Annotated in this window: 52 protein-coding genes and 3 pseudogenes (2 of these 55 only partly in view); 20 read left to right on the top strand and 35 right to left on the bottom strand. The window is 70.7% G+C overall.

Annotated features, from left to right (window positions below; all coding sequences use genetic code 11):
* Together ACZ466_RS47975 and ACZ466_RS47970 are read right to left on the bottom strand one after the other, a co-directional pair.
* A protein-coding gene (locus ACZ466_RS47975) for a class I adenylate-forming enzyme family protein (protein WP_378281305.1) crosses the window boundary here: on the bottom strand, window positions 1–897 show its 5' portion. The gene continues 840 nt to the left of window position 1, outside the view; 897 of the gene's 1,737 nt are visible here — the first part of the coding sequence; the start codon lies at window positions 895–897; its stop codon lies off the left edge, out of view.
* A 40-nt stretch (window positions 898–937) separates the two neighbouring features.
* A complete protein-coding gene (locus ACZ466_RS47970) occupies window positions 938–1,849 on the bottom strand; it encodes an SDR family NAD(P)-dependent oxidoreductase (RefSeq protein ID WP_378281304.1) in 912 nt (303 codons plus the stop codon).
* A 127-nt stretch (window positions 1,850–1,976) separates the two neighbouring features.
* On the opposite strand from ACZ466_RS47970, the gene ACZ466_RS47965 reads away from it, so the two are divergent.
* Entirely contained in the window at window positions 1,977–3,641 is a 1,665-nt protein-coding gene (locus ACZ466_RS47965) for a FadD3 family acyl-CoA ligase (protein WP_378281303.1), read from the top strand.
* A 115-nt stretch (window positions 3,642–3,756) separates the two neighbouring features.
* On the opposite strand, the gene ACZ466_RS47960 is transcribed toward ACZ466_RS47965, so the two are convergent.
* Window positions 3,757–5,007: a CaiB/BaiF CoA transferase family protein gene (locus ACZ466_RS47960; protein WP_378281302.1), complete on the bottom strand. Its 1,251-nt coding sequence runs from the start codon at window positions 5,005–5,007 to the stop codon at window positions 3,757–3,759.
* Window positions 5,008–5,070: 63 nt separating this feature from the next.
* Here ACZ466_RS47960 and ACZ466_RS47955 point away from each other — a divergent pair, with 63 nt between their 5' ends.
* A complete protein-coding gene (locus tag ACZ466_RS47955) occupies window positions 5,071–5,889 on the top strand; it encodes an enoyl-CoA hydratase/isomerase family protein (protein WP_378281301.1) in 819 nt (272 codons plus the stop codon).
* Between the two features lie 17 nt (window positions 5,890–5,906).
* Here the strand turns inward: ACZ466_RS47955 and ACZ466_RS47950 are convergent, their stop codons facing one another.
* Entirely contained in the window at window positions 5,907–7,424 is a 1,518-nt protein-coding gene (locus ACZ466_RS47950) for a class I adenylate-forming enzyme family protein (RefSeq protein WP_378281300.1), read from the bottom strand.
* A 108-nt stretch (window positions 7,425–7,532) separates the two neighbouring features.
* On the opposite strand from ACZ466_RS47950, the gene ACZ466_RS47945 reads away from it, so the two are divergent.
* Both ACZ466_RS47945 and ACZ466_RS47940 read left to right on the top strand, forming a co-directional pair.
* The gene (locus ACZ466_RS47945; protein ID WP_378281299.1) at window positions 7,533–8,231 is read left to right on the top strand and encodes an enoyl-CoA hydratase/isomerase family protein; all 699 of its coding nucleotides are present in this window, start codon (window positions 7,533–7,535) and stop codon (window positions 8,229–8,231) included.
* Between the two features lie 49 nt (window positions 8,232–8,280).
* Entirely contained in the window at window positions 8,281–9,576 is a 1,296-nt protein-coding gene (locus tag ACZ466_RS47940; RefSeq protein WP_378281298.1) for an acyl-CoA dehydrogenase family protein, read from the top strand.
* Between the two features lie 103 nt (window positions 9,577–9,679).
* On the opposite strand, the gene ACZ466_RS47935 is transcribed toward ACZ466_RS47940, so the two are convergent.
* From ACZ466_RS47935 to ACZ466_RS47925, 3 genes are all read right to left on the bottom strand, one after another.
* Complete coding sequence (locus tag ACZ466_RS47935) at window positions 9,680–10,453, bottom strand: ABC transporter ATP-binding protein (protein ID WP_378281297.1); 774 nt, start codon at window positions 10,451–10,453, stop codon at window positions 9,680–9,682.
* Window positions 10,450–13,209 (bottom strand): ABC transporter permease subunit, encoded by a 2,760-nt coding sequence (locus ACZ466_RS47930; protein WP_378281296.1) that lies wholly within the window; start codon window positions 13,207–13,209, stop codon window positions 10,450–10,452. The genes ACZ466_RS47935 and ACZ466_RS47930 overlap by 4 nt, the downstream gene beginning before the upstream one ends.
* 82 nt (window positions 13,210–13,291) lie before the next feature.
* Window positions 13,292–14,422, bottom strand: coding sequence for an ABC transporter substrate-binding protein (locus tag ACZ466_RS47925; protein ID WP_464041994.1), 1,131 nt, complete (start codon window positions 14,420–14,422; stop codon window positions 13,292–13,294).
* Window positions 14,423–15,104: 682 nt separating this feature from the next.
* Here ACZ466_RS47925 and ACZ466_RS47920 point away from each other — a divergent pair.
* Window positions 15,105–16,124, top strand: a complete 1,020-nt coding sequence (locus ACZ466_RS47920) for an NAD(P)H-dependent amine dehydrogenase family protein (RefSeq protein ID WP_378281294.1) — start codon at window positions 15,105–15,107, stop codon at window positions 16,122–16,124.
* Between the two features lie 91 nt (window positions 16,125–16,215).
* On the opposite strand, the gene ACZ466_RS47915 is transcribed toward ACZ466_RS47920, so the two are convergent.
* Window positions 16,216–16,986 (bottom strand): SDR family NAD(P)-dependent oxidoreductase, encoded by a 771-nt coding sequence (locus tag ACZ466_RS47915; protein WP_378281293.1) that lies wholly within the window; start codon window positions 16,984–16,986, stop codon window positions 16,216–16,218.
* 154 nt (window positions 16,987–17,140) lie between these two features.
* Between ACZ466_RS47915 and ACZ466_RS47910 the strand changes: the two genes are divergently transcribed.
* Window positions 17,141–18,196, top strand: coding sequence for a zinc-binding dehydrogenase (locus tag ACZ466_RS47910; RefSeq protein ID WP_378281292.1), 1,056 nt, complete (start codon window positions 17,141–17,143; stop codon window positions 18,194–18,196).
* Window positions 18,196–19,005, top strand: coding sequence for an NAD(P)-dependent oxidoreductase (locus ACZ466_RS47905; protein ID WP_378281348.1), 810 nt, complete (start codon window positions 18,196–18,198; stop codon window positions 19,003–19,005). Before ACZ466_RS47910 ends, ACZ466_RS47905 begins: the two co-directional genes overlap by 1 nt.
* Window positions 19,006–19,039: 34 nt before the next feature.
* Here ACZ466_RS47905 and ACZ466_RS47900 read toward each other — a convergent pair whose 3' ends face one another.
* The 3 genes and pseudogenes from ACZ466_RS47900 to ACZ466_RS47890 form a co-directional block, all read right to left on the bottom strand.
* On the bottom strand, window positions 19,040–20,128 hold the full coding sequence (locus tag ACZ466_RS47900; RefSeq protein WP_378281291.1) for an NAD(P)H-dependent amine dehydrogenase family protein: 1,089 nt from the start codon (window positions 20,126–20,128) through the stop codon (window positions 19,040–19,042).
* Window positions 20,129–20,192: 64 nt separating this feature from the next.
* Window positions 20,193–20,429 (bottom strand): annotated as a pseudogene (locus tag ACZ466_RS47895) (hypothetical protein); the annotation flags it as partial.
* Window positions 20,426–20,623 carry a hypothetical protein gene (locus ACZ466_RS47890; protein ID WP_378281290.1) on the bottom strand — a complete coding sequence of 66 codons (198 nt, stop codon included), beginning with the start codon at window positions 20,621–20,623 and terminating at the stop codon, window positions 20,426–20,428. The pseudogene ACZ466_RS47895 and the gene ACZ466_RS47890, both read right to left, overlap by 4 nt.
* Before the next feature lie 141 nt (window positions 20,624–20,764).
* Between ACZ466_RS47890 and ACZ466_RS47885 the strand changes: the two genes are divergently transcribed.
* Together ACZ466_RS47885 and ACZ466_RS47880 are read left to right on the top strand one after the other, a co-directional pair.
* On the top strand, window positions 20,765–21,370 hold the full coding sequence (locus ACZ466_RS47885; protein WP_378281289.1) for a TetR/AcrR family transcriptional regulator: 606 nt from the start codon (window positions 20,765–20,767) through the stop codon (window positions 21,368–21,370).
* A complete protein-coding gene (locus ACZ466_RS47880) occupies window positions 21,367–22,197 on the top strand; it encodes an NAD(P)-dependent oxidoreductase (RefSeq protein ID WP_378281288.1) in 831 nt (276 codons plus the stop codon). The genes ACZ466_RS47885 and ACZ466_RS47880 overlap by 4 nt, the downstream gene beginning before the upstream one ends.
* A 96-nt stretch (window positions 22,198–22,293) precedes the next feature.
* Here ACZ466_RS47880 and ACZ466_RS47875 read toward each other — a convergent pair.
* A pseudogene (locus tag ACZ466_RS47875) lies at window positions 22,294–22,608 on the bottom strand (pyridoxamine 5'-phosphate oxidase family protein); the annotation flags it as partial.
* Between the two features lie 210 nt (window positions 22,609–22,818).
* Window positions 22,819–24,072: a cytochrome P450 gene (locus ACZ466_RS47870; RefSeq protein WP_378281287.1), complete on the bottom strand. Its 1,254-nt coding sequence runs from the start codon at window positions 24,070–24,072 to the stop codon at window positions 22,819–22,821.
* Between the two features lie 246 nt (window positions 24,073–24,318).
* Here ACZ466_RS47870 and ACZ466_RS47865 point away from each other — a divergent pair, with 246 nt between their 5' ends.
* Both ACZ466_RS47865 and ACZ466_RS47860 read left to right on the top strand, forming a co-directional pair.
* Complete coding sequence (locus ACZ466_RS47865) at window positions 24,319–24,924, top strand: TetR/AcrR family transcriptional regulator (RefSeq protein WP_378281286.1); 606 nt, start codon at window positions 24,319–24,321, stop codon at window positions 24,922–24,924.
* Window positions 24,925–25,327: 403 nt separating this feature from the next.
* Complete coding sequence (locus ACZ466_RS47860; RefSeq protein WP_378281285.1) at window positions 25,328–26,368, top strand: BtrH N-terminal domain-containing protein; 1,041 nt, start codon at window positions 25,328–25,330, stop codon at window positions 26,366–26,368.
* Window positions 26,369–26,426: 58 nt separating this feature from the next.
* Here the strand turns inward: ACZ466_RS47860 and ACZ466_RS47855 are convergent, their stop codons facing one another.
* Both ACZ466_RS47855 and ACZ466_RS47850 read right to left on the bottom strand, forming a co-directional pair.
* The gene (locus ACZ466_RS47855) at window positions 26,427–27,374 is read right to left on the bottom strand and encodes a TIGR03619 family F420-dependent LLM class oxidoreductase (RefSeq protein WP_378281284.1); all 948 of its coding nucleotides are present in this window, start codon (window positions 27,372–27,374) and stop codon (window positions 26,427–26,429) included.
* Between the two features lie 64 nt (window positions 27,375–27,438).
* Window positions 27,439–27,900 carry a MarR family winged helix-turn-helix transcriptional regulator gene (locus ACZ466_RS47850; RefSeq protein WP_378281283.1) on the bottom strand — a complete coding sequence of 154 codons (462 nt, stop codon included), beginning with the start codon at window positions 27,898–27,900 and terminating at the stop codon, window positions 27,439–27,441.
* Window positions 27,901–27,949: 49 nt separating this feature from the next.
* Here ACZ466_RS47850 and ACZ466_RS47845 point away from each other — a divergent pair, with 49 nt between their 5' ends.
* Window positions 27,950–28,486, top strand: a complete 537-nt coding sequence (locus ACZ466_RS47845; protein WP_378281282.1) for a hypothetical protein — start codon at window positions 27,950–27,952, stop codon at window positions 28,484–28,486.
* Between the two features lie 370 nt (window positions 28,487–28,856).
* Here the strand turns inward: ACZ466_RS47845 and ACZ466_RS47840 are convergent, their stop codons facing one another.
* The 3 genes from ACZ466_RS47840 to ACZ466_RS47830 form a co-directional block, all read right to left on the bottom strand.
* The gene (locus ACZ466_RS47840) at window positions 28,857–29,387 is read right to left on the bottom strand and encodes an RDD family protein (protein ID WP_378281281.1); all 531 of its coding nucleotides are present in this window, start codon (window positions 29,385–29,387) and stop codon (window positions 28,857–28,859) included.
* Between the two features lie 83 nt (window positions 29,388–29,470).
* A complete protein-coding gene (locus ACZ466_RS47835; protein WP_378281280.1) occupies window positions 29,471–29,899 on the bottom strand; it encodes a hypothetical protein in 429 nt (142 codons plus the stop codon).
* Window positions 29,900–30,136: 237 nt separating this feature from the next.
* Complete coding sequence (locus ACZ466_RS47830) at window positions 30,137–31,747, bottom strand: substrate-binding and VWA domain-containing protein (protein ID WP_378281279.1); 1,611 nt, start codon at window positions 31,745–31,747, stop codon at window positions 30,137–30,139.
* A 641-nt stretch (window positions 31,748–32,388) separates the two neighbouring features.
* On the opposite strand from ACZ466_RS47830, the gene ACZ466_RS47825 reads away from it, so the two are divergent.
* The 3 genes from ACZ466_RS47825 to ACZ466_RS47815 all read left to right on the top strand — a co-directional run bounded on the left by ACZ466_RS47825 (window position 32,389) and on the right by ACZ466_RS47815 (window position 36,456).
* On the top strand, window positions 32,389–33,693 hold the full coding sequence (locus ACZ466_RS47825) for a PI-PLC domain-containing protein (protein ID WP_378281278.1): 1,305 nt from the start codon (window positions 32,389–32,391) through the stop codon (window positions 33,691–33,693).
* A gap of 352 nt (window positions 33,694–34,045) precedes the next feature.
* A complete protein-coding gene (locus ACZ466_RS47820; RefSeq protein WP_378281277.1) occupies window positions 34,046–35,530 on the top strand; it encodes a hypothetical protein in 1,485 nt (494 codons plus the stop codon).
* Complete coding sequence (locus ACZ466_RS47815) at window positions 35,527–36,456, top strand: hypothetical protein (protein WP_378281276.1); 930 nt, start codon at window positions 35,527–35,529, stop codon at window positions 36,454–36,456. Before ACZ466_RS47820 ends, ACZ466_RS47815 begins: the two co-directional genes overlap by 4 nt.
* Before the next feature lie 32 nt (window positions 36,457–36,488).
* On the opposite strand, the gene ACZ466_RS47810 is transcribed toward ACZ466_RS47815, so the two are convergent.
* From ACZ466_RS47810 to ACZ466_RS47745, 14 genes are all read right to left on the bottom strand, one after another.
* A complete protein-coding gene (locus ACZ466_RS47810) occupies window positions 36,489–37,124 on the bottom strand; it encodes a prepilin peptidase (RefSeq protein WP_378281275.1) in 636 nt (211 codons plus the stop codon).
* Window positions 37,125–37,170: 46 nt separating this feature from the next.
* On the bottom strand, window positions 37,171–38,376 hold the full coding sequence (locus ACZ466_RS47805) for a C40 family peptidase (protein WP_378281274.1): 1,206 nt from the start codon (window positions 38,374–38,376) through the stop codon (window positions 37,171–37,173).
* A gap of 57 nt (window positions 38,377–38,433) precedes the next feature.
* Window positions 38,434–38,742, bottom strand: coding sequence for a hypothetical protein (locus ACZ466_RS47800; protein ID WP_378281273.1), 309 nt, complete (start codon window positions 38,740–38,742; stop codon window positions 38,434–38,436).
* 101 nt (window positions 38,743–38,843) lie between these two features.
* Entirely contained in the window at window positions 38,844–39,071 is a 228-nt protein-coding gene (locus tag ACZ466_RS47795) for a hypothetical protein (RefSeq protein ID WP_378281272.1), read from the bottom strand.
* 101 nt (window positions 39,072–39,172) lie between these two features.
* Window positions 39,173–39,901 (bottom strand): response regulator transcription factor, encoded by a 729-nt coding sequence (locus ACZ466_RS47790; protein ID WP_378281271.1) that lies wholly within the window; start codon window positions 39,899–39,901, stop codon window positions 39,173–39,175.
* Complete coding sequence (locus tag ACZ466_RS47785) at window positions 39,894–41,123, bottom strand: sensor histidine kinase (protein ID WP_378281270.1); 1,230 nt, start codon at window positions 41,121–41,123, stop codon at window positions 39,894–39,896. Before ACZ466_RS47785 ends, ACZ466_RS47790 begins: the two co-directional genes overlap by 8 nt.
* Window positions 41,104–42,000, bottom strand: coding sequence for a type II secretion system F family protein (locus tag ACZ466_RS47780; RefSeq protein ID WP_378281269.1), 897 nt, complete (start codon window positions 41,998–42,000; stop codon window positions 41,104–41,106). The genes ACZ466_RS47785 and ACZ466_RS47780 overlap by 20 nt, the downstream gene beginning before the upstream one ends.
* Window position 42,001: 1 nt before the next feature.
* On the bottom strand, window positions 42,002–42,931 hold the full coding sequence (locus tag ACZ466_RS47775) for a type II secretion system F family protein (RefSeq protein WP_378281268.1): 930 nt from the start codon (window positions 42,929–42,931) through the stop codon (window positions 42,002–42,004).
* Window positions 42,931–44,319, bottom strand: a complete 1,389-nt coding sequence (locus ACZ466_RS47770; protein ID WP_378281267.1) for a CpaF family protein — start codon at window positions 44,317–44,319, stop codon at window positions 42,931–42,933. The genes ACZ466_RS47775 and ACZ466_RS47770 overlap by 1 nt, the downstream gene beginning before the upstream one ends.
* A gap of 3 nt (window positions 44,320–44,322) precedes the next feature.
* The gene (locus ACZ466_RS47765; protein ID WP_378281266.1) at window positions 44,323–44,661 is read right to left on the bottom strand and encodes a TadE/TadG family type IV pilus assembly protein; all 339 of its coding nucleotides are present in this window, start codon (window positions 44,659–44,661) and stop codon (window positions 44,323–44,325) included.
* Between the two features lie 10 nt (window positions 44,662–44,671).
* Window positions 44,672–45,082 carry a TadE family protein gene (locus ACZ466_RS47760; RefSeq protein ID WP_378281265.1) on the bottom strand — a complete coding sequence of 137 codons (411 nt, stop codon included), beginning with the start codon at window positions 45,080–45,082 and terminating at the stop codon, window positions 44,672–44,674.
* Window positions 45,079–46,314: an AAA family ATPase gene (locus ACZ466_RS47755; RefSeq protein ID WP_378281264.1), complete on the bottom strand. Its 1,236-nt coding sequence runs from the start codon at window positions 46,312–46,314 to the stop codon at window positions 45,079–45,081. The genes ACZ466_RS47760 and ACZ466_RS47755 overlap by 4 nt, the downstream gene beginning before the upstream one ends.
* Before the next feature lie 7 nt (window positions 46,315–46,321).
* On the bottom strand, window positions 46,322–46,996 hold the full coding sequence (gene cpaB, locus ACZ466_RS47750) for a Flp pilus assembly protein CpaB (RefSeq protein WP_378281347.1): 675 nt from the start codon (window positions 46,994–46,996) through the stop codon (window positions 46,322–46,324).
* A 29-nt stretch (window positions 46,997–47,025) separates the two neighbouring features.
* Entirely contained in the window at window positions 47,026–47,922 is an 897-nt protein-coding gene (locus ACZ466_RS47745; RefSeq protein ID WP_464041993.1) for a hypothetical protein, read from the bottom strand.
* Window positions 47,923–48,149: 227 nt separating this feature from the next.
* Between ACZ466_RS47745 and ACZ466_RS47740 the strand changes: the two genes are divergently transcribed.
* The gene (locus ACZ466_RS47740) at window positions 48,150–50,867 is read left to right on the top strand and encodes an AfsR/SARP family transcriptional regulator (RefSeq protein WP_378281262.1); all 2,718 of its coding nucleotides are present in this window, start codon (window positions 48,150–48,152) and stop codon (window positions 50,865–50,867) included.
* Window positions 50,868–50,950: 83 nt separating this feature from the next.
* Here ACZ466_RS47740 and ACZ466_RS47735 read toward each other — a convergent pair whose 3' ends face one another.
* Together ACZ466_RS47735 and ACZ466_RS47730 are read right to left on the bottom strand one after the other, a co-directional pair.
* Window positions 50,951–51,232, bottom strand: coding sequence for an alpha/beta hydrolase (locus ACZ466_RS47735; protein ID WP_464041992.1), 282 nt, complete (start codon window positions 51,230–51,232; stop codon window positions 50,951–50,953).
* A gap of 115 nt (window positions 51,233–51,347) precedes the next feature.
* Window positions 51,348–51,761 (bottom strand): annotated as a pseudogene (locus ACZ466_RS47730) (alpha/beta hydrolase); the annotation flags it as partial.
* Window positions 51,762–52,081: 320 nt separating this feature from the next.
* Here ACZ466_RS47730 and ACZ466_RS47725 point away from each other — a divergent pair.
* Window positions 52,082–52,918: a short-chain dehydrogenase/reductase gene (locus tag ACZ466_RS47725; RefSeq protein ID WP_378281260.1), complete on the top strand. Its 837-nt coding sequence runs from the start codon at window positions 52,082–52,084 to the stop codon at window positions 52,916–52,918.
* A gap of 175 nt (window positions 52,919–53,093) precedes the next feature.
* On the opposite strand, the gene ACZ466_RS47720 is transcribed toward ACZ466_RS47725, so the two are convergent.
* Window positions 53,094–53,810 carry a hypothetical protein gene (locus ACZ466_RS47720; protein WP_378281259.1) on the bottom strand — a complete coding sequence of 239 codons (717 nt, stop codon included), beginning with the start codon at window positions 53,808–53,810 and terminating at the stop codon, window positions 53,094–53,096.
* A 326-nt stretch (window positions 53,811–54,136) separates the two neighbouring features.
* On the opposite strand from ACZ466_RS47720, the gene ACZ466_RS47715 reads away from it, so the two are divergent.
* The 3 genes in view from ACZ466_RS47715 to ACZ466_RS47705 are tightly spaced (each overlapping or abutting the next) and all read left to right on the top strand, a layout consistent with a single transcriptional unit that may run on beyond the window.
* The gene (locus ACZ466_RS47715) at window positions 54,137–55,450 is read left to right on the top strand and encodes an MFS transporter (protein WP_378281258.1); all 1,314 of its coding nucleotides are present in this window, start codon (window positions 54,137–54,139) and stop codon (window positions 55,448–55,450) included.
* Complete coding sequence (locus tag ACZ466_RS47710) at window positions 55,447–55,998, top strand: VOC family protein (RefSeq protein WP_378281257.1); 552 nt, start codon at window positions 55,447–55,449, stop codon at window positions 55,996–55,998. Before ACZ466_RS47715 ends, ACZ466_RS47710 begins: the two co-directional genes overlap by 4 nt.
* Window positions 55,995–56,470 carry the 5' portion of an SDR family NAD(P)-dependent oxidoreductase gene (locus ACZ466_RS47705; RefSeq protein ID WP_378281256.1) on the top strand. It continues 289 nt past the right edge of the window, so 476 of the gene's 765 nt are visible here — the first part of the coding sequence; its start codon is at window positions 55,995–55,997; the stop codon falls past the right edge of the window. Before ACZ466_RS47710 ends, ACZ466_RS47705 begins: the two co-directional genes overlap by 4 nt.

Here is a 56,470-nt window from a genome sequence, read left to right as displayed (position 1 = left end):
GAAGACCAGCCTGGAGCCGGACATCGGCGTCCCCACCAGGGTGGGGCCCACGCCGGAGACGTGGAAGAACGGATTGGAGCAGACGCTCGTCCGCTGCACTCCCCCGGGGATCTGCCGGTACCTGCCGCCGCCGCCGAGGAGGGCGACCGTCCCGCCAAGGGCACCGAACATGCCGAAATGCACGAAGTTGCGGTGCGACAGTGTCGCGCCCTTGGGCCGGCTGGTGGTCCCGCTGGTGAACAGGATCGCGGCGGGGTCGTCCTCGTGGATGTCGGTCTCGGGCAGTCTCCCGGCCGGATCGTGGACGGCGGCCGCGGCCCGGTGCAGGTCCTGCAGCGCCACCGGGACGAGGCGGCCTTCCTCGGCGGCCTTGGTCTGCGCGAGCCGCTCGAGCGGGCGGGCGGAGCCCAGGACCAGCGAGGGCTCGGTCAGCTCGATGCCGTGCTCCAGCTCCGCGGGCGTCCACCAGCCGTTGAGGCCGGCCACGATGCCGCCGAGCGAGAGGGTCGCCCAGATCGCCAGCAGGTACTCCTTGCCGTTGGGCGAGGCGATCGCGACCCGGTCCCCCTTGCCGACGCCGTGGTCGGTCCGCAGGACCTCGGCGTAGGCGGCCGCCCAGGAGAGGGCCTCGGCGTAGGTCAGGGTCTCCGGCTCGGGCCCGTCGAAGACGCAGTATCCGGCGTCGGGATGGCGGTCGGCGGCCCGGATGAGCACCGCGGGCAGATGCGGGAGCCGCTGGACGAAGACCTCGGCGGGAAAGCCCAGGACCTCCTCCACGGTCCGCTCGAACGGCCCGCCCGGACCGCACAGCGTGTTCCGCACGTCCTGGCTCAGCGCCCGGTCGGCCGTCCACCGCAGGGTGACGGGGTTGGACCGGTCGGGGAGGGTGTCGGTCACGTCGTTCTCCTTCGACGGGTTCGCCGTGATCGGTCTCCGGTCAGCGCAGACCGGGCGCCCGGGTGCGGAAGATGTCGGTGGCGATGCGCGCACCGAGCGCGGTGGCGTCCCACCTCTTCTCCCCGTTCCCGATCGTGGCGGCCTCCCGCCAGCCCTCCATGAGGTGGATCTTGTCGTGGATGGCGCGCAGGACCTGGCCGCTGACGTGCTGGGCCTCGTCGCCGGCCAGCCACGCCACCAGCGGGGAGCTGCCGGCGGGGTCCATCGGGTGGTACTCGTCCTCGCCGAGGTCGTCGGGCTCGAACGCCTTGAGGTCCTTGGCCATGGTCGCGGTCAGCCGGGTCATGCCACCGGGGCCGACGGCGTTGACGGTGACGCCGAACCGGGCCAGCTCCAGGCTGGTGGTGAGGGTCAGCCCGACGATCGCGGCCTTGGCCGTGGCGTAGTTGGACTGGCCGAAGTTGCCGGCCAGGCCCGCGCCGGAGGTCGTGTTGATCACCCGTCCGGTGAAGCGCTCGCCGGCCTGGTACCGAGCGCGCCACCGCTTGGCCGCCAGGTGGGTCATCAGCCAGGTGCCGCGCACGTGGACCCGCATGACGGCGTCGAAGTCGTCCGGGGTCATGTTCCAGATGGCCCTGTCACGGGCGATGCCCGCGTTGTTGACCAGGATGTCCAGCCGGCCGAACTCCTCGACGGTGCGGTCCACCAGCGCGGTCGCCTGCCCCTCGTCCGCGACGTCGGCGAAGTCGGCGATGGCGGTGCCGCCGCGCTTGGCGATCAGCTGGACGACCTCCGCGGCGTCCTCGCCCCTGCCCTCCCCCTGCACGCTGGTGCCCAGGTCGGCCACGACCACCTTGGCGCCGTGCTTGGCCAGCTCCAGCGCGTGTCCCCGGCCGATGCCGTGCGCGGCTCCCGTCACGATGGCGATCTTGTTCTCGAGCAGTCGGGCCACGGTCTCGTCCTCCCTGGGCGGCTGAACACGTCGGCGGCCTTGCAGCGGGTCACGCCTATGGCAGAATATATATGTTATTCAAGATACTGATCAGGTCATCCCCGCGTCCACGTCTCCGGAGGAACAGGTGACCACCACCCCCACGGCCGCCGGATCGGACGGCTTCGTCGATCCCCGCGGCGACCTGCGCTGGGGCACGACCAGCGCGCTGCTCGCCGACGCCGCGCACCGGCTCGGCGACGCCGAGGCGATCGTCGACGGCGACGTCCGGATCGGCTACGCGGCCCTCGACGCCGCGGTGACGGCCGCCGCCCGGTCCTTCCTCGCCTCGGGTCTGAACCGGGGCGACCGGGTGGCCGTCTGGTCCCCCAACACCGCGCAGTGGATCATCGCCGCACTCGGGCTGCAACGCGCCGGAGGCGTCCTCATCCCGCTCAACACCCGCTTCCAGGCCCAGGAGGCCGCCTTCATCCTGGACAAGAGCAAGGCCAGGATCCTGTGCGTGATCGGCGAGTTCCTCGGCCGCGACTATCCGGCCTCGCTGGAGGACGCCGCCGGCGGCCCGGAGGGCGGCCGACCCTACGCCGGGCTTCCCGACCTGGAGCAGGTCGTGGTCCTCAGCGACGGCGGCCCCGGACGGCACACCTCCTGGGACGACTTCCTGGAGTCGGGCCGTACCGTCACCGAGGAGCAGGTCCGGGCCCGGGCCGCCGAAATCGGCCCCGACGACCTGTCGGACATGCTGTTCACCTCCGGCACGACCGGCAATCCCAAGGGCGCGATGTGCACCCACGCCCAGACTCTGCGCGCGTACGCGGTGTGGGCGGCGGTCGTGGGGCTGCGCGAGGGCGACCGCTATCTCATCGTGAACCCGTTCTTCCACGGGTTCGGGTACAAGGCCGGCTGGCTGGCCTCGCTCATCGTGGGCGCGACGAGCCTGCCCGCCCGCACCCTGGACGTCCCGCAGGTGCTCAAGGTGGTGCGGGAGGAGAAGGTGACCGTCCTGCCCGGCACACCCACGCTGTACCAGACCATGCTGGAGCACCCCGACTTCACCGCGGAGGGCGTCTCCGGCCTCCGGCTGGCCGTGACGGGCGCGACGGACGTCCCGCCGGCCGTCGTCCACCGCATCAAGGAGGAGCTGGGCTTCTCCCACATCGTGGCCGGCTACGGGCTCACCGAGTCCTGCGCGATCGTGTCGATGTGCCGCTACGACGACCCGCTGGAGATCGTCACGTCCACCGCCGGCCGCCCGCTGCCCGGCCTCGAGGTCGTCACCGTCGACGCCGAGGGCGAACCGGTGCCGATCGGCGCCGAGGGCGAGATCCTGGTGCGCGGCTACACGGTGATGAAGGGCTACCTGGACGAGGAGGCCGAGACCGCCGCGACCGTCGACGCCGACGGCTGGCTGCACACCGGGGACCTCGGCACGCTCGACGCCGACGGCAGGCTCCGCATCACCGGCCGGATCAAGGACATGTTCATCGTGGGCGGCTTCAACGCCTATCCCGCCGAGATCGAACGGCTGCTGTCCGTCCATCCCGCGGTCGCCCAGTGCGCCGTGATCGGGATCCCCGACGAGCGCATGGGCGAGGTGGGGGCGGCGTTCGTCGTCCCGCGCCGGGACGCGGCCCTGGACCCGGACGAGCTGATCTCCTGGGCCCGGCAGAACATGGCGAACTACAAGGTGCCCCGCCAGGTGCACGTGGTGGCCGAACTGCCGCTCAACGCCTCGGGCAAGATCGTGAAGAACGACCTGCGCGCCCGGCTGGCACGCGACGGCGGCGCCTGACGGAGGCGGACGCGGACGCGCGCCAGGGCCCGGCCCGGAAACGCGGACGGCGCTCCGACCCCGCCGGAGCGCCGTCCGCTCTCGCCTTCCGGTGCGCGCCGCCACCGGCTCGCGGTCAGGTTCCGAAGGCGCCGGAGTCGCGGAGCTCGGCCAGCCGGTCCTCGTCGTAGCCGAGGACCTCGCGGAGGATCTCCTCGCTGTGCTGGCCGGGATCCGGGGCGGGACGGACGGCTGCGGGCGGGGCCTCACCGACGACGCGCACGGGGAAGGGAAGCTGGTCGGCGACCAGACGGTCGGCTCCCTGCCAGGGCATGCGGTCGGCGAACTGGGGGTCGTCGACAATGGTCGCGGGGGTGTTCACCGGGCCGACGGGCACGTCGTGCTCCAGGCCGAACTCGATCCACTCGGCGGTGGTGCGGGTGGCGAAGACGGCCGCCAGTTCGTGGCGCAGCGGAAGGTTCCCCCGGGCGTGGTCGGCGAGCTTCGCGCCGGGGTCAGCCTCGAACAGGTCATTGCGGCCCAGCGCCTCGCAGAAGTTCCGCCAGAACTTGCGCTCGGAGGCCATGAAGAGCACATGGCCGTCCTTGGAGGCGTAGAACTGGTAGCGGACGCCCTCCTCCATGCCGGCGGTGCCGGGCGGGCGGCGCTCGTAGCCGTCGGCGGGGTTGCCGGTCACCTCGTCCTCGGGTCGGGCGTAGGCGCGGTGGCCTTCGCTGCGCAGCCAGTCGAAGGCCGCGGCGGCGTCGGACTGGGCGATTTCCAGGTGGCAGCCCTCTCCGCTGTCGCGGGCGCGCAGCACCGCGGCCAGGATGGCGGCGGTGCCGAACAGCGGCCCGGCGGTGATGCCGATGGACGTGTGGTCGGGGATCGAGGGCAGCCCGTCGGGCCCGGGCACGGGGGCGACGGTGCCGGCCCAGGCGTCGTAGGCGATGCCGTGGCTCGGCAGGTCCCGGTAGGGGCCGGTCATGCCGTACCCCGAGATGGTGAACATGACGATCTTCGGGTTGACCTCGCGCAGCCGGGTGTAGCCCAGGCCACGCCGCTCCAGACCGCCCGGCCGCATCGCCTCGACCACGACGTCGGCACGGGCGACCAGTTCCAGGAAGGCCTCCCGGCCCGCCTCGGCGCGCAGATCCAGCACGATGCTGCGCTTGCCGCGGCTGATGTGCAGGTGCAGCAGCGAACGACCCTGGACGATCGGCCAGCTCATCGAACGGATGTAGTCGCCGGACGGCGGCTCGACCTTGATCACGTCGGCGCCGAGGTCGGCGAGCGGGGTGGAGACGGCGCCGGGGCCGAGCATCGAGCACTCGACCACCCGGAAGCCGGCCAGCAGCCGGGATCCTGCGGCGGGGGCCTGGGACACGGATCCTCCCTGGAGATAGATTGTTTATTATATCAAAACTACAAGTCGCTCTCGGAGGACCACATGACCCGTTACGCGTCGATGCCGGGCCTGGACGTCGAGACCGACGACGCCGGCGTGCTCCGGCTCGTCCTGAACGTGCCCGGCAGGCGCAACGCGCTCAACGACACCTCCATGGAGGGCCTGATCGGGACGCTGGAGCTGGCCTCCACCGACGACCGGCTGCGCGCGGTCCTGCTCACCGGGGCGGGCGACGACTTCTGCAGCGGATTCGACATCATCGGGCGGAACAAGCGGGGCGACGACGCCCCCAAGCCCAGGACCGGCAGCATCCAGAGGCGCCTGCCCAACCAGGCCAACCGGCTGATCCCGCTGCTGCTGGAACTCCAGCTCCCGGTGGTGTGCGCGGTGCGCGGCTGGGCCGTGGGGATCGGGGCCCAGCTCGCCCTGGTCTCCGACTTCACGGTCGCCGCCGAGGACGCGGTCTTCTGGTACCCGTTCCTGCGCCGCGGCTTCACGCCCGACTCCGGCAGCACCTGGCTGCTGCCCCGGGTCGTGGGGGCGGGGCGGGCACGCGAACTGCTCATGCTCGACCGCAGGTTCAACGGCGTCGAGGCCGCCGAATGGGGCATCGCGCACCGCGCCGTCCCCTCCGCCGAGGTGGCCGGCACGGCGGAGGAGCTCGTCGCGCGCCTGGCGGCCGGACCGACCGTGGCGCTCGGCCTGACCAAGAGCCTGCTGGCCGCGGCCCCCGGCCACGACCTGCGCCGGCACCTGGCCGACGAGGCCTACGCGATGGAGCTGAGCTCCCGCAGCCCCGACTTCCGCGAGGGCATGAAGGCGTTCGCGGAACGCCGTTCCCCGGACTTCGGCGGGCTGTAGCACCTCCGGCGCGGGCGTCAGGCCCCGGCCCGGTGCAACCCGTCGAAGCTCGCGACGAGTTCGCGCCGCAGCACCTTGCCGATCTCGGTGCGGGGAAAGTCGTCCACGAAGCGCACCGCGACGGGCACCTTGTAGCCCGTGAGGTCCTCGCGGAGGAAGGCCAGCAGCGCGGTCTCCTCCGGACGCTCCGTTCCCGCCGGGCGCACCCAGGCGACGGGCACCTCGCCCAGCCGGGCGTCCGGCACACCCGCGACGCAGGCGTCGGCGACCGCCGGATGGCGGCGCAGCACGGCCTCCACCTCCTGCGGGACGACCTTGAGCCCGCCGCGGTTGATCATGTCGGAGACCCGGCCCTCGATCCACAGGAAGCCCTCGGCGTCCAGGCGGCCCAGGTCACCGGTGCGCAGGAAGCCGTCGACGATCCGGTCGGGCGCCAGGTCGGCCTCGTGCGCGAAGGGCGACCTGATCCAGATCTCGCCGGTCTCGTCCGGCGGGACCTCGCGGCGCTCCTCGTCCAGGATGCGGATCTCGACGTTCGGATGGGCACGGCCGACCGCGCCCAGTTTGGACGCGCCGAACTCGCGGGTGTCGGAGGCGGTCCAGCCGACGACCTCGCCGCCCAGCTCCGTCTGGCCGTAGGAGTTCAGCACGTCCACGCCGAACCGCTCCCGGAAACGCCGGGCCTGGTCGGGGGGCAGGGGCGCGGTCACCGAGCGGACGAACCGCAGCCCGCCGAGGTCCCGCACGCGGGGATCCTCGATGAGCATCGCCATCATCGCGGGCGCCAGGATCGTCGACCTGAGGCTGAAGCGCCCCACCAGCTCGGCGTAGTCGACGGGGTCGAACCGGTCCATGAGCACCACGGGCGCGCCGAGGCGGAAGGAGAAGAGGGTGTTCCAGGCACCCGCCCAGAGGGCCTGCGAGGTGGGGATGAGGTTGGGCATCGGCGGGCGGCCGCCGTTCTTGGCCTTGCCGCCGCGGAGTTTGGCGATGACGGTGTCGATGCCGTCACCGACGCCCCGGTGGCTGAGCACGATGGGCTTGGACTCCCCGGTGGTGCCGGAGGTCCGCATGATCACCGCCTCGTCCTCGCCGAACCGGCGTCCCGTCGGCGGTCTCGCCGGACGCGGGGAGGCCCACCGCCCGGGCGCCTCCTCCACCAGCAGCCCGATCCCCTCCGGCACCCGCCCGGCCTGGGCCGGGCCGGCCACGACCACCGCCGGTTCCGTGGCCAGCAGCTGGGCGCGCACCTCGGCGTCGGTGAGCCGGGCGTTGACCGGGACGTAGACGCCCCCGGCCAGCCAGGTCGCGAACATCGTGGTGATCGCGCGCACGCCGTCGTCCACCAGGCAGGCGACGGGCTGCCCGGCCACCTGCCCGAGACGCCCGGCCAGCACCTTCACCGCCGCGATGAGCGCGCCGCGCGTGAGCGAGCCGTCCTTGCGGTGCAGGATCGGCGTGTCGGCGGGATCCTCGTGGTCCAGCAGGAAGGCCGCCAGGCCGCCGTCCCGCAAAGCCCGCGTCGTTTCAGTCACGTCCTCCGCCTTTCAGAGCGCGGTCTGCGCGGTCAGGGTGTGCCGCTATGGATATCAAATATAATCTATGCAGAGGTGGGGCCACAGACTACCCGGAGGCGGTCGAGAATGAGCGAGACCCTGCTGGTCGAGCGGCACGGGCCCGTCGGCTGGCTGATCTTCAACCGGCCCCGGACGGGCAACGCCATGGACGCCGCCATGATGGCCGCGCTCCCCCGGGCCTGGCGTGAACTGGACGCCGATCCCGCGGTCCGCGTGATCGTTGTCACCGGGGCCGGCAAGGCCTTCCAGACGGGTCTGGACGTCGTCCAGCTCAACCGGGATCCGGACGCGCTGCGCGAGATGTCCCGCCGGACGAAGCGGGCCGACCTCCAGCTGACGGCCTGGCATCTGGGCGTCGCCAAGCCCGTGGTCACCGCCGTCAACGGCGTCTGCGCCGGAGGCGGCCTCCACTTCGTGGTCGACTCGGATGTCGTCATCGCCTCGGCCACGGCCTCCTTCCTCGACCCCCATGTCTCGGTGGGCCAGGTCAGCGCGTTCGAGACCATCGGCCTGGCCCGTCGCGCCGCCTTCTCCCCCGTCGCGCGCATGGCCCTGATGGGCGCCCACGAGCGCGTCACCGCCTCCGAAGCGCTGCGTCTGGGCTGGGTGAGCGAGGTCGTCGAGCCCGGTGACCTGCGTCCCGCCGCCCAGCGCCTGGCCGAGCGGATCGCCCAGAACGATCCCGAGGCCGTCGCGGCCACCAAGCGCGCCCTCTGGCGCGCCCTGGAGACCGGGCTGGGCGAAGCGCGGGGAACGCGGCGATGACCCGTCCCCACCTCGGCCGCACGCCGAGCGAGGCGAAAGGAAACAGCAGATGAGCGAGCTTGCGTCCCTGGCCGAGTGCCGCGACGAAGAGCAGGTGCGCGACGCCGTCACCGCCTGGGTGGCCCGCGAAGTGCCCGCGGCCTGGCGGGAGGCGGGTGAGCGGGGCGGGCCCGGCCTGGTGCGCACCGTGCGGACGCCGCAGGAGTACCGGGCGTGGTACCCGGCCCTCGCCCGCAGCGGGCTGGTCGTGCCGCAGTGGCCGGTGGAGTACGGGGGCCTGGACTGGTCGCGGCGGCTGGCGCAGACGGCGGAGCGGATCCTGGCGCCCTACCACCTGCCGCGGCTGAACCCGCTGGGGCTGAACCTGACGGCGGCGGCGCTGTTCGCGCACGGCACGCACGAGCAGCGGCTGCGGTTCCTGCCGAAGATCGTCTCCAACGAAGAGGTCTGGTGCCAGCTCTTCAGCGAACCGGGGGCGGGCAGCGACCTGGCCTCCCTGGCCACCCGGGCCGAGCGGGACGGCGACGGGTGGCGCGTCACCGGGCAGAAGGTGTGGACGACCTGGGCCCACATGGCCGACTTCGGCGTCCTGCTGGCCCGCACCGACCCGGACGTCCCCAAGCGCGAGGGGATCACCTACTTCCTCATCGACCTGCGCCAGCCCGGCGTGGACGTCCGCCCGCTGCCGCACATCGGCGGTGAGGTCGACTTCAACGAGGTCTTCCTCGACGGCGCGGTCGTGCCCGACTCCCAGCGGATCGGCGCGGTGAACGACGGCTGGCGGGTGGCGCGGGCCACGCTCAGCGGGGAGCGGCAGATGGTCTCCGGCTCCGGCTCCGGGGGCGTCGACCGGATCGGCGGGGCGGGCAGCCGCAGGCTCATCGGCCTCGCCCGCGAGCGCTCCGCGCGGGGTCTCCCCCACGGCTGGGACGACGGCGGCGTCCGGCACGAGCTCGTCCGGCTGTGGTGCGAGGAGCAGATCCGCCGCTGGACGAACATGCGCGTCCGGGCCGGGCTCAAGGCGGGGCTGCCGCCGGGTCCGGAGAGCTCCGTCGGCAAGGTCCACGGCTCGGAGCTCAACCAGCGCATGCAGGCCGCGGCGGCGCGGATGCTCGGGCTGGGCGCCACCGCCTGGGAGAGCGGCTCGGACGCGTCCGACGCGCTGGCCGCCTACACCGAGCACATGCCGGCCGAAGTGCGGGGCATGCTGCGCAGCCGCGCCAACACCATCGAGGGCGGCACCAGCGAGGTCAACAAGAACATCCTCGCCGAGCGGGTGCTCGGGCTGCCCAAGGAGCCCGACCCGTGGCAGGGCCGCCCCTGGCGCGAGGTCCCCCGCGGCTGAGGCGTACCCGGCCCCTGGGCGGGTCGGCCGGCGGTGGAGTGCTTCCGCGCACCACCGCCGGCCGGTCGCTCGTTCTCCGGATGGAGATCTTCCCTCGCGATGCTCAGCCGAGGTAGGCGGCGCGGACGGCCGGGTTCTCGTGGATCTCGGCCGGGGTGCCGTCGGCGATGACCTCGCCCAGGTTGAGGACGACGATGCGTTCGCAGGTGTCCATGACGAAGCCGACGTCGTGCTCGACCAGGAGGATCGTGATGCCCAGGCCCGCGATCACCTCGGCGAAACGCGTGCTCTGGTCGGCGTCCAGCCCGGAGGTGGGCTCGTCCAGCAGTAGGACGGACGGGGTGTCCACGATGGCCCGCGCCAGTTCGACCATGCGGCGCCTGCCGATCGGCAGGTCAGCGGCGTAGGCGTCCGCCAGGTCCGCCAGGCCGCACTGCTCGAGGACCTCGCGGGCCCGCTCGCGCCGATCGCGTTCCCTGCTTCTGCGGGAGGGCAGCGCGAAGAGGTCCCCGGCGAGCCCTCCCCCGCCGCCGCGCCACTCCAACGCGGCGAGCACGTTGTCCAGCACGGTCAGGCGGCCGAACACCTGGGGCCGCTGGAACGTCCGGCGCACCCCCAGGCGCGAGCGGCCCAGGGCGCCGGTCGCCGTCACGTCCGCGCCGTGCAGGCCCACCGACCCCTGGGTGGGACGGCGCAGACCCGTCACCACGTCGAAGAGGGTCGTCTTGCCGGCACCGTTCGGGCCGATGACGCCGACGGTGCCGCCCGCCGTCACCGAGAAGGTCACCTCGTTCAGGGCACGGATGCCGCCGAAGCTGACGCCCACTCCCTTCACCTCGATCGCCGTGGCGGTCTCCGTCATCGCGCTCTCGGTCATCGGGTGGCCTCCAGGGATCCCAGATAGGCGTTCGTCAGCAGGCCGTCGTCGACCTCGGACCGGGCTCCGCTCCACACGACACGGCCGAGCCGCATGAACGCGACGGTGTCGGCCAGCGCGAGGACCTCGTCGGCCTTCTCCTCGACCACCAGCAGGGCGACCCCTTCGCGCCGCAGTTCGTCGAAGATCTCGAAGATCTGCTCGACGATCAGCGGCGCGAGCCCCAGCGAGGGCTCGTCGGCGATGAGGACGCGCGGCGGCCGCACCAGCGCGGGCGCCAGCGCGAGGATCTGCTGCTCGCCGCCGGAGAGCGCGCCGGCGTCGACGGTACGGCGCCCGGCCAGTGCGGGAAGCCGGTCGTAGACGTCCGCGCGGGCCGGCTCCGGCAGGCGGAGCGCGAGGTTCTCCTCGACGGTCAGACCGGGGAACACGCCGCGTCCCTCGGGCGCGAGGAACACTCCCGAGTTCGCCCGGCGGTGCGCGGGAAGCCCGGTGACGTCGGCGCCGTCGACGTACACCCATCCCGCGGCCAGCGGCACGAGACCGGCGGCGGCCAGGCACGTCGTGGACTTCCCCGCGCCGTTGGCGCCGAGCAGCGCCACCACCTGCCCGGACGGTACGGCCAGGTCGACGCCGCGCAGCACCGTCGCGTCGCCGTACCCGGCCACCGCGCTCTCCAGGCGCAGGGCCTCCGTGGCCGGGGGCCGTTCCTCCCGCGCGGCCGGCGCCCGCTCCCGGACGGTGAGGACCTCCCGCTCCGGCTTGCCGGCTGGTGCGGACTCGTCGGCCCGAAGGGGCGATTCGGCGCTCTCCTCCGCCATGGCCTTGGCCCGCTCCGCCTTCTCCCGCCTGCGGCGCCGCAGGTAGCGCTGCTCGGCGACCTGGGAGAGCGCCCCGTCCGGGTGCATGGCCAGCGCGATGCCGCCCAGACCGAACAGGATCTGCCCCAGGTGCTGGGAGTCGGTGAAGGTGTGCAGGAGCTCCGGCACGAACACCATGAACAGCCCGGCGAGGACCGCGCCGGCCACGCGCCGCACGCCCTGCACCACGACGACCGCCAGCCAGACGAAGCCGACGGAGGCCGGCAGGTCGGTGATGGTGATCATCCTGTTGAAGAGGCCGAACAGCACCCCGCCGAGCCCGGCGACCGCCGCGGCGAGGACGAACAGAGTGATCTTCGCCCGGGTCGCCGAGATGCCGATGACCTGGGCCGCCGAGGGCGCCGACCGCACCGCGAGAATGGCCCGTCCGGACGCCGAGTGCTCCAGGTTGCGGATGAGCAGGCCGACCAGCCCGATCAGCAGCAACAGCAGGACCACCCGGGTCCGCGGATCGTCGGTGTCGGTGAAGCCCAGGGAGAGCGCGGGCAGCTGCCAGCCGAGCGTCCCGTTGCCGAAGGCGTCGATCTGGAAGAGCACCTGGTCGGCGAGCAGCGCCAGGGCGAGGGTGGCCAGTGTCAGCACCTTGCCGCCGAGCCGCAGCGCGGGCAGCGCCACGACGACTCCGGCCGCGGTCGCCGCCAGGATTCCCAGGACGATCGCGGGCCCGAGGGGCAGCCCCCTGTCGAGCGCGAGCCCGACGGTGAGCGCGGCCATCGTGGCGAAGGCGGCCTGGGCCAGGTTGACCATCCCGCCGATGCCGGTGACGACGACGAACGAGCAGAAGATCAGGGCGAACAGCAGGCCCTGGGAGACCACGCCGACCCAGTAGGGGTCGGCCACCGTGAACATCCACACGAGCAGCACCGCGAGCGACAGCCCCCACGGCAGGACCCGCCGCCACCTGGGCAGGTCGGCGAGGTAGTCGGGCGGCGGAGGATCCTCGGCGATGGAGCCGGCCACCCGGCCGCGGGACCGGTTGAGGATGATCAGGCCGACGAACAGCAGGATGACCGGCACCGCCGTCCGGATGCCCGTGACGTCGGCGGCGAAGTCCCCGTACCCGGCGACGAGGTTCTGCAGGACGCCGAGCGCGAGGCCGGCCGCGAACGTCACCGGGATCGAGACCAGGCGGCCGAACACCGCGGCGGTCGCGGAGGTGAACAGCAGGACGAGGAACGCCGGGGAGTCCAGGCCCACGACGGGCACGATGAGCACGCCCGCCACCGCCGCCAGCGTCGAGCCGAGCATCCACGCCTGGGCCGACGCGCGGTCGACGTCGACGCCCCGCAGTTCGGCCAGCGTCCGGCGGTCGACGGCGGCGCGCATGCGCAGCCCGAGCGGGGTGTGGCGCATCAGCGCCCACAGCAGCGCCGCCACCAGCGCCGCGACCGTGAAGGTGATGAGCTGGTCGGAGTCCAGGCTGACACCGGCCGGCTCCCAGGTCTCGACCGGCCGCGGGCCCAGCCCGCGCGCCGCCCCGCCTTCGACGGCTCCGGGCAGGTCGGCGCCGAACCCCTGGTTGAGCAGGTCGATGAGCCCCAGGCCCAGGGCGGGCAGCGCGATGGTCAGGCCGATCGTCGCGACGATCTGCGCGGTCTCGCCGGCCGCCGCCAGCCGCCGGAACATCACCTTGTGCAGCAGGCCGCCCAGCAGCGGCCCGGCGGCCACCACCGCGACCGGCCCGGCGATCCAGGTCGGCCAGCCGGCACCCGCGGTGAGCTCGAAGAAGAGCAGCGCGGAGGTGAAGCCGATGGCCCCGTGGGCGAAGTTGAACACGCCCGTCGTGGCGTAGGTGAGGGTGAGGCCCGAGCCCATGAGCGCGAAGACCGCCCCGGTCACCAGGCCGCTGAGGACATAGCCAAGGAATTCCGTCATACATCAGTCCCGGGGTGCGGCCCGCCGCGGCGCCCGTCCGTCTCGGGGACGGCGCCGCGGCGGGTGGCAGACGTTGGGTGGGTCAGTTGACCTCGGAGCACCTCAGGTGCTGGGCGACGACGAACTTGCCGCCTTGGACGCGGACCAGCGAACCGCAGCCGTTGGAGGCGGTCTTGTTCTTGGGGTAGGAGACCCTGCCGAAGCCGGGGTTCTCGTAGGAGAAGTTCTGGGACGCCTTGATGAAGCTCTCGCGGGTCAGGTCCTTGCCCGTCTTCTCCAGCATCGCGAGGAAGACGTCCGCCGACCAGTAGCCGGTGGCCATGTGCTGGCTGAACACCAGCTCCTTACCGCCGGCGGCCTTCTGGAGGTCCGCCTTCATCTTCACGACCTCCGCGATGCCGGACTCGAACGGTTCCAGTTGCGGGGCGGCGTAGACGCCTTCGAGCGCCGCGACGCTCTGCGGGTCGGCCAGCACCTTGGGGTCGTAGCTGGTCGCGTCGCTGATGGCGCCCTTGTACCCGGCCTTCTTCAGCGCCGTGTAGAAGCCGCCGTTGTGCTTGACGCCCGACATGATGGAGACGACGACGTCCGGCCATCCACCGTCGGCGCTGGTCTTCACCTTGTTGATGAAGGGCAGCCAGTCCTGCGGGGGCGCTCCGGCCGGGACCGAGGTGGAGGTCCCGACGACCTTGAACCCGGCGTCCTGGAAGGCGGTCCCGATGGTCGCCGTGCCGACCTTGCTGGAGGCGGTGTCGGTGCCCTGCATCCAGACGGTCTTGTCCTTGCCGCCGATCGCCGCCCCGACCTGGTCCGGCCACCAGGGCGCGAGCTTGGTCCCGGGCTTGGGCGTCAGGCAGCCGTTGAAGCCGAAGGCGGTGGACAGCCCGCACTGGGCCGGGCTCGTCACCCAGCCGACCCACGGCACCTTCCGCTGCTCCAGGTATTCCATCCCGTTGAACCCCGGCGCGCTGACCGGGACGATGGCGAAGACCCGGTCCTTCTCGACCTGCCGGCGGACTACGGTCATCCCCGTCGCGGGATCCATCGTGGCGTCCCCGGCCCCGATGAACTCGATCTTCCGGCCGTGCACGCCGCCCTCGGCGTTGGCCCGGTCGAACCGGGCCTTCGCGCCGAGCTCCGCCTCGGCCGAGGAGTAGCCGATGGGGCTGGTCTTGGTCAGGAGGCCGGCGACCTTGATGGTCTTGCCGGTCACGCCCTGGGACGCCGCGCCCCCGGACGTGGATCCGCCCTCGCTGGCACACGCCGTCAGCAGGGAGAGCGCGCCCAGGGCGATGGTGATCTTAGATGTTCTTCCGGCGAAGAACGAAGGCATTGTCAATCTCCGACACGCCAAGCGACCGTCCGAATCCGACGATCGGGTGTGAGCTGCGCCTCATCGCGAAGGCTGCCACACCACGACCAGGTCGTGCAATACCTCGGCAAGAGAGGGCTTCAGACAGAAAAAATGTGCCCGCAGACAGCACTGAGCGACGATAACGCACTCAGTGGCAGGTCAGCGGACACTTCATAGCGAAGTCAGTTCGCACCGACGGCGCGGGCTCAGAACCGTGCGAGCTTCATCCTGGAACGCGCCAAGTTCGTGCCGCCCCACCTCCGGATCGCCCGACAGGCGCAGGGCCGGAGTCTCCGGTGGGTGGGGCGGCGACGCGTGGATGTCTATCACATCAAGTTTATTATATACGATCTATATCGTCCTGCAAGGCCACTGCATCGGCGGCGTCGACCCGCGACTCCTCCGAGGAGGCTCCCTTCCAGAACCACTCTGGTATTGAATAATATATTAGATCCGTCGGATGAGATCAGGTGAAGACGATGCAGACGGTCGGCCCGGACTCCCTGGTGACTCCCGTTCGCGCTCGTGAAGGGCGGACCCGGTGAGCCGGCTCCGCGTGGTGCAGTGGACCACTGGCAGGACCGGATCCGCCGCCGTGCGCGGCATGGCGGGACACCCCGCGTTGGAGATCGTGGGCTGTTACGCCCATTCGCCGGAGAAGGTCGGGCAGGACGTGGGGACGCTCGCTGGGCTCTCCCCCATCGGCGTCACCGCGACCGACGACGTGGACGCGCTGCTGGCGCTGCGTCCCGACTGCGTGGCCTACATGCCCTTCCGGCCGGACTTCGACCATGTCGTCCGCATCCTGGAGTCCGGCGCGAACATCGTCACGACGATGTACATGCTGGCGGGAGACGGCTACGGCGAGAACGTCCGTGACCGCGTCGAGGACGCCGCCCGGCGCGGGAACTCCTCGCTGTACGCCGGCGGCGTCTACCCCGGCCATGCGCCCATGGTCGCCCTGGCCGCCAGTGCCATGTGCACCCGCGTCGACCGGATCTCCGTCCTGGAGTCGCTCGACATGAGCGGCTACCGCAACGAGCGGATGTTCCGCGCCATGGGCATCGGCCGCGATCCCGGGGACCCCGCGGTGCCCGCCATGATCGAGGCCAACTGCGGCTCGTTCAAGGACCAGATCCGGGTGATGGCGCACGCCCTGTCCGTCGACCTCGACGAGATCGGCTTCACCGCCGAGTTCGGGGCGGCCGACCGGGACACCGACTTCGGCTTCATGAGCGTGCGCAAGGGTCAGATCGCCGGTTTCAAGGGCACCGTCGCCGGAATCCGCGCGGGGCGTTCGCTCATCGAGTGCCAGTTCGTCTGGAAGCTCGGGCACGACATGACCCCGAACTGGCCCGTCCAGGACGGCTACGTCCTGACGATCGAAGGCGAGCCCGGAGTCCAGGTCCGGCTGCAACCGCTCGGACCCCACTTCGACGGCGCCGCGACCACCGCCATGCCGGCCGTCAACGCGATCGAGCAGGTGGTGGCGGCCCCCGCCGGCATCGTCAACCGCATGGAACTGCCCTTCGTGAGAGGCGCCGGCCTTCTCACCCCGTGAGAAGCCGTGCGACGGCCTGCTCGTCGTCGTGGTCACCGCCGATGGCGAGCAGGGCGCCGCCGTGATCGTGGAGGTCAGGCGGCGACCGCGCTCAACGCGGAACCAGGCCGCCGTCGGCGAGAAGGGTCTGGCCGGTGACGAAGCTGGAGGCGTCCGAGGCCAGGAACAGCGCCGGGCCGACCATCTCGTCCGGGTCCGCCAGGCGCTTCTGCAGGCTGGCGCCGGCCATCTGGTCCTGCACCTCGGAGGGGTTGTTGCGCATCATGTCGGTGTCGACGGAGCCGGGGGCCAGGGCGTTGACGCGGATGCCGCGCGGGGCGAACTCCGCGGCCATGGACCGGGTGTAGGCGATCATGGCGGCCTTGGCGGCGGCGTACATCGACACGTAGGGCGAGAACAGGAAGGCCCCGGCGGAGACGACGTTGACGACCGAGGCGTGCGGGCTCTCGGCGAGGTGGTCGAGCGCGCGCTGCACGAGGAAGACGGGACCGCGGACGTTGACCTCCTGGGACTTGGCGAACGCCTCCGGGGTGAAGGCGCCGAGCGGCTGCGCCAGCGCGTTGGCCGCGTTGTTGACCAGAATGTCGAGCCCGCCGAACGTCTCGACCGTCCGCGTGACGAGGATGTCCAGGTCGCCCAGGTCTCCCAGGTGCGTGGGAACGCCCAGGGCGGATCCGCCCATCGCCTTCAGATGGGCCTCGGTCTCGGCGCAGGCATCGGGCTTGCGGCTGGCCACGACGACGCTCGCCCCGGCGGCGACGAATCCCTCGGCCACGGCGCGCCCGATGCCGCGGGTCCCTCCGGTGACGATCGCGACCCGCCCGGTCAGGTCGAACAACGAGCGCAGCTTCCCAGCGTCCATGACGCCCTCCCAACAGGCTTCTGAGCTTCCCAGGCGCCGCCCGCCGAGGCTCGGCACGCAGAGGGAACGGACAGGTAAATATATAATATTAACTCCTCCACCGCCACGATATAGGATACTCTCTCCTGTAATTGCGGACGAGGATGGAGGCGGCATGCGAGCTGCCGTGCTGCGAGGCGGGATCGTCCAGGCCCGTGAGACGGACGATCCGGTGCCGGGTCCGGGGCAGGTGCTGGTGCGCTCACTGGCGTGCGGTATCTGCGCGTCGGACATCCACTTCATGGACCATCCCGAAGGGGACGCCGACGACGACAGCGGCCTGTCCCGCTACGACGCGGACGCCGACATCGTCATGGGGCACGAGTTCTGCGCCGAGGTCGTCGACTACGGCCCCAAGACGCGGCGCCGCTGGGCGACCGGGACGCGGGTGAGCTCGATCCCGGCGCTCGCGGTGCGGGACGGCGTGCGGATCATCGGCCAGAGCCCGGAAGCGCCCGGCGGGTTCGGCGAGTACTTCCTGCTGACGGAGGCCATGGCTCAGGTGGTGCCGACCGATCTGCCCAGCGAGCTGGTGTCGATCGCCGACGCGATCACCGTCGGCTGGTCGTACGCCACGCGGGCGGCGGTGACGGCCGGGGAGGTGCCCCTGGTCATCGGCTGCGGCGCCATCGGGCTGTCGGCCGTGGCGTCGCTGAGGCGGCTCGGGGCCGGCCCGATCGTCGCGGTGGACTTCGTCGCCTCGCGCCGCGAGACCGCGAAGGCCATGGGAGCCGACGTGGTGATCGATCCGGCCGAGCTGTCGCCGTACGAGGCGTGGCGGGACCTGGCCTACGGCTCGCCCGAGCCGGTCCGCGACATGATGGGGCTGCTCGACCTGCCCGGATGCGTCGTGTTCGAGTGCGTGGGCGTGCCCGGCGTGCTCGACTCCATCATCAGGGGCTGCGAGCGCGGCACCCGGATCTTCTCCGCCGGCGGCCCGCCGCAGGGCGACCGCCTGCACACGATGGTCGCCAAGCGCAAGGGGCTGAACGTCCAGTTCGGCGGAGGCCCGTCGATGACGCACTGGAACGAGGCGTTCGAGGAGGTCTGCGCGGGCCGGATCGACGTCACGCCGATGTTCGGCCGGACGGTGGACCTCGACGGAGTGCCCCAGGCGATCGAACAGGCACGTGACGCCAACGGTCCCGCCCGCATCATCGTGGTCCCGTGATGCGGGCCGGCATCATCGGCACGGGCGAGATGGGACGGCCGCTGGTCGGCCGTCTTGTCGCGGCCGGGTTCGAGGTCACCGCGTTCGCCCGGCGGCCGGACGTCCGCGCCGAACTGGCCGAGAGCGGGGTGCGCTGCGTCGGCGCGGTCACCGAGCTCGCCGGTGTCGCGGACGTGGTGCTCGTCTATGTCTACAGCGACGAGCAGGTGCGCGAGGTCGTCCTGGAAAGCGGCCTGGCCGACGCGATGGCCGAGGGTTCCCTTCTCGTCGTGCACACGACGGGGAGCCCGCTCACCGTCGAGGCCATCGACGCACGCGTCCGGCCGCGAGGGGTCGGCGTGGTCGACGCCCCTGGCAGCGGCGGGCCCGCGCAGGTCGCCGACGGGTCGCTGACGCTCTTCGCGGGCGGCGACACAGAGCATGTCGAACGCTGCCGGCCGCTCTTCGCCGCCTATGCCGCCCAGGTGGTGCACTTCGGCGCGCTCGGCTCCGGCCAGAAGGTCAAGCTTCTCAACAATCTGCTGTTCGGGGCGCACATCGAGCTCGCCCTGGAGGCCGCGCGTCTGAGCGACTCCTTCGGCATCGACCAGGCCCGGCTGGCGGCCGCACTGCACACCTGCAGCGGGGCCAGCTACGCGCTGGACCTCGTCGCCCAGCTGGGTTCCGCCCAGACGCTCGTGCAGTCGGCCGGACGCTTCGTGCACAAGGACGTGCTGATGGCGCAGAAGGTGGCCGAAGAACTGGACGCGCCGCTGGGCACGATATCGGCGCTCACGGCACCGCTGCTGGAGAAGACCCGCCCCCGCTGAGGTCGCTCGGGCTCCGAGCCCGTGCCCTTCTTCGTCAGATGCCCACGGGCTCGCCGAAGCCGGCGGACCGCGGCCGGACGAGACCGCTCGGCCGGACGAACGGCAGGTCGAGATGGGTGAGGACGCCCGGCGGGGCGTCGACGACCGCGGGTATCGCGTTGATGCCGTTCATCGCGGTCCACACCCGGCCCCAGTACCCCTCGTCGCCGTCGGGGTGCCTGTGCGCCGACTCGAAGTTCATCTCGATGGACGGGTCGCCGTCGAGGACGAGGTTGTACTTGATCGAGCCGTAGCCCCAGTCGGGGTCGAGGTCGTCGTCCATCTTCCAGAAGGTGCGGAAGACCACGAGCGGCCGGTCGTCCACCCACGCCGTCCACACGAACCGCATGCCGCCCACGGTGCCGGCGGGTATGAGACCCGATCTGACGTGGAGGTCGCGCTTGGCCCGGGCGACGTCGTACTCCATGGAGAACCGCTCGACCTCCTTGCCCAGGGCCTCGACGACCATCGTCATCGACTGCTCGAAGATGCGGTGCATCGTCTTGACCAGCGGCCCGGGGTTCTCGACGGCGTCCACCGGGTCGCGCCCGAAGCCGAGCGCCTGCTGCATCGCCTTCGACGGGTGGAGCCGGAAGTCTGCGACCTCGCGGACCTGGATCTGTTCGAGGCGCGTCATGACCCGTGAGCAGACCAGCGGAAGGAGGTCACCGGAGAAGCCGGGGTGGACGCCGGTTCCGTGGAACGAGGATCCACCTTCGCGGCAGGCCGCCCGCAGCGCCTCGAAGTCGGCCTCCGAGGACTTCGTCGGGTAGACGAACCCGACGGGCGTGACGACGTTCGCGCCCGACCTCAGGATGCGGCAGAGCACGTCGACGTCCGCGTGGAGCGGGGCGTAGTGCACGCAGTCCGCGCCGAAGGCGAGGACGGCGGCGATGTCGCCGGTGGCGAGCACTCCCGTGGCGGGGATGCCGGCGAGCTCGCCCGCGTCCTTACCCGTCTTCTCCGGGTTGGTCACGTAGACCCCGGCCAGGTCGAACGCGGGATTGTCCACGAAGTGGCGGATGCCGATCCGGCCGATCGACCCGGTGGCCCACTGCACGACCTGGTATCGCTTCTCGGACATCGGATTCCTTTCGACTCGAGGTGGCCCCACTGGCCGCCGTTGACGGACAGGATCCGATGATCGACCCGCCGCCTTGCCGCTTCATGTGAGGGAGCGCGGACCGGGTGCCGTGGAGCACTCCGAACAAGTGGACCCGCAGCATCTCCTGCAGCGCGGCCTCGTCCAGGTCCGCGACGGATCGCGGTCGTTGATCACACCCGTGCGCCCCCGGCGGCGAAGCGCCGCGCCGCGGCCCTCCCGATGCCGCTCCCCGCGCCGGTGATACGCGGATCCAGCACCAGGAGGAGGCGAGCTCCCTCAAGGTCTCGCCTGCTGCGGTGCCAGCATCTCGCGGTGCTCGGCGGTCCCTTCCAGGTTGGCGTTCACACGCTTCGCGATGCGCCGGCCCTCCGCCGTGCGGACCCAGCGCCAGGTGTTCGCCGACACCCGCGCCACCCAGAACCGGGCGGCCTCGGCCTCGTCGCCGTCCACGACGACGTGCGGGACGGTGAGCACATGATCTCGATCGCGCCGACGACGTCGAACGCGCCGTCCTCGGCGATCACCGCTCGCAGGTCTTCGGACTCGCTCACCCGCGTCCCTCCATTTATAGGATAGGGCTTCCTGTATTACGGCCTGGGACCGTATCATCGCCCCATGGCAGACGACCAGGCCGTCCGGTCACCGGGCCGCCCCCGGGACACCAGTATCGACACCCGGGTCCTCGACGCCGCCCGGCGGCTGCTCGATGAGCAGGGGTTCGAGGCGACCACCGTGCAGGCGATCGCGGCGCGATCCGGCGTCCACGCGTCGGCGATCTACCGCCGCTGGCCGTCGCGCGTCGCGATCATCGAGCAGGCCGTCTTCCCCGGATTCGCCTCGGCCACGGTGCGGCCGACCGGTGACCTGCGCGCCGACCTGCGCCGGTTCATCGGCGTCTACCTGGAGACGATGGGCGCGCCGGCGGCGCGGGCGGCCCTGCCGGGCCTGCTGGCGGCCTACCAGTCGGCCGGACGCGCGCCCGCCCCGGAGACCTGGCTGGCGGTCTCCGCCCGGCCCCAGTTCACCGACATCCTCCGGGCGGCGCCGGAGGGCAGCGTGCACCCGGACGCCAACCCCGACGACGTCTTCGACATGCTCCTCGGCGCCATCGTCGCCAGGATCCTCATCCCGACGGTCATCCAGCGCAACCGGCCGATCGAGCGCCTCGTCGAGATGGTCCTGCGGCTGCTGCCGGCCGAGACCGCAGAGGCGCGGCCATGACCTACGGCTTCATCGGCCTCGGCCACCAGGGGACGCCCATGGCCGAGCGCATGATCTCCGCCGGGCTGCGGCCGTGGCTGTGGGCACGGCGCAAGGAGGTCCTCGACCGCTACGCCGGCGCCGACACCCGTATCGCCTCCTCTCCCGCCGACCTCGGCGCCCACTGCGACGTCATCGGCCTGTGCCTCTACGGCGCCGACGCCACCGACGCGGTGCTGTCCGGCGAGGACGGGCTCATGTCGCGCATCCGCCCCGGCACCGTCCTGGCGATCCACGCCACGGTCGGTCCCGACTACGTCAGGGATCTCGCCGGGCGGGTCGCCGGTCGCGGCGTGCTCGTCGTCGACGCTCCCGTCAGCGGCGGGAACGCCGCGGCCGAAGGCAGGCTGCTCGTCATCACCGGCGGCGACGCGGAGCCCCGTCAACGGTGCGCGCCGATGTTCGCCGCCTACGCCGGGAAGATCGTCCACGTCGGCGGCCTCGGCGCGGCGCAGGCGGCCAAGCTCGTCAACAACACCCTGATGACGGCCATCACGGGGCTGGTGTTCGACGCCTTCGACCTCGGCGACGCGCTCGGCGTCGACCGCACCGGGCTCGGCGACGTCCTCGCCAACGGCTCGGCCGCCAACCCCTCGGTGGGCATCCATCTCGCTTTGGGTGCGGAGCGGTTCTCGATCCGGGCGTGGCCGACCCTGCACAAGGACGTCGCCCTCACCGAGACACTCGGCATCCCGACCCTGCAGCTCACACGGGTCGCCGCCGGGACCATCGCCGACATGGAACGCCGCCGCGCCCACTACGTCGCGTCCCGGTCGCCGACCGAGTGACGGCCCCCGGCCATCGGTGACATGGCCCGTGCCGCCGAGGATCGGCTTCGGCGCCCGGGCTCGGTTCGACGGTCACGATGCCCGGCAAAGGAGGGATCAGTGACCGAGTTTGCGGTGGTCCCAGGAGACGGTCTTGTCGACGTGCAGCTTGACGGCGACCCGCTTGCGGATCATCACTTCGACGAAGGGCCGCATCTCCTCGGTGTAGGGCTGGTGGTAGCGGCTGAAGACGCTGACCCCCACGTCCCAGAGCCGATCGGGATCATCAATGATCTCGGCCCTGCCCACGAGCTCGACACCGCGCAGTTCCTCGTAGCTCTCGCCGTCCTCGACCAGCACGGTCATCCGCGGGTCGCGGGGCAGGTTGACGACCTTCTGGGACTTGGCCTTCGTCTCGAAGGCGACACAGCCGTCGAGAAAGCCGTACTGGAGTGCCGCCCGGGGAGGAACTCGTCGATCTCCGCCTCGGTCATCCTGATCTGAGCGCGCTGCTTGACGCCGCCTCCGGCGATCGCCCTTTCATCGGACATGTCGAGGGTCCCCTCTCATGCTTGGGTCGCATTTTATATATATTATGTATTTGCCCACGTAGACATCGTGGTTCCTGCGGAGTCGGCCCGGTCAGGCGATGTGGGCGGGGAGGGCCTCGATCCCGTGGATGAACGTGCTGCGCAGCGGGACCGGCTCGCCGAACTCGATCTTCGGTATCCGGGTCAGGATCTCGCTGATGATGGCCCGCAACTGGGTCTTGGCGACGTTGTGGCCGAGGCAGAAGTGCGCTCCGCCGCCGCCGAACCCGACGTGCGGGCTCCTGGGCCTGCTCAGGTCGAACTCGTCCGGACGGTCGAACACCGTCTCGTCCCTGTTCCCGGAGCAGTAGAACAGCGCGACCTTGTCGCCCGCCGCGATCTGCGCTCCGCCCAGTTCCGTGTCCCTGGCGGCGGTACGGGTGAACTGCATGACCGGTGTCGCGTGGCGCACGAACTCGTCCACCGCCTGCATGATCCGGCCGTCGAGGTCGGCCAGCAGCCACTCGCGCTGTTCGGGGTGTTCTTGCAGCGAGAGCATCGTCCGCGTCGTCGCCTGTTTCGTCGTGTCGTTGCCGGCGACGCTCATCAGCACCATGAACGCGCCGATGTTCTCGTCGGTCAGCCGGTGTCCGTCGATCTCGGCCCGCACCAGGTTGGTCATCAGGTCGTCGGCCGGATGACGGCGCCGATGGGCGGCCAGATCGGCGCCGACCTGGTAGAGGTGCAGCAACGCGGCGAAGGCGGCCTGGTGGTACTCCTCGCGCGGCAGCCCGGCCGCGTCGCCGCCGCCGACGAGGGTCTCCGCGGCCTGGGTCACCTCTTCGCGCCGGGACTCCGGCACCCCGACGATGTCGGAGACGGTGGTCATCGGAAGCCGGTTGGAACAGGCGTGCACGAAGTCGATGTCGCCGGCACCGATCAGCGAGTCGACGATCGCCGCCGCGTTCCGCTCGATCCGCTCGGTGATCTGCCTGACCGCCCTGGGAGTGAACGCGGCGCTGATCAGAGAGCGGTACCGGGAATGCTCGGGCGGATCCATCGTCAGGATGAAGGTGGCACCGGTGGCCTCTTCCACCGAGACCGGATCGAGCGTCGTCCCGTACCTGGACTGGAACAACTCGCTGTTCCTGCTCACCGCCGTGATGTCCGCCGCACGCGTCACCGCCCAGAAACCCTGCTGGTCGTGCTGGTAGGGAACGTCGATGGGCGGATGCCAGCTCACCGGCGCCTCGGCCCGCAACCGGGCGAACGCCCTGTCCCGTTCGGGGAACGGCAGGGACCAGAAGCGCTGTGAGGAGATGTCGACGTCGGTGGTGAGCGGATGCCGGGTCGCGAAGAGTTCCATGCCTGTCGGCTCCTTGCGGGTCTGATGTTCGGCGCGCGGCAGGACGGTCGACGAGACCGGAATGCTCGGGGCCTCATACGGCCGCCGGGGCCCAGACTGGCGCCAATTTGAACTCGGAGTTCAGTTTTGTCAAGGGCCTCTCCGGGGCGTGGACGCCACGGCCCCTGATGCTCGTGGCCCGGCTTATCCGTGACCGGCGGTTAGAATCACGCCAGTCCAGGTCGCCGCCCCAGTCGAGGACGCTCCATGTCAACGCCCCCAGCGAGCCGGGCCGGCGGCCTCGCCGTCGAGCGCCTGCCCGCTTGGCAACGCGCGCGCTGGCAGCGGATCGTCGAGGCGGCGGGCCGGGTGCTGGCGGAGCAGGACTACGACGACATCCAGATCCGCGATGTCGCGGAGGCGGCCGACGTGGCCAGGGCCACGCTGTACCGGTACTTCTCGTCGAAGGAGCACCTGTACGCCTGCGTCCTCCACGAGTGGTCGACCGCCGGCCGCGACGATCCGGAGTCTCCTTCTCAAGGCCCGGCCGAAGAGCGCGTCCGCGGTTACATCCACACGGTCATCGGCGCCCTCGAACGGCGCCCCCAGTTCTTCAGGGCGCTCATCATCCTGCAGAACGCCTCCGACCCCAACGCCAAGAAGCTCATGGCGGACATCGGCGAAGGTTCGCTGGCGAGGCTGACCGGCCTCTTCGACGTCCTCGGCCCGGGCAGGGCCGAGGACACCGCGATGATGCTCTGGGCCATCATCCACACGCTGACGCTCCGGGCGCTCTTCGGCTCCGGCGAGATGAGCGACGTCCACCGGATCGCCGACCGCTTCATCGACTCCATCGCGTCGGACCTGCGGTAGGGCCCTGCCGCGCCGCCAGTTGAGGACGTTGCCGGCGGGCAGGCCGAGCAGCGTGTCCGCGGACCGGTCCCCTTATGGGCGACCGCTGGTTCTCGTCGGCGACGACGCCCAAGTACGTGCCGTACACCTCGACGTCGAAGCGCACGTCGATCGGCCGCGAGGTCTGCGGGGCAGTGATCTCGACGTTCACGACGTGCGCTGCTCGCGGGCCATCCCTCCCAGAACGGCTGGGTGACCCGGCTGGGGGCGGCGTGCGGCAGCTCACCCCCGCCTGCTCCCCCGTTCGAGCAGAGGCCACACGCGCGCCGGGCACCTGGAGAGAATCCATGGCCGGGGGCCAGTGGCCAAGAAAGACTGAACGTGATTCGGTTAGGCGGGAACACCACCTCTCGGGAGGCGCCGCGTGAGGATCGAGGACTACCCGCACCGGCTCGCCGGGCACTGCGGCTCGGGCGCCCTGCGCGATCTGCTCGACTGGGCCGGACTCGGCTGGGCCGGGCCGCCGAGCGAGCCGCTGGTCTTCGGCCTCAGCGGCGGGCTGGACTTCAAGTTCCTCCAGATCCCGGGCCTGAACCCGCCGATCTATCTGGGCGGCCGCACTCTCGACCTGGAGTTCGATCTCTGCCGCCGCCTGGGCGTGGAGGTCGAGCATCTTGAGACCGACGACCCCGTCCAGGGATGGGGCTGGGTCACCGCCGAACTCGACGCGGGCCGGCCCGTGATGATCTGGGCCGACATCCTCCGGCTCCCCTACCTGCGCGTACGGCTGACCAACACCCGGCACGACATCGTCGTGGTCGGGTACGACGCCGCGGCCGGGGTCGCCTGGGTCGCCGACAACGACCGGGAGGAGATCCAGCAGGTGCCTTTGGAGACGCTCGCCCACGCCCGCGATTCGCGCGGATTCCCGCACCCCAACCGCCATGCCACCTTCCCCATGCGGTTCCCCGAGCGGCTACCCGACCTGCTTCCGCTGGCCCGGGAGGCGGCGGCGCAGGGGGTGGCCAACATGAGCGGCGGGAACTCCGAGTCAGGCGAGCCGCCGCTGGAAATCGCGGGCTACTCCGCCGGCCTGGCGGGCGTACGGGACTTCGCCGCCGAGGTGGCCGGCTGGCCCGAACGGCACGCCCCCGAGACGCTCGCCACCATGTACACGATGGTGCGGATCTGTATCGAGAAGGCCGGCACCGGCGGTGGCCTCTTCCGGCGCCTGCAGGCCGGGTTCTGCCACGACGTCGCCGCCATCACCGGGGACGAGGCATTCCACGAGGCCGGTCGGGCCTGGGCCGCCTGCGCCGAGGCGTGGAGCGCGCTGGCCGCCGCCGCGGGCGCCGCCCAGCCGGACCACGCGGCGATCGCCGATCAGGCGGCCGCCCTCCCGGCACTGGAGGAGCGCGCCACCCGGAAGCTGGCCGCCGCCGCGCCCGAGCCGTCCCACTCGTGAGTCAGACTTACGACATCCCTCGAAGGCATCCCAGCGTCGTCGACCACATCAGCCTCGGTTACGTGGTCTGGTCGGCCGCGGCGCGGAATGCCTGGACGATGTCATGAAGGTGTTCGGCGGCTTCGGCGTCGTCGGCGGGGATACGGAGATTGAGACGCAGGTCGGTGGCCCCGGCTGCGACCAGCGGTGGCACGGCGTCCATGGTGCGTTGAACGTCCAGGAGGCCGTCCGGGCGGGTGCTGGTGGGAATGTGGCCGACGATCTGGAGGTTCGCGGGGTCCCGGCCCTCGTCCGCGAGTGCGTCGCGCAGGCGGGCGATCGCCGTGGGGAGGTCGGCGGCGTCGGGTCCCCAGGGAATCCAGCCGGTGCCGAAGCGTGCCAGGCGTTTTATCACGCGGGGATTGAGGGTGCCGCTGATCCAGATGGGGACGCCGCCCGTCTGGAATGGCTTGGGCATCATGTGGATGTTCTCGAAGTGCAGGTCGGGCGAGGAATAGGTGGCCTGCGTGTCGCGCCAGAGGGTCTGGCAGACCTCGAGCGTTTGGTCGAGCCGGCGTCCTCGATCCTCGAAGTCCAGTCCGGCAGCCTGGTACTCCTCGCGCTGCCAGCCCACTCCGACGCCCAGGTCCAGTCTTCCGCGTGACAGGACGTCCAGGGTCGCGGCGCTTTTGGCCAGGACGACGGGGCGGCGGAGCGCGGCCAGAAGGATGCCCGTGGCCAGCCGGATCCGGGAGGTCATTCCGGCCAGGACCGACAGGGTCGTGAGGGGTTCCAGCCAGTGGCCGTCCGGGCCGGTGGGCTGGCGCCCGCCCGCCTGGCCGCCGAGTTCCGGCCGGGCGTACGCCTCCAGCCGTTCCCCGAAGACCACGTGGTCGGAGACGGACAGCCGGTCGAACCCGGCCTGGTCGAGGAGCCGGGCCTGGCGGAAGAGGTGGTCCCAGCCCCCGGGATCGGTGGCGGAGAAGGAGCGCACGCCGGTCGAGAGCTGGATCCGTGCGCCGGTCATGAGGTCTCCACCTTCTGCTTTGTCCTTCTTCGGATGGGGAGGCGCTCGCGGGCGTGTAGGCCGGTCACCGGGTGTCCGAGAGGCGGCGGGTCTGTTCTCTCAGTACATCGATCATGTGCTGGACGAAGTCGGCGATCGCGGCCTGCTCACGTTCGTCGTACCCGGCGACGACGGCCGCCATCTTCCCGCCCAACTCGGCGAAGGCCGCCGAGACCGCTTCGGGGGCCTCGTGGGTGGCCGCGATGACCGCGCGCCGCCGGTCCCGTGGGTCGTTCTGCCTGCTGACGTGACCCGCGCGCTCCAGCCTGTCCACCAGTCCGGTGACCGCGCCCGGAGTGATACCGGTCAGCTGGCTCAGTTCGCCCGCCGTCATGGGCCCGTGCAGGTCGATCAGCGTCAGGGCGCGCTGGTCGGTGGGGCTCAGCCCCAGGTGCCGTCCCACCGCCTCATGGAAGAAGACGACCGCGGCGCTGAGTTCCCGCCCGAACTTCGCCCCCTGGCCCGCGGTGCTTCCGCTCGACTCCATCCGATCTCCATTGCTTTAGTTGACTGAAATATTTAGTAGACTGAAGGACATGTCACTCTCCCTCCAGGCGCGCACCGCCGTTGAGGTGCCCTCCCAGGCTCTGGGCTTCTACCGCCGCCATCCGGTCCTCATCGTCGGGATCTCGCTGGTCCCCGGCCTGGAGCGGTTCGTATCGGTACAGACGGACCTGCCCGGCCCGCTTCCGGTCGTCATGGAAACGCTGACGCTCCTCGCACGGGTGCTGCTCATCGGACTCATCGTCCGCCTGGCCTTCGGGCGGGAGTCCACCGGAGACTCCGGTCACCCGGCCCGGTTTCTTCGGGAGCGATGGCCGAGCCTGATGCTGCAGGCCGCCATGCTGGGCGGGCTGGTGATGGTCTTCGACGTCATTCCCGAACAGATCATCCGCGACTGGATCCCAAGCGGCGGTGAGGATCTCTACACCGCCGTGCTGCTGCTGATCAAGAATCCCACGGTGATCGCGTTCACCTTCGTGTGGATGGTGCTCGCGGCCCGGCAGGTGGTCACCTACACGCCCGCCGAGCCGGCCGTACACGATCGCCGCCCCCGCACGCCCCAACCATAATCGACGCCTGCGCATCCGGCCTGTCGTCCCGGCAGCACGTTGACGAGGTGGTCCCGCACCAGCGCGCGGCCGGTCGTGGACGCGGCGGCGAGGGCAGGCATTGCCGCCTACGACTGGTGTCGGCAAGCGCGGAACATCGCACCGCTATGACTTCCGCATCCGCGCAGCGGTGGGACGTGAAGGGCCGTCGCGACGAGTCGGGACGGCCGATGACGGCTGCGGATATCCGCGATTCCAGGACGCCGATTCCGGAGCCGTCCAGATCGGCTCCCGGGGGCACGCCGCTGACGACGAGTGGAACTTCACCCCGAGTTCGAGCCTCGCGGCCAAGGGGCCTCCGTCGGGCCGGCCGCCGGGCTGGTTCGTCGGGCTAGGCCCGGACGACCACCACGCTGGTGATCTTGTCGGCGAACGTCTGCTTCTTGGGGTCTCCGAGGGCCAACCACCAGCCCAGTCCGAACAGCGGGTAGTTCAGGAACTGCGCCAGCCGGCGGCCCAGGGCCAGCCCGATGCCGGGCGTTCGGCCGTCGCGGTCGCGAACCGCTCGTATGCCCAGGGCCTTCTTGCCCACGGTCTGCCCGGTCCGGCCCTCGCGGACCAACTGGAACGTCACAGCGGGGATCATGGCGAGGATGCCCGCCCAGCCGAGGATCGCTCCGACGACTTCGCCGCTGTCGCCCGGACTCATGTCATCGATCAGCCCGCCGATGAGGACCAGCAGCCAGAACGGGCCGAAGTTGATCAGAACGTCCAGGAGGAAGGCGCCGGCGCGTTGCGACCAGCCGGCGTACGGCGGATGCTGCGGCACGTGCGGAACCCAGGGCTGCGGCGGCGCATACGCAGCCCCGGGCTGCTGCGGCCGGGTCGGGTGACCGTACGGCGCTTGCGGGGCCTCGTTCATTCCGGTACTCCTCGCCTGTCGCACAGAAAGGGAATTCTGTGACGTCGAATCCGCGGTCTCCGCTGGAAGATTCGCCTGAGTCGTCAGCCGGCCCGCTTCAGGCTGTCGATCATTCCTCCCCAGGCGGGGCCGTCCCAGGAGATGACGAGAGCCGATCCGTCCGGCTTCAGTTTCAGGGTGCCGCGCTTGCGCTCGGCATTCTCCGTGGTGCATTTCAGGGTCAGGACCGGTTCCGCCGTGTCCGCGCCGGTGACCGTTCCGGGACAGGCGAGTTGCCCAGTGGTCCGCACCGTGTCGCCTGTGATCGTGAGCGTCGCGATCGGGCTCTTGTTAATCGGCTTCCAAGTGCCAGCGAGCCCGCCCTTCGGCTCCGCCGTTACGGGCTGCGTCGCCTGGGCGTTCCCTGCCGGGGACTGTGCCGAGGCACCGGCCTTTCCATCGCCGTCATCGCCGCAGCCGGACAGCAGGATGGCGGCCAGCACGAATGCCGTGGCACTCAGCGTCGAACGCATCGTGGGTCGTACCCTTCTTACTCTTTACCCTGGACTACTCTATATCAGCACACGCCAATCAACCTTTGCAAATTGTCCGGCCACAAAGAAGAACAGCTGCCGGTTTGACCGAATCCCCGCCACTACGATATAAATGCAATTTTGCCGGCATTGGTACTCCCGATGGAAATGCGGGCGGGTGGCGGCGGCTCGGCCGGCGTGCCGGAAGGGGCCGCGGCCGCATGTGCCGTGGACCATCTAGCCTGTGGGGCAGCGGCCCGGGTTGTCGCAGATCTTGAGGGCGGCCGAACGGCCGAAGAGCTCGAGGATCTCGCGGGGGTCGCGCAACCGGTACGCGGTGCCGCCGGTGGCCTCGGAGACGCGCTTCAGGGCCGCGATGTCGATGTCGGGGCCGAAGGCCAGGCCAATGACCTGAACGGGGCGCGCCGGGTCGTACTCCTTGCGCAGTTCGCCGAGCAGGGCCGTCTCGGTGATGCCGCCCGCGAAGTCGTTCCGGCCGTCCGAGAGCACCAGCACGATGTTGATCATGTCGGCCCGATAACCCGCCTTCATCGTCCGGAACGCGGCCAGGATCGAGTCATAGAGGCCCGTGTCACCGTCCGGCTTGGCACGCAGCCGCCCCAGCGCCTGCTGGACCGCGGCCCGGTGGGTGCCCGCGCTGCTGACGCCGCCGAGCCTGCCGACGGGGGCCAGCGACCGGTAGGGGCGGGTACCGTCCATGCCGGTCGAGAAGGCCCAGACCCCGGCCTCGGCCTCGTCGGGGAGCAGGGCGATGCCCTTGGTGAGCTCGCCCGCCGTGATCGTCATGCGGGTCTCGCCCGTGCCAGGAACCTGCTGATCCATGGACCCCGACACATCGACGAGCGTGAGCATCCGGGTGCCGAGCCGCATCCGGCGCCACATCTCGAGCGTCTCCAGCGTGGCCCTCGGGTCGATCGTCGCTCCCCCGGCCCGGTCGTTCGCGGGCCGCAGACCGATCTTGGCGAGTTCCCTGGCGCCACGGCGAGAGTTGAGCTCGGCGAGGAACCGCTTCGCGTCGTCCGCCCTGGCCGAGCCGTGGACGATCAGGGGAAAATCGAGGGTCACCGTTCCGTCGCCCGGAGTCTGCGCCACCACGGGGGCGCCGCCCGTACGGGCATGCCGCCGGACCGACTGTTCCGACACGGCCAGCACCGACCTGTCGCTGCTTCGCGCGAGGTTCGCGAGGGCGGCTCCGGCATCCTTGGCAACGGTGTTGCTGTCGTGAGACTGAGCCTCCCGAAGGATGTCGGTGAAGCCGGCCAGGCTCGTGTCCCCGCCACCGCGCCGTGCCATCAGGAGGGCGGCCACGCCGCTGGCGTCCGACTCCGGATCGACGATGCGCAGCCCGTAAGCCGTGCTGTGGGCGTCGCGGCGCAGGGAACGCCAGGTGAGGCCGCCGGGCGGCGGAGGCGTCGCCTGCGACCGGACGAGCACCAGCGGCGAGAGGGCGGCCGATCCGACCGGACGCGGGACCGCGGCCCCGGTCCGCTGTGCCGCGCTTCCGGCCATCGCCAGCCACAGGGACGAGTCGAGGATGAAGGCGTCCGCCCTGCTCTCACGCCGGGCGCCGCCCAGGGTGAGGACCGAGGCGGCCGACGGCGCGGCGGTGACGACGATCTCCAGGCACCGGTCGTCGAAGCGCTGTGCCGTGGCGGTGACGGCCGGGGCGATCGCGGGATCGGCGGCGAGCCGCAGCGTCTCCTTCTCCCCCTCTCCGCATGAGCCGCCGAGCCGCGACAGGCCCACTCCGACCATCGAGGCCACCAGGACGGCCAGGACGGCGATCACCACGCTGAGCGGTGGTCGGCGGCGCGCACGGCGCTTCACGGGCGCGAGAGCCGGACGGCGATCGTTCGCGATCGTCGACCGCCCGGGGCTCGACAGTGGTGCCAGCGCCACCGACGGCGGGACCGGCGCGGGAGAAGGCGGGACCGGCACGGCGTAAGGCGGGGCCAGTGCGGCCGGCGGCGGGGCCGACGGCGGAGCCGGCCGGGGGGGAGGCGGAGCCGGCCGGGGGGGAGGCGGGGCCGACGCGGGGGGCTCTGGTGACGCGTTGCCGGCCGGTCCCCCCTCCTCGACGGCGTACGGCAACGCCGGCAGCTTGGGGACTTCGTCGCCGTCCTGACCGGATGACTGCATGATGCCGTCCATTGAAGCGGCACCGGACGGTGCGCGGATGGGCCCCTGGGCCCAAAAAAGCGTCTCTGGTCAGGAGTTGGGGCCTCGGGCCCATCAAGGAACCAAGGCGGTGACTGGGCCTCAGGGCCCTTCACCCGGCCTTCTCAGCGGGACAGGATCCGATGATGAGCAAGGAGTTCCGGAGCCGAGATAGAGGCAGCTCGGAAACCGAATATGCCGCGTCTCTCCTAGGAAGGATCTGTCCGGGGTGAGCGGGTCCGGGCGGCGTCGGCGGGAGCACCACCACGTACTTCGAGATCACCTATCAGGATGACCCGCACACTCAAAGCGTGCTCCGAGCGATCACTGCGCCCCCGCAGCAGGCGACCGAAAGGCAGCGGAACAACGATGAACCCGCCCAACTGATCAAAGACAAGGGCAAACCGAAAGGATGCCGAGTGGTTCACAAATGCCGAGACCAGGGTGCGGGCGCAGTCGAATATCTGGGAATACTGCTGCTCGTCTCCGCCATCGCCGCCGCCCTCTTCACGTCCGGCACATCCGACCTTTTGGTAGATAAATGCAAGACCGCCCTCTGCCGCGCCTTCGGCGGTGAGTGCGGGGAAGACGTGCTGGCTCGTCGCGGCGGGGCCGAACCGCGGATCACAGGGCGGCCGCTGGTCGACGGCGGGGATACCCCGCTTGCCCCCGACATTCCGCCGGGCGGCCCACAACCGCCCCCGCCACTGCCACCGATCGCGAGTCCGCGCTGCCAGTTGGACCGGACCGTGCCCTGGGTGGAAAGGCTGCACGCCCACAATGACTACGAGAACGAGCATCCACTCGACGATGCGCTCGACAACGGAGCGACAAGCGTGGAGGCCGACATCTGGCTTGAGAACGGGGGCAGGCTGGAAGTCAAGCACGACGACCCGAAAGGCAGTAGAGCCGACACACTTCTCGAACTCTATCTCAAACCGCTGACCGAGAGGATCAAAGAGAACGGCGGGGTCTACCCGGGGTACACTGATCCGTTCGAACTCATCATCGAAGCCAAGGACAAAGATAAGTCAGGAGCCTATGAGCAGGTAGCCAAGGACATCAACTCGCTCAATCCACCGCTGGCATCGAACGTGCACGTGATCCTTCCGATGCCGGAGAATTACGACCCTGACCGTAACACGCTCGGCGACACACCCATGCCGGTCAATATCCGTTTCTCCGCGAGCCTGGGGGATCAATGCGCTATCCCGGATTGGCTCAACCCCAGGAACAAGAATTATGATGCGAGAATCGCCAACCGGGTCGTCATGCTGAACGGCGATTTCAACAAATGCGTGGACCGGAGCCCCAAGGGCAGGTACACCATCGACCCGACCGAACACCAATACCTGAACAATCTAGTCACCAACGCGCATGCCAATGGCCGAAAAGTCCGCATCTGGAACGCCCCGGACGGCTGGGAAAGATGGAAAGGGAAATTCTATAATTGCATCAAGCGGCCGGGGCACCAGAGATGCGAGGGCGGCTTGCAGAAGAACTGGTGGCAGGCCGCCGAGGAGGCCGGCCTGGACTATTACGTGACCAACCATCTCGGACAGACCCGCGATTGGCTCCTCAAGAAGTGCGGAAAGAAGACCTACCCGCCACGCTGACACCGAGATTCTTGTCAGCGACTTTGCGCGGATATTCCGATATTTGGAAGGTATGAGGACGCGGGCGGCCAACACAGCCGAAAGCCCCACCCCCCCCCGCCGTGGCCACCGCCATCGCCGCCTGGCTCCACCGGGGGACGTCACCGGCGTACCGCCCGTCCAGGGGGCGCCGCCGACCAGCCGACGGCCAGACCGCGGAGCGATACCGCGAGCGCAGCACCTCAGCAGCGGGCCCTCGCCATCCAGGGCCGACCCGTCATCGGGCTTGACCGCGGGCCCAGCGGGGGACCCAGGGCCGCGATTGGGTCTCGGGACCCTTCACCTGGTCTTTTCCGCGGGACAGGATCCTCTGGTGAACATGGAGTGCCGGCCCCGCGACAAGGGCGGTTCGAAAATCGAATACGCCGCGCTCATTGCCGTGGTGAATGTGGTGGTTCTCGGACTGAACAGCACCTTTGCCGGATCGTGGCCGCAAAAGGTTGAATCCTCTATTTGTCGAATATTTTCACAGGGATCCTGTCCTGCGGGTGAGGCCGCGCTCCCCCAGCCGCCACCACCGCCCCCGGATCCGCCCTGCACCGTGGCTGATACCTCGGTAGAAAAAACCAAATCCGTGCAGGTGCTTCTTTACTCTCACAAAGAGAAGGAGAAGAAGGTGGTCATCCAGCGCTCGGACGGCGAGGTGTGGGAGGTCGACGGGAGCGAAAACAGGAATGGAATCCATGTCGAGACCGGCATCGGTTACAAAATCAACGACAAGAAGACCGGCCTTACAATCGCGGGCGGCAATGAATGGAGCAAGACCGCGTCGACGACCTGGAAGTTCGCCAACGAGGCCCAGCGTCAGGCTTTCCATGCCGAATTCGAGAGGCAGCGGACCACGCTGGTCAAGAGCAAGGGTCCCCTCAAGGGCCTGATCGAGGCGGAAAGGCTCAAGTACACGATGGCCGACCAGTGGGGCATCAAATACACCATCTCAAAGGGTACCGGCACCAACGGGTACATCAATGGCAGCCTGTCGTTCTCCGCGGGCAAGGTAAAGGCCAAGGTCGGCGGGATATACGAGGAAACACACGAGGTCGGCACCACGACGACCAGTGAAAATGAAGAGATCAAAACATTTATGAGCAAGAACGCGGTCACTCTCGGAGCCACGGGCGAGGCCAAGACCGAGAACAAATGGCTACCCTCTTTCGCCCTGCAGGCGACGAAGGACTGGTCCGACGGATCCACCGTTTCCATCACCTATGACATTGTGCAGACTCCCGACGGCAAAGAGGTGAAGGTTCCCAAGACGGCGACCATCGTGACCGACTCCGGCTCCAACCACAATCTGAACGCCGGCGCCACCTGGGAACTGAAGTTCAAGGATCCGAAGAGCCTGCCCACTCCCAGCCCGGCCGGCGGCCAGTGGGAGCTCAGGAAGGACAATCCCGAGGGGACCTTGTCCTACTCGAAGGGCGGCGGCGGTAACGCGTTCACGCACATCGAGATCTCGCTCCAGGGTGACCCGCACGCTCAGCAAGTGATCCAGAAATACATCGCGCCCCCCGCTGCCGGCGCGGGATATCAGGGTGAGATGCAGTCGCTCGCCGATGAGCTCGCCGTGTTGATCCAGGAGAAGGGGAAGATCTCCACGCTTTCCTACGACCGCGACAGCAGCAAGAAGGGAGCGGACTTCGGATTCACCCCCGGCGTCAAGATCGCTGGCCTTGAGAACAGCACCGAGACGGTCCGGACCGCGCTCACGGACGCGCGGATCGTCGACCCGAAGACCGGTGTGTCCCGTCCCTGGATCTGCCGCACCGACCGGGACCCCGGAACGAGCCGGCCATGACGTCGCCCCGCCCCTACTCGTCCTCGGAGCTGCGCACCGCCGCGCGCGGCGCCCGCCCCGAGCGGGCCGGTCCCGGCGGCCCGCTCCTCGCGCTGCTCGTCGCTTTCGCCGTCGTCGGGCTGGCTTTGGCCGGTGTCCGCTGGGGCATCGGCATCACCGGCCTGGGCTCCGTCGGCATGGTCAACGACGCGGTGGTCGAGGCGACGGCGCCCGGGCTGCTGGCGGCGGTCGTGGTCGCCACCGCGCTCGCAGTCCGGGTGGCGACCGCGAGCGGCGGCCGTGGGTCGCCGGTGCTGTCTCACGAGGGGCAGATCGCCCTGACCGTCACCCTGCTGAGCTGCATGATCGTCCTCCCGATGATGATCCTGAACCCGCTGTTCGGGACGCCGCACTCCGCCTCCCTCGTCGTCGCCGCGCTGGTGGCGGAACTGACCGTCGGCGCCGGGGCGTGCCTGGGTGTCCTGGCCCTGCGACACCGGTGGATGAACGTGCTCGTCCTGGCTGGAGCGCTGATGCTCGGGCTCGACCTGATCGGCCAGTCGATCGTCGACCGGGTGCTGGCACCCGATCCCGCGGACCTCATATGGCCGAGCGAGATCGAGGGCGCCCTGATGACGCTGCGAGAGCTCGACCAGTGGAGACCGCGCGCGTCCGCCATGGCCGTGGCCGCCTCCGTCGTGGCCATCGGGACGTTCCGGAGCGATCGGATGACGCGCGGGCGACACCTCGTGGCGATGGCCGCGGCACCACCCCTCCTGCCCCTGGCCTCGACGCTGCTCGCACTCCCGTTCGCCGGGAACGACGTCCTGGAGACCCGAGGCCGGGGCCTGTGGCTCTGGTTGATGGCGGGTAGCGTCGCGGGTCTCGCCTGCCTGCTGGTTCCGCGGTTTCCGTGGCGCTCGGCTCCGCGCCGACGCCGTCCGTGACGCCCCGTCCGCCCCGAGGGGACGGGCGCCGCTCAGCTTCCCGGGAGTTCGAGCATGATCGCGGCCAGCGTGCCGAGGAGCATGGACGGCCCGAACGGGATCGAGCCCGCCCGCGACCGCCGGACCGCCATGACCGCGAACGCCGCGACTCCACCGAGGAGATACATCGTCAGCAGGCCCGTCCACCAGGTCGCCGCGCCGAACCACCCGAGGTAGAGGCCGAGCACTCCGGCGAGCTTCACGTCCCCGAGCCCGATCCCGCCGGGTACCAGGACGGCCTGGACGGCGAACAGCGCGAACAGGGCCGCCATCCCGGCGCACGCGTGCACGAGACGCCCGACGCCTCCCTCGGTGAACGGAACGGCCAGCGCGAGCAGGGCCGACGCGACGCCGTACGACGGAAGCGTGAAACGGTCCGGCAGCCGCTCGACCCGCAGATCGATGAACGCGAGCAGCGTTCCGACTCCCGCCAGGTAGAGCAGGGCGGCCAGCAGGACCGACGAGCCGAGCAACCCGCCGAGCACCCCCCATCCCGCCGCCGTGGCCACGGCCATCGCCGTCCGGTTCGCGCGGGAGACCCCGTCGACGTACGGGCCGGCCATCGGCGCCGCCGACCAGCCGACGGCCAGGCCGGCCGAGGCCGCCGCGACGATGATCCATGTGTGCATGTCCGTGCTCCCTGCGTCGCTCGGCCGGTCGGAAGGCGAGGCGCGGTCAGCCGAAGCGGCGAGCGTAGGTGAGGCTGCTGCGCAGCGGGGAGATCTTGACGACGTCCCCGGTTCTCGGAGCTTCGACCATCTTGCCGTCGCCGTAGTAGACGGCCACGTGGTCGGTCGGGCGCGGGCCGAAGAACACGAGGTCCCCGGCCTGGAGCTGGTTGAGCGGCACGGGCCTGCCGCGGGGGTCGTCCAGTTGCGTCCCGGTGAAGTGGCCCATGGCGATCCGGCCCTTGGAGGCGTGGTAGACCGCGTACAGCGTGAGGCCGCTGCAGTCGAACCCGATGGTCAGGCGCCCGTCGTAACCTCCGGGCGAGCAGCAGATGCCGCGTCCCGGGCCACGAACGGTGCCGCCTCCCCAGGAGTAGGGCGTGCCACGCCAGCACAGGGCCCAGGCGACCACCGCCGCGCCGAACGGGAGGTCGTCGGCGGGACGCTGCCCGTTCGTGGCGCACTCGCTGACCACGACGCCGCCCCCGCCGACCGGGCCTCCCGGGGGAAGGTCCATGCCCTCGGGCTGTCCCGTGTAGGCGACGGGGTCCTCACCGTCGACGAGACGCAGCTTGAACAGCTTCCTCACGCGCTCGCGGTCACCGCCGGGGTACACCTGCACGCCGTCGCAGACCATCCTGCGGGTCGGCCCGATCCCGGTGCTCTCCGGCGGCGGGTCCCAGTAGTCGGACGAGCAGCGCGGCGCCTTCATCGTGGCGACCGCCCTGGCGGAGCCCGCGCGGCCGATCCCGGTCTTCCCGGTGTTGTCGGTGCAGAGGTTGCGGCGTTGGCGGAGGTCGTCGCGTTCCTTCGCGGTCAGTTCGCCGTCCCTCTTGAGCTGGCAGAACCGCGTCGCGGCCTCGACCATGGTGGTCTGGCCCTCCCTGCCGCTCAGCCGGGCTCGGAGCACCCGCGTCCCGTTCTTGTCGGCGTACGACGCGGCTGCCGCCTCGGGCGTGGTGCCGACCGACCAGTAGCCCGCCGCGGACGGGTCGAGCCCGTCCAGCGCCAGCGAGACCGCCTGGTCGCGGAGGGGGGCGAGCGCCCCGAGCGCGGCGGCGTCGGCGCCGATCTGCGCCCGGGTGCGCATGTCGCCGGCCTGGCCGATCCGGCCGAACAGCAGGAAACCGGCGGCCAGGACGACCGCCATGAACATCACCAGAACGGAGGTGGCGGCGCCTTCGTCGCCCCCTCCCGATTTGCCGTACCGCATCCGCCGCAGCATCCGCACCCCATTCCATGAGCGGAGATCACACATGGCCTTCCGGCTTCAGCGATGACGGCCGCGCGCCGGCCGGAAAGCGTTCACGAGAAAGAGGCCGAGAAGGCATCCGAGCAGGATCTCGATACCGCACGGGAGGATTCCGTGAGTGCTCCAGAGATCAGGTTCGGTGGCCGCGGTCGCGGCGGTGGCCGCCAACGCCGCCACCGGCAGTTGGAAGGCCGGCCGCCACCGGCCGAAGAATTCCTGGTCGTAGGTTCCGGCGGGCTCCGCGTCCGGTGCCAGGGTTTTCAGGGCGAGCAGACCGAGGGCGCCGAGGGTGGCCGCCGTCAGCCAGGACGCCGGCACAGCGCGCATCGACCGGCCCTTCTTCGGCAGGCGGCGGGGTGATGGGGAGTGTGCCTTCCCGAAGCCGGATTCGGCTGCTTCCCCACCGTCCCCGGCACCCGTCCGGGGTACTACTGCTGCGGCCGGTTGAACACACTGTTGAGAGCGTCAGCGACCTTTTGCTGGATGTTGATACCACTAATGGCTGCGTATACGAATCCGATGACCGCCGCGGCGATGATGATCAGTGCCGCGTATTCGATGGCTTCCGCGCCCCGGTCCGATGACCTTCGAAGCCGTTCCACGCGGTCGACAACGAAAGTCTGCAGGGTCACGTAGAGCGGAATAATCGGGTTCATCGGCGTTTCCTTCCGACCGTTTCTTGTTCCCTTCCGGCAGAACAACGGTACGGAATCCACGCTGCCGGCCCCAGGGCCCGGCGGCCCAATCCAGGCCCCATTCAGCCGGGCCCGTCTGGGCCCCCGGGAGGGCCCGCCTGCTCCTCGGCCGTGCCCAGCCAGTGCGCGATCGCCCCGGCCCGCGAGGCGACGCCGAGCTTGGCGTAGATGTGGTTGATGTGGTTCTTCACCGTCTTCTCGGCCAGGAACAGGCGTTCGGCGATCTCGCCGTTCGTGCGTCCCCGGACGATCAGCTCCATCACCTCGGCCTCCCGGGCCGACAGTCCGAACCGTTCCCGTGCGCGGCGTTGAGAGGCACCGTGCCCGGGCGGAGGCGCGACCGGTGAACCGTCCCAGGTCCCGCTCTGGACCTGGTCGCGGTGCACGGCGCCGACCAGGGCGGAGACCGCCTCCCGGGAGAGCGGGTTCGCGCCCTCCATGGCGTCGTGCACCGCCGCGGTGAGCTCGGCCGCCGTGAACGACCCGTGCACCAGATAGCCGACCGCGCCCCGCTCGATCGCCGCCTGGACGACGCCCGGGTCCTGGGTGTAGGTCAGCATGACCACCTTGGCGACACGGCTCAGCCCACCGGCCGCGCTGATCCCGTCCATCAGTGGCATCCGCACGTCCAGCAGGACCAGGTCGGGTCTGATCCGCTCGGCGAGTTCCAGCGCGGTCCGCCCGTCCCCCGCCTCGCCCACGACCTCGATCCCGGCCGCCTCCAGCAGCGACACCAGGCCGGAACGCACGACGATGTTGTCATCGACGACCATGACGCGTGGATCACCCATGCGTTCCCGCCTCGGCGAGTCGCCGGTCCGCGGGCTCGACCACGGGGAGCCTGACGCCGACCGTGGTGCCCGCCCCCGGCTCGGACGCCACCCACACCCGGCCGCCCACGCGCTCGGCCCGCTCGTGCAGGCCGATGAGCCCGTAGTGGCCCTCCCTGGCCAGTTCGGGCAGCCCGCGCGGCCGGAACCCGCGCCCGTCGTCGCGCACGGTCAGCACGACCATCGACTCCTCCCAGGCGAGCCGGATCCAGACCGACCTCGCCGCGGCATGCCTTTCGACGTTGGCCAGCGCCTCGCTCAGGATGGCCCTCGCCTCGTGCCGGGAACGCGGGGGCAGGTCCACCCCCTCGGCGAAATCGAAGATCACGGCCGTGGCGGTGTCGGCACCCCAGCGCTCCGCCATGTCGCGGACGGTGTCGGGGAAGGAGCGTTGCGCCGCGTCCTCCCGGAGCTCGGCGAGCAGGGTCCGCGCCTCCTTCGAGGCGACCTCGGCCGCCACCGCGACACGTTCGGCCTCCGACACCGCGCGCGCCTGATCCCGGGAGATCCAGGTCGGCAGAGCGGCGGCGATCATCGCCACGCCGCGCAGCGTCTTGGCCAGCGAATCGTGCATCTCCCGGGCCAGCCGGGCCCGCTCGTCGGCCGCGGCGGCCTGGACCTCGGCCCGCCGCAGCTCGGCCTCCTTCGCGGCGAAGTCGTCGAGCAGCCTGCGCAGCCCGACTCCGGCCACCCCGGCCAACGGGTAGTAGAGGGCCTGCGCCAGCACCGACTGGAAGACGATGTCGTCAGGTGCCCGCAGGCTGACTCCGTAGACGATGCAGTAGAAGGCGACCTGCTGGATGGCGACGGCCAGCATGCCCTGCCACCGGTAGAGGAGGCCCGCCACCGCCGCCGTCACGACGGTGCAGATGAAGAAGGGGCCCGACACTCCACCGATGCCCAGGATGCCGAACGAGATGACCATGTCGAGCGCGAAGTAGAGCGGATGCGTGGCGACCCGCGGAGCGATCAGGCGCCAGCCACGCCCCGCCAGCCAGGACAGTGCCACGATGCTCAAGACCAGGAGGAAGGTCGCGAGATTCAGCTCGCCGCTGGGCAGCAGCGGCAACGTCAGGGCTGCGACGAGCATGCGGATCCGCATCAGCATCCCGAACGCGGCGCCGACCCGTTCCGGCAGCGGGCCCGCGGCGGGTGTCGGCCGCTCAACCGCCGAAGAGGCCACCAGGGCTCACTCCCGACCCGTAGAAGAGGGCTGCCAGCACGACCAGCATCAGAGCCGGAAGGCTCATCGTCATGGTGATCACGGTGATCTTCGGTGTGGTGCGCTGAGCCTTGCGCTTGGCCCATTGCGCCGAGCTTCGGCGCAGATCGTTGCTGATGTCCACCAGCGCGGTCCGCAACGGCGCCCCCAGTTCCTCGGCCTGCAGCAACGCGGTGACGAACTGGTTCACGCCTTCGGAGTCGTTGCGCCGCCGCAGGTCCTCGAACGCCTCGCGGCGCGGTGTGCCCAGGTCCATCTGCCGGAGCGCCAGGCGGAACTCGTCGGCGAGCGGGCCCGGCATGCTGTCGGCCGTGCGCGCCAGCGCGACGCGGAAGCTGAGGCCCGCGCTCACCGTGACCGCGAGGACGTCGAGGAAGTCGGGGATGGACCGCTGGATGTCGTCCTGCCTGGCCTTCTTCCGGCCATAGAGCCTGTACTCGTTCTGCAGGCAGCCGGCAAAACACACCACCCCGAACGCGCCCTGCCCCAGGGCCGCGAAAACAAGCCCCAGCCCGCCGAAGATGACGACGTATCCGGCGGTGACCCGGGCGTACGCCTCGACCGTGGAGAGTCCGGCGGGACGCCCCGCGGCGGCGATCCGTTCGCGGATCGAGCTCCGCCAGGGCGCCAGCGCGGTCAACGCCAGACCGGCGAGCGGCGCCCCGAGGACGCCAGCGAGCCGGTCGAGCACGAAACCCTCCTCCTCAGCGCCGCCGCCGACGTCGGACAGGGCCGACACGCTGAACCTGCGTTCCGCCGTGACCAGCGAGAAACCCCAGACGCCGAGGATCACGCAGAGCGCTCCCGACGCCGCCATGACGTAACCGATCACGTCCACCTCACACATCGATCCTGGTGACCCGGCGGACGGCGAGCAGGCTGCCGGTGAACAACACGGCCGCGACGGCGAGGACGATCTGGCCGACCAGCCCTTCGCTCATGATCCGGAGCGCGCCCGGCTGGATGATGTTGATCAGCGCCAGCCCGCCGAGGCCGAGGGCCCCGACCGCCCAGTTGGTGACGACCGCCTCTCCCATAATCGTTCTGACCTCCCGGCGGATCTCCTTGCGTTCCTCCAGCGTCCCGGCGATCGTCCGCAGCGCCGTGACCAGCGAGCCGCCCGAGCGGGTCGCCACCACCAGCGTGCTGACCAGCACGCCAAGCTCCCGCGACGGCAGGCGGGCGCCCAGGTCGCGCAGGGCGTCCTCCAAAGGCTGGCCCAGCCGCAGCGCGTCCGCCGTCCGGCGTAGCTCGGTGCCCGCCGGATCCGCGAGCTCATCGGCGGCGATCTCGATGGCCGTCCGCATGACCAGGCCGGCGTTGGTCGCGTTGGACAGGACCCGGGCCAGCTCGGGCAGCTGGGCGACGAACTCGTCCCGGCGCCGTTCTTCCCTTCGCCGCACGTAGGAGAAGAACGCCATGCCCACACCGGCGGCGGCCGCCAGCCCGAACACCGGTGCGATCCACTGTCCGATCAGCACGATGACGGCGGCGCCCGCCGCGGTCAGCAGAGCCAGGAACGTGGACACCCGCACCCTGATTCCGGCGGTGTTCAGCTTTCGTTCCACGGCCCGGCCGAGCGTGGTACGGCGCAATGACGCGTCCAGCCTGGCGGCCAGTCCCGCCGCCGGGTCGCCCGGGGCCAGCCGGCCGCGTTCGACCAGCCGACGGCGCCGTCCCGCCCCGGCGACCAGGTCCCCGAGCCCCCAGACGGCGAGGATCAGCACCACGGCGAGGATGAGCAGGATCACCGGGAGCGGGAGGATCATCACCTTCCCACCCCGCCTTCCGCGGGCCGTGCTCGACCCGTGTCCACGTGGCCGGTGCGCGGCTCGGGCGCGAACGCGGGCGGGATCTTCTCTCCCGCCTCGAAGAGCCGGGTGGCCAGGAACCCGGGAAGCGGATGGTGCCGGAACGCGCCGCGTACGGTCTGGTCGGAACCCAGCGGTTCCGCCTCGAAGCGCGTCACCCGGTGTTGCGCCGCCGGGCCCGGAGCGGCGCCCGCGCCGGACCCGACGCCCGCTCCGGCGGGGCCGAGCGCCGCCACCTCGGTGATGCGGCGCGATCCGTCCGGACCGCGGGTCAACTGGACCACGATGTCGACCGCACCCTCGATCTGGTCGCGGATCGCCTCGTACGGCAGTTTGACGTCGCTCATCGCGGCGAGCGTACGCAGGCGGTGCACGGTGTCCTCGGTCGAGTTGGCGTGGACCGTCACCAGCGAGCCGTCGTGCCCGGTGTTCATGGCCTGCAGCATGTCCAGGGTCTCGCCGCCGCGGACCTCGCCCACGATGATCCGGTCCGGCCGCATCCGCAGCGCGTTGCGGACCAGGTCGCGGATCGTGATCGCCCCCTTGCCCTCGATGTTGGCGGGACGCGACTCCAGCGAGATCACGTGCTCCTGCGTGAGCCGGAGCTCGGCGGAGTCCTCGATGGTGATGATGCGCTCCCCGGCCGGGACGAACGCCGACAGCGCGTTCAGCATGGTCGTCTTGCCGGTGCCGGTACCGCCGGCGATCACGACGTTGAGCCGGGCCCGGACGAACGCGGCCAGCAGCAGGCCGGTGGCCTCGTCGAGGGAGCCCGCCTCCACCAGTTCCCCGACCGAGTACGCGCGGGGGAAGCGGCGGATGGTGATGACGGGGCCGTTCAGCGACAGCGGCGGCACGATCACGTTGACGCGCTCGCCGCTGGGCAGGCGGGCGTCGACCATCGGGCTCGACTCGTCCACGCGGCGGTTCACCTGGGCGACGATCCGGTCGATGGTCTGGTAGAGCTGGTCCTGGCTGGCGAAGCCGCCGTCGACCCGGGCCACCCGCCCGGCGCGTTCCACGAAGATGGCGTCCGGCCCGTTCACCATGATCTCGGTGATGCTCGGATCCGCGAGCAGCGGCTCGAGCACGCCCAGGCCGAGTGCCTCGTCCACGACGCGGCGGATGAGCGAGGCCCGCTCCCCGCCCGTCAGCACCGGCCCCTCGCGCGCCACCAGAAGGCCGGTGACCTTCTCCAGACGCGCCCGCCGCTGGTCCATGGTGAGCTTGGCCAGCTCGTCCAGGTTGATCTCTTCCAGCAGGCGCTGCCGCCAGTGCCCGACGGTGTTCCCGCCAGGTCGCCCGTCGGCGGGGCCGCCGTTCTCCAGACGATCCTTGAGGGCCATCGGCTACCCCAGCGGCATGGTGACGGTGCGCGTCACGGTGTAGTCCAAGGGGATCCCTTTCCAGAGCAGGGGGAGCTTGGCGCGGACCCGGCAGTACACCCCGTCATCTCCGTCCACCGATGTCGGCCCGCCTTCGATCGAGTACGTGTTCAGCCATCCGGGCATCGCGGCCCGCGCGCGTTCCCGGCAGAGATCCGGGGCGTAGCGCTGGCCCGCCTCGCGCGCCCCGGTGCGGGCCGCGTTCTCGACCCGCTCGACCGTGGTCGAGGAGATGTACGCCTGGAACACCAGGAAGATCACGAAGAGGGCGAACGGTGCGATGCCCGCGAACTCGACGGCCACCGCTCCCCGGTCACCGCGCCGCGCCAACGCCACCACCCCCTTCCGTGACGATCTTCGCCCGGCCCGTGATCCCCCACGAGCTCCGCAGCGCGGGTATCACCAGCGGAGTGTCGATGGTCACGACGGCGTAGCCGTCCCGGACGGCGATGTGCAGATGCTCGCGGTCCTTCCAGCCACCGGAGACCCGCGCCACCGTGCGGCGCCGGACCTCCTCGCGGTCGGCCCGCGCCTCCGGGGTGTCGCGCTCGTCATAGCCGATCACGGTCACCGCGCGCGCCGCCTCGTTCGCGGCATGGCTGGAGTACATCGAGGTCAGGCCGACCAGCACGGTCTGCCACACCAGCAGGCCGACGAAGCCGATGAGCGGGATGATGCCGGCGAACTCGACGGCGACGGCGCCCCGGTCCTGCGGGCTCCTCACGGGCGTTTCCATGACCTGCCCCCGCCCCTGCCGCCCGGGGTCTCGCGCTCGTCCTCGTCCGGCTCCCCCGAGAGGAGACCGAGGTCGGCGGCGACCGAGCCGATCGCCTTCCGGAAGGCCGTCTGCTTGACCGTGAGCGGCGAGCCGGTGTTGGCGGCCTCCTCCAGAGCGCGGAAGGCGGCGGGGACCGTCACCGCCCGCACGGGAGGGCCGACCATCTTCCGCGCCAGGTCGGGCTGGATCTCGTTGCGCCTGTCGTGCTTGGCGAGCAGGACCGACGCGTCCTCCTCCTTGCGGATCGCCAGCCGCGCCCATATCCCGGCCAGCCTCGCGGCACCGCGCAGCGCGGGGACGTCGGGAGTGGCGACGATGACCGCCTCGTCGGCCAGCTCCACCGCCACCGCAGCGGCCTCGGTGACATAGGCACCGCCGTCCACCAGGACCACGTCGTATCGCGCGCGGGCGATCCCGAGGACGCTTCTGCTCACGCGCGCGGAGATCTCTTCCGCGTCCTCGCCCTGCCCCGGTCCCAGCAGGACGTGCGGGCCCGCCGGGTGGACATACAGCGCGTCCGCCACGACTCCCCCGTCCAGGCCGTCTCCCGCGGCCGCGAGATCGCTGACGCTGTGCCGGTGCCGGACGTCCAGGTATCCGGCGACATCGCCCTTCTGCAGGTCCATGTCGATCAGGCAGACGCTGCGTCCCGTGGCCGCCGTCGCCAGCGCGAGGTGGATCGCGAGCGTGGTCGTGCCGACGCCGCCCTTGGCACCGCACAGGGTCACCAGCCTCCCCTGCCGCCGGGGCGGGAGGCTCTCGCCGGGATCGGCGCCCGCGGTGGTGAGGTGCCGCCTCATGGCGCGGGACCACTCGACCGCCTGCCGGATGCGGTCCTCGAGCTCGGAGAGCGTCGGCCGGGTGGAGACCACGCCCCGCGCGCCCGCCGCCATCGCGGCGGCGAACGCTTCGACGCCGGTGTCCTCGGTGACGAGCACGACCGGGAGGTGGGGGTGGCGCACGGCCAGGTCGCGGACGACCTCCAATGGGGCGAGCGGACCCAGATCCCGGTGCAGGAGGACGACGTCCAGTCCGGGTTCGGCGGCGGCCGCCGCGGCGACGTCGTCCGAACTCGCCCGGACCCCGGCCACCTCATGGCCGGGGAGCTCGTCGACCAGGCCGCCGAGCGCCGCGGCCACGGCCCGATCCTCGATCCCGAGCAGAACCCTGATGGTCACGGCGCCGTCACCTCGCCGGGATCGTCTCGCACACCGGCGGGAGGCTGACACCGTCGGCCTTCCGGCCCGTGCCGCCGATCAGCACCAGGCGGAGCTTGTTGGCGAAGCTCTCCTCCCGGGTGAGCTTCAGGCTGTCCACGGCGTCGAGCGCGAACGTGATCGGCATGATCGACTCGGTGACCGAGGTGTTCTTCTCGTCGCGGACGCTGCGCACCTGGTCGATCTGGAGCACGAGGGCCGACTTGACGATCCGGGCCGCGCAGGACTCCTGGCGGCTGCCCTTCTGCACCTGGTAGGTCGCGTAGATGTCGACGTACATGCCCTTCTGCACCATGCCGGCGACCCCCGTCTCGGCGTCGACCCTGATGGAGATGGCCCGCTGGCCGGGCTCCAGGGCGGGGTGCGGGACGAGCATCCCGTGCTGCAGGAAGGCGCCCGCGGGCAGATCCGCTCCCGCGACCTTCCCGGCGAGCTGGGCGGGGTTGGTGATCAGTGTCGAGGGCGACCAGCGTTTGGGCACCTGGGCGCGGCGCAGGTCGTTCTCGGTGATCCGGGTGTACGCGGGGATCGTGCGCGTGAGCACCAGCACCTCGGTACGGACGCCGGCCTCGGCGCGCACCGATCCGGTGTACCCGAGCACGCTGACGAACACCACGACGGCGCCGAGCGCCGCGAGCACCATCAGCACGCCTCCTCGTCGCTGACGGGGATTCATCGGACTCCGTTCCTCGTCGCGGAGCCGGCGACCACGCCGGCCGCCCCTCCGGAGACATCGCCTGACCCGTCTCGGACGGCCATCCCGCAGAAGGAGCATTCGGGCAGCGCGGTGGGTTCGCCGCACCATCCGCAGGGCCGTCCCCCGGCCGACGTGACGGCCTGCTGGACCGCGTCGGGGTGGCCGCTGAACGCGACGAACTCGGTGTGCCTTCGGGAACCCCAGTACGTGTCGCTGAGCGGTTGCACGGCGGCCGGCACGATGGACGTCGCTCCGAGGGCGCCCTGCAGCGACTCCCGCAGCCAGCCCGGATCTCCGTTCTGGTCGGCGGCCGCCAGCAGGACGGGCCCCAGCCGCGGCCGTTCTATCGCCTGCACCGGTTCGGCCCGCGTTATCCGGTGCACACCCGGTGAAGGAGCCGCGAGCACTGAGAAGCCGCCACGGCCGGGCAGGTAAGAGACGGCATGCTCGGCCAGACCGACCGGAACGTTCTCCAAGCGGGCGACGCTGTGCAGCCACGCGCCCGCGCACACCATGACGGACAACCGGGACGCCAGGCCCGCGAGCCTTCCCGGCGGAACGTGCGGTGCCACGAAAGCCAGCTGGTCGGCCACGAGCGAGAGCGCCAGCGGGGGCAGATCCAGCGGGACCGCGGCGATCCGGTCGGTGTGCAGCGCTCCCCGTGCGAGGGCGATGAGACCGCCGGCGCCCCCGGTGCTCCATGACGGATGGACGACCAGGACGCTCCCGCGTTCCCCCAGTGCCTGTGCCATCTGATCGATGAACTCCGCGCGTCCTTCCTGCGCGGCGCCGTCCACGACCAGGCGGCGCGCCGTGTACTCCCCCATGACACCGATGCTGGGAACGTCCCCTGCGATCACGACCACGGTCATGGGCGGCCTGATCGCCTCGTGGGATTCACAAGGCCGCTCCGTCCTGTTCGACTGCCCGCCTTCTTCCTAGGCCTCACGATCTTCGCCGACCCGGCTGGCATCCGGCTGGCACCGATCTAGCATCGTTCGCGTCCGCCGCAAGAAACGGGCTTGCTTCCGGTTGACACCGATCGACGCTCTTCGGTCAGAATGTGTGCCTCGGGGCCAAAGTGAACAGGGGTTCAGCGGTGGAGTTCGGGATACTGGGGCCGCTACTCGTCCGGGACGGCGACGGAACCGCCGTCCCGATAGCCTCGCCGAGGCTGCGCAGCCTGCTGGCCGCCCTGCTCCTCCGCTCCGGGCACACCGTCACCGGCGAGGCGCTGGCCAACCTGATCTGGGACGGCGCCCCTCCCCCGTCCTTCCGCACCACGATGCACAGCTATGTCGCGCGGCTCCGGCGAACGCTGGGACCCGAACTCGGCGCCCGGATCGTCACCGCCTCGCCGGGTTACCGCATCGAGCTGGAGCCGGGCGAACTCGACCTGTCGCGGTTCGTCGCGTTGCACGCCGACGGCCTGTCGGCCGCGCGGGCGGGAGACTGGACGCGCGCCGCCACGGTCCTCGCGGCCGCGACGGACCTGTGGCGCGGCCCGGCGCTGGCGGACGTCGGCGCCACCGCGCTGCGGGACGAGGAACACCGGCTCGAGGAGATGCGGCTCCAGGTCCACGAGCTCAAACTCGAGGCGGCCTTCCACCTCGGCCACCACGCGGAGATCATCGACGAGGCGCGGCGGCTCGTCGCGGAGCATCCCACCCGCGAGAACCTGTGGGCGCGGCTCATCCTCACGCTGTACCGGTCGGGCCGCCGGGCGGCGGCCCTCGCCACGTACCGCCAGGTGCGGGAGATCCTGAAGGAGGAGCTCGGCGTCGAGCCCGGCGCCGAGCTCAACGAGCTGCACCAGCGCATCCTCGCGGGGGACCCGGGCCTGGCGCCGGCCGGCGGTGCCAGGACGGTCCCCTTCCAGCTGCCGCCCGACTCGGGCGATCTCGTCGGGCGGGAGTCCACTCTCTCGACGCTGGCGGAGAAGCTCGACCCGCGCCGGGAACCGGGGCCTCGGACGGCGGTCGTCTCCGGTCCGGGCGGTATCGGCAAGACGACCGTCGCGGTGCGGCTGGCGCACCACCTGAGCCACCGGTTCCCCGACGGTGTCCTGTTCGCCGACATGCACGGCTCCGGTTCGTCGCCGAGCGACCCGGCCGAGACACTCGCGATGTTCCTGAAGGCGCTGGGGATCACCGATCTGGCACTGCAGCAGTCCTTCGAGGAGCGCGTGTCGCTCTTCAGGACGATGACGGCCGACCGCAGACTGCTCATCGTCCTCGACAACGTCCGCGACGCCTCCCAGATCCGGCCGCTGCTTCCCAGTGGGGGCCGCTGCCGGACGATCGTCACCAGCCGGAACACGCTGGCCGACCTCGTCGGCGCCCACTTCGTCGAACTCGGTGCGCTGCCCGACGCGGCGGCACGCGCGCTGCTCGGCGCCATCGCCGGCGCGGACCGGATGCGGGACGGCGACGGCTCGCTCGACCGGCTCGTCGCCGCGTGCGGCGGCTTCCCCCTCGCCGTGCGCATCGTGGGGTCGCGGCTGGCGGTGCGGCCCGACTGGTCACTCGGGCATCTCGCCGACAGATTGAGCGACCGCACCCGCCGCCTGGACGAACTCGAGGTCGGGGACCTGAGCGTCCGGGCGAGCCTGGGGCTCAGCCATGCCCAGCTGGCGCCGGAAGAGGCGGCGGCGTTCCGCCTGCTGGCCATCCCTCACATGAGCACGATCGACAAGGAGATCGCGGCGCGGGCGCTGGACATCCCCATTCTCGAGGCCGACCGGCTGCTGGAGGCATTGCTCGACGTCCACCTGCTGGAGTCCCAGGGGCCCGGCAGCTACGGGTACCACGACCTGGTCCGCGCGTTCGCCCACGGCCTCACCCACGAACTCGACAGTCCCGCGGAACGGCTGGCGGCCATCACCGAGACGGTCCGGCTGATGACCGACCGGCTCGCTCGTCTCGTCCCCCAGCCCTGGCCGGGTGCGGTCGTTCCCGAGATCGTCCAGAACGGTCAGGCGGCGTCCGCCGCGTTCGAGAGCGTCCGCCAGAACCTGCTCAGCTGCGTGGAGCAGGTCGAGGGCTGCCACACCCTGCCCTGCACGCTGCTCACCGAACTGGTCGGCCTCCTGTTCCGGCCGCTGTTCATGGGCGGCTACTTCGACGACCTGCTCATGTGCGGCCGGATGCTGCTCGCGAAGGCCCGGCGGGAAGGCGACCTGGGCGGCGAGGCCCTCGGCCGGCTCACGGTCGGCTGGGTCAACGTGCACAGGGGCGAACTCGACGAGGCCGACCCCCTCCTGCGCGAGGCCATGCGCATGGCCCACGGTCTCAACGACCCGTACATCATCGCCGCCGCCCAGACCGCGCTGGGTCTCTCGTACGGCCAACGCGGCGATTCCGCCGCCGCGATCGAGTGCCTCGAGGAGGCCGCGCAGGTGTTCTCCGAGCACGGCCTGCCCGGCCAGCAGGCCATGGCCTACAACTACCTCGGCAAGCATCTGCTCGGTGCGGGACGGGTGAGCGAAGCCGTTCAGCGCCTGAAGCAGGGACAGGAACTGGCCGTCAAGATCGGTGACGTGGACGTGGCCGCCATGGCCCTCTACACCCTGGGAGCCGCACTGCAGAGCACCGACCCCGGCCAGGCCGTCCACTACGGCGAACAAGCTTTGGCCATCATGCAGAACCGAGGCCGCCACAGTGAGGCCATCGCCCTCACACACCTCGGCCAAGCGCTGCTGGCCGCGGGCCGCGCCGACGAAGGCCGGGCCCGCCTGAAGCGCGCCGCCGAGATCTTCACCGACATGGGCGACCTGAGACGCGCCACCGAATCCCAGCACATCGCCGACACTCCCTGAGGAAGCCGGCACAGCCGTTCGCACCTACGGTCGGGGCCGCGTCCCTCCTGCGTGCCCAGTCATAACGCAAGCCCAGCCGCCGGCTATGCCGCTTCCCGTCGCACGGTCAAGCCGGTGACGGCGCGGGCGAACGCCCCGATCTCGGAGATGGCGGCCAGCCCTTCGCGGGAGATATCGGCGAAGATCTGGAAGACGTGCATCTGCCCCTCCCAGATCTGCAGCGTGCACGGCACGTCGGCCGCTCCCAGCCGCCCGGCCATCAACTCGGCGTCGGAGCGCAGCACCTCCACCGAACCGACCTGGATCAGCACCGGAGGCAGCCCGCCCAGATCGGCGTGCACCGGCGACAGCCACGGATCGGTCACCTCCGCGCCGGGAAAACAGGTACGCACCATGTCCCGCAGCCGGGGGGGCCGGGATGAACGGATCGAGCGCGGCATTGGCATGTGCGATCTTGCCCGCGATGTCCAGCTCGGTGAACGGCGACAGAGCGGCGATGCCGGCAGGCGGGGGCAAGCCGTCACGGAGTGCGTGCAGCGGCGCCATGAAGGCCAGGTAGCCACCGGCCGAGTCTCCGGCGACCACGATGTCGGCGGGCTCGTGGCCCTCCTCCAGCAGCCACCCGTACGCGTTGCTGCAGTCACTGACAGAGGTGGCGATGGTGACGCGGGGCTGCATGCGGTAGGCCACCGACAGGACCGGCATGTCCGCCGCCTGGGAGATCCGCGCGATCATTCGGCGGTGGGTGCGCAGTCCGCAGGCGACGAACCCGCCGCCGTGAAAGTACAGGATCACCTTGTCCCCGACGCCGGTGACGCCGGGGCCGCGAACCCATTCGGCGGGGCAGGAGAGCCCGCGCACCCTGGCGACCCTGGTGCCGCGGGGCGGGAGCATCAGGAACCCGGCCAGATCCAGCAGAGGGGCGAAGCGCAGCGTGTACGGGGTCCAGGGCAACCGGGCCACCAGCGGCCGCAGGAACCGGCGCATCAGCCATACCGCCAGGCGCGCCCCCAGCCCGCATCCCGCGCGCTCCTCGACGGTGGGTGTGGTCGGCATCCGCCACCTCTCTCGCCCGGTCCAACCCCTCATACTAACAACCAAGTAAGCGTTTGGGTATGCAGGTCGCCACATGTAGGACGGGCACGACAACGCGCGGGGAAGCACGGCCGATCACCGATTGAAATCGGTGATCGCCGCTCCCTACACTGCCGCCCATGAGGACACGGCAGAGCCCCCTGACCGATCGTGTTGCGGTACTGACCGGCGCGGCAGGAGGCATCGGCGGGGAGACCGCGCTCCGCCTCACCGCCAAGGGCGTCCGGGTGGCGCTTCTGGACCGCGACGCCGACCGCCTGCGTCCTCTTGCCGCGAAGATGGGCGACCGCGCGGCGGCGTTTCCGGTGGACGTGACCGACCGGGACGGACTGGAGCGGGTCACCGCCGAGGTCGCCGACCGCTTCGGCGGCATCGACATCGTCATCGCCAACGCGGGCATCAGCGGCCCCCTGGCCACCGTGGCCGCGATCAAGCCGGCCGAGTTCGAGCAGGTGGTCGAGGTCAACCTGCTCGGCGTCTGGCACACGGTCCGGGCCGCGCTGCCGTACGTCACCGCGCGACGCGGCTACATCATGCTGACCTCGTCCATCGCGGCCGCGATCCCGTGCCCCACCGTCGCGGCCTACGCCAGCTCCAAGGCAGGCGTGGAGGCTTTCGGGCGCGCACTGCGGATCGAGCTGGCCCACACCGGCACCGCGGTCGGCATCGCCTACTTCGGCGCGGTCGACACCGGCCTCGTCCACGGCCTGATGACCCGCCCGTCGCTGGCCGACGGCCTCCAGAAGATGCCCAAGGTGATCGGCGCGCCGATCTCGGTCTCCCGCGCCGGCGCGGCGATGGTGAACGGCGTCGAGCGGCGGTCGAGGTCGGTCTACGCCCCGTGGTGGGTGCCCGGCCTGCTCGCTCTGCGGTCACAGTTCGCCGCCGTCGCGGACCCGGTCGCGGGCCGCTTCCCTCCGCTCGCTCGCCTCATCAAGGACGTCGACCACGCCTGACCACCATGCCTGGGAAGCACCGTGCTCAAGGCCCGGATGACATCCGGCGCACCCGAGTCGGTGGGGATCCCCACACCGGCCCCATGGTGGCCGGAAAACCGACGTCGCTCGGCGAATCCAAGTGAGCCAACCGAAGCAGGGTTGGTCGGGCGGTCAGGAGGAGAACCGCGAAGCCTTAGCCGGCGAGGAGCGAGTGGGTCTCGTCCAATAGCGCGAGCATTTCTTCTCGCGTTTCGGTGAGAAAGGCCTCCTCGACCGCGGCGAGCGCGCGTCCGTCCGCCAGCCAGGCGACGATATCCCGGTAGCCCGTGACCTCCTTTTCCCAGAAGGGGTTTCGCAGCTCGGGCCCGGTCGTCCGCCACGTCACCCCCGTCGTGACGAACTCGTGCAGGTTCAGGATCGCGCCGGTCGACTCCAGCCGTTCCCATCGATCGAGGAACGGCACGAGTCCGATCCCGGTAAGCCCCAGGCTGCACAGCACCGTCCCAATGTCGGGCCACGGGCAGTCGTCGCCTGCCTTGGTCTCCCACCAACGGGTCAGAAAGGTGCTAATGACGGCGCGTTCGTCGTCATCCCACTCCGTCCATCGACCGCGGCCGAGCTTGCTGAACACGATCTCCGGATCGGGCCAGTCGAACTCGTTGTCCGCGGCCAGTTCGAGCAACCGGGGCAGGAAGTAGCGGAGTTCCGGCACGTCGCCCCACAAGATGAGCGCATCCGTCGCGTACCGCCGGAGCACGTCCACGCTGAGACCCCGCACCGGCCCTTCGAGCAGTGGCCGATCCTCATCGGGCGCCACGCAATGCGCACAGCCTTCCACTTTCAGCGGCCGAGGAACCCGCCCGAACACCTCGTAGAGTCTCTCGATCTCAACACTCATTCGCTCGACCATTCCCGGAAGTCTAGGAGGGACGGTGATGGGTTGAGCGATGATCTTCGGGAGATTCGCCGCGGAGCTCGAGGCCGCGCAGCAAGCAGGCTCCCTCTCTGGTCTCGCCGTATCCGGCGGCCAGGCCGGCGCGTCCGAGGGGTGAGTTCGATCGCGTGCCGATCAACGGGACGGGTGCGTTGTGCCACAGCCCCGCTTCGAGGAGGGTCGCTCTTGCGCACCGCTTCCGTATCCCACCCCACTCCATCGAGGTGAGTGCTGTGCCACGAGACCATGGGCGTTCCGCTCGTCCAGCAGCGCATGACAGCCATGAAACGGCAGCCGCCGACATGAGGCGCACGGTCCTGCGCAAGGTGACCCGCCGGTTCATGCCGCTGATCGGGCTGTGCTACATCGTGCTGTACGTCGACCGGCAGAACATCGGCATCGCCGCGCTGACGATGAACGACGAGCTCGGGATCTCCGCGACGGCGTTCGGGTTCGCCGCCGGGGTCTACTTCTGGAGCTACACGCTCTGCGAGCCGCCGAGCAACTACATCCTGGCCAAGATCGGCGCACGGGTCTGGATCCCGCGGATCATGGTGAGCTGGGGTCTGGTCACCATGGCCATGGCGCTGGTCACCGGGCAACTGAGCCTGACCGTGATGCGGTTGCTGCTCGGCGTCGCCGAGGCGAGCTTCTCCCCCGGCATGTTGTACTTCGTGTCGCGCTGGTTCCCCAAGGCCGAGCGCGGTGCCGCGATGTCGTGGATCGTCACCTTCATCTGCCTGTCCGCGCTGGCCTCTCCGCTGTGCACCCACGTGCTGATCGCCATGGACGGGCTGGCGGGCGTGGCAGGCTGGCGCTGGCTGTTCGTCGTGACCGGCATCCCGGCGGTCGTCCTCGGCCCGATCTGCTACCGGGTGCTGCGCGACCGACCGGCGGAGGCGACGTTCCTCAGCCCGTCCGAGCGGTCCTGGCTGCAGCGCACCCTGGACGCCGAGAGCGAGCGGACCGGCCGGACCGGCGGGCACTCGTTCCGGCAGGGGCTGTCGCACCCGCGGGTGCTCACGCTGATCGTCGTCTTCTGCTGCGTCACCTTCAGCCTCAACGGTTACCAGCTGTGGCTACCGCAGATCATCAAGGAGTTCGGGCTGACGACGCTGCAGACCGGATGGCTGGTCGCGGTGCCGCCGATGCTGGCGATCGGCCCGATGCTGTGGTGGACCAGGCGCTCGGACCGCAGGCAGGAACGGGGCGTGCACTTCGCGGTCGCGGCCGGGACCTCCGCCGCCGGATTCGCCGTCGCCGCCGTGTTCCTGGACTCCCCGGTGGTGGCGATGGCGGGGTTCTGCGTCGCGGGCATCGGACTGTACACGGCGCTGGCCGTCTTCATCACGATGCCGTCGAGCTTCCTCACCGGCGCGGCTCTCGCCGCCGGGTTCGGCGTGATCAACGGGATGGGCAACGTCGGCGGCTACTTCGGCCCGCAGGTGACGGGGATCATCCAGGACTCCACGGGCAGCTTCGTCGGGGCGGTCGCCGCCTTCGGGGCCGTGATGGTCGTGGCCGCGGTCATCGTCCTGCTGCTCACCCGCCGCTCCGGGCGGGGTGCCGGCATCGAGCGGGGCACGGGGCCCGTCCCCGCCAAGGAGGCGGTGTGAGCCGGATCTTCGGTCCGCTGCGGCAGAACGGGTTCGTCGTCAAGGACGTCGAGCGGGCGCTCACGCACTGGACGGACGTCATGGGCGTCGGCCCGTTCTTCCTCATCGACGACCAGCCGCTGAACGACTTCGAATACCGGGGGCGGCCCGCCGCACCCAGCATCCGCGTCGCGCTCGCCCACACCGGCGGGGTGCAGATCGAGCTGATCCAGCAGACCAATGACGAGCCGTCGGCCTTCCGGGACTTCCTGCGCGCCGGTCACGAGGGCCTGCAGCACGTGGCCTTCTGGACGACCGCGTTCGACGCCGACATGGCCCGGGCCCGGCGGCATGGCCTGGAGGTCCTGCAGTCCGGCAGGTCCGGGAGCGGCGCACCGGACGAGCGCTTCGCCTACTTCACGGTGCAGGACCACCCGGGAACGGTCATCGAGCTGTCGGAGACCCGCGGGCGCAAGGGGGCACTGTTCCAGGCCGTCGAGGAGGCGGCCCGTACCTGGGACGGCACCGACCCGGTCCGCCCGATGGCGGCCCTGCTGGACCGACGATGAGCGGCACGGTGTTCGTCACCGGCGGCGCGTCCGGGATCGGGCTGGCGACCGCCCTCGCCCTTCGCGACCAGGGCTGGAACGTCGTCATCGCGGATCTCGACCGGACCGCGCTGCGGCAGGCAGGGCAGGAGGTCGAGGGCGTGCGCGCCATCGTGCTCGACGTGACCGACGCGCGGGCCGTCGCCGCCGCGGTCGGTGCCGCCGAGGCCGAGTTCGGTGCCGTCGACGCCCTGGTCAACTGCGCGGGCATCGTCGACAACGGGCCGTTCCTGCAGGCCGGTCCGGAGTCGTTCCGCCGGACGCTGGAAGTGAACCTGACCGGCACGTTCCTGATGGGACAGGCCGTCGCACGAGGCATGGCGGCTCGCGGCGGCGGGTCGATCGTCAACATCTCGTCGGTGTCGGGGCTGCGCGGCGGGCCGTATCGCTCCGCCTACAGCGCGTCCAAGGGCGGCGTCATCGCGCTGACGAA

Source organism: Actinomadura rugatobispora (assembly GCF_055379765.1).
Note: the sequence above shows the minus strand (reverse complement) of the source record. Positions and strands in the feature narration are given on the sequence as shown.

Coding starts and splice junctions, on each gene's coding strand:
- ACZ466_RS47845 (WP_378281282.1), top strand. CDS start 27,950: ATGTCACTCTCCCTCCAGGCGCGCACCGCCGTTGAGGTGCCCTCCCAG.
- ACZ466_RS47870 (WP_378281287.1), bottom strand. CDS start 24,072: ATGGAACTCTTCGCGACCCGGCATCCGCTCACCACCGACGTCGACATC.
- ACZ466_RS47790 (WP_378281271.1), bottom strand. CDS start 39,901: ATGGGTGATCCACGCGTCATGGTCGTCGATGACAACATCGTCGTGCGT.
- ACZ466_RS47900 (WP_378281291.1), bottom strand. CDS start 20,128: ATGTCCGAGAAGCGATACCAGGTCGTGCAGTGGGCCACCGGGTCGATC.
- ACZ466_RS47800 (WP_378281273.1), bottom strand. CDS start 38,742: ATGCGCGCTGTGCCGGCGTCCTGGCTGACGGCGGCCACCCTCGGCGCC.
- ACZ466_RS47745 (WP_464041993.1), bottom strand. CDS start 47,922: ATGACCGTGGTCGTGATCGCAGGGGACGTTCCCAGCATCGGTGTCATG.
- ACZ466_RS47715 (WP_378281258.1), top strand. CDS start 54,137: ATGAGGCGCACGGTCCTGCGCAAGGTGACCCGCCGGTTCATGCCGCTG.
- ACZ466_RS47935 (WP_378281297.1), bottom strand. CDS start 10,453: ATGACCGAGAGCGCGATGACGGAGACCGCCACGGCGATCGAGGTGAAG.
- ACZ466_RS47810 (WP_378281275.1), bottom strand. CDS start 37,124: ATGCACACATGGATCATCGTCGCGGCGGCCTCGGCCGGCCTGGCCGTC.
- ACZ466_RS47885 (WP_378281289.1), top strand. CDS start 20,765: ATGGCAGACGACCAGGCCGTCCGGTCACCGGGCCGCCCCCGGGACACC.
- ACZ466_RS47930 (WP_378281296.1), bottom strand. CDS start 13,209: ATGACGGAATTCCTTGGCTATGTCCTCAGCGGCCTGGTGACCGGGGCG.
- ACZ466_RS47865 (WP_378281286.1), top strand. CDS start 24,319: ATGTCAACGCCCCCAGCGAGCCGGGCCGGCGGCCTCGCCGTCGAGCGC.
- ACZ466_RS47910 (WP_378281292.1), top strand. CDS start 17,141: ATGCGAGCTGCCGTGCTGCGAGGCGGGATCGTCCAGGCCCGTGAGACG.
- ACZ466_RS47815 (WP_378281276.1), top strand. CDS start 35,527: ATGACGTCGCCCCGCCCCTACTCGTCCTCGGAGCTGCGCACCGCCGCG.
- ACZ466_RS47770 (WP_378281267.1), bottom strand. CDS start 44,319: ATGGCCCTCAAGGATCGTCTGGAGAACGGCGGCCCCGCCGACGGGCGA.
- ACZ466_RS47850 (WP_378281283.1), bottom strand. CDS start 27,900: ATGGAGTCGAGCGGAAGCACCGCGGGCCAGGGGGCGAAGTTCGGGCGG.
- ACZ466_RS47720 (WP_378281259.1), bottom strand. CDS start 53,810: ATGGTCGAGCGAATGAGTGTTGAGATCGAGAGACTCTACGAGGTGTTC.
- ACZ466_RS47905 (WP_378281348.1), top strand. CDS start 18,196: ATGCGGGCCGGCATCATCGGCACGGGCGAGATGGGACGGCCGCTGGTC.
- cpaB (WP_378281347.1), bottom strand. CDS start 46,996: ATGGTGCTCGCGGCGCTCGGCGCCGTCGTGGTGTTCGTCAGCGTGCTC.
- ACZ466_RS47775 (WP_378281268.1), bottom strand. CDS start 42,931: ATGATCCTCCCGCTCCCGGTGATCCTGCTCATCCTCGCCGTGGTGCTG.
- ACZ466_RS47940 (WP_378281298.1), top strand. CDS start 8,281: ATGAGCGAGCTTGCGTCCCTGGCCGAGTGCCGCGACGAAGAGCAGGTG.
- ACZ466_RS47855 (WP_378281284.1), bottom strand. CDS start 27,374: ATGACCGGCGCACGGATCCAGCTCTCGACCGGCGTGCGCTCCTTCTCC.
- ACZ466_RS47915 (WP_378281293.1), bottom strand. CDS start 16,986: ATGGACGCTGGGAAGCTGCGCTCGTTGTTCGACCTGACCGGGCGGGTC.
- ACZ466_RS47840 (WP_378281281.1), bottom strand. CDS start 29,387: ATGAACGAGGCCCCGCAAGCGCCGTACGGTCACCCGACCCGGCCGCAG.
- ACZ466_RS47945 (WP_378281299.1), top strand. CDS start 7,533: ATGAGCGAGACCCTGCTGGTCGAGCGGCACGGGCCCGTCGGCTGGCTG.
- ACZ466_RS47835 (WP_378281280.1), bottom strand. CDS start 29,899: ATGCGTTCGACGCTGAGTGCCACGGCATTCGTGCTGGCCGCCATCCTG.
- ACZ466_RS47955 (WP_378281301.1), top strand. CDS start 5,071: ATGACCCGTTACGCGTCGATGCCGGGCCTGGACGTCGAGACCGACGAC.
- ACZ466_RS47805 (WP_378281274.1), bottom strand. CDS start 38,376: ATGCGGTACGGCAAATCGGGAGGGGGCGACGAAGGCGCCGCCACCTCC.
- ACZ466_RS47880 (WP_378281288.1), top strand. CDS start 21,367: ATGACCTACGGCTTCATCGGCCTCGGCCACCAGGGGACGCCCATGGCC.
- ACZ466_RS47795 (WP_378281272.1), bottom strand. CDS start 39,071: ATGAACCCGATTATTCCGCTCTACGTGACCCTGCAGACTTTCGTTGTC.
- ACZ466_RS47725 (WP_378281260.1), top strand. CDS start 52,082: ATGAGGACACGGCAGAGCCCCCTGACCGATCGTGTTGCGGTACTGACC.